A 57671-nucleotide genomic window follows, 5' to 3' on the forward strand; every position below is an offset into this window, starting at 1 on the left:
AAAATAGCTCAGGCGTATATTCCCCAGGTGGTCCGTATAGCTGTAAATATAGCTATTTTTTTCAAAATCATAATAGCCTTCGGAGGTCGGAACAAATTTTAAAACCGGGGATGACAGACTTCCATTATTATTTTCTACATACTGAAAACCGTCAAGATAATCGGTAACGGTACTGGATTCCAGATTGCCCCTTCCCGTTCCATAGGTATAGATCTTTTTAAGCTTTGTCCCGTCTGCCCGGTAAAGGTACCGGGTGTTGACGTTGTAATCTACTCCCATTCCTATAAACCTCGGTACGTAGCTCCGGTTAAACTTCACGTAGTCCGGAAGATCCAGGATATTATAGCCGATCTGAAGGATTCCTTTATCGGTTTGGCTGGTCATGTTTCCGTTATCATCATAGCTGATCGGATTCCCGGAAACATCAGGGTAGCCGGTATAGTTTCCGGAGGTATCCGTGACGGTGGCAAGCCGGTTCCCCGTGTAGCTATAGGTCAGGTTGTCAATTAAGGCTGCGGTGGAAGCAAAGCTGTTCCCGGTCCTCTGTAATGAGGTCATATTTCCCCCACGGTCATAGGCAACCGTTTCATTATAAAAATCGTTCTGCGGCACGGAGGCGTTGGGTTCGGAATATATGCCTGTAATCAGCCTGTTCAGGCTGTCATACCGGTAGGCATATTTTCGCAGGATATTGTCCTGAGTCGTTTTCCAGGTCACTTCAGAGATATTATTGCTGTATTTTCCTGCGGCCGTGCTAGCAGGATCAAAGTAAGAAAGCGAATAGGCGAAAAGATCCGTTCCCATGTTTGAGGGATCATTAATTCCGGTAAGCGCTCCTCTTACATTGTAGCTGTAATCTACGCTTTGCAGGTTATTCCCTACTTTGTTGCTGCTGACCTGCGAAAGTTCATTATAGGTATTGTCGGACAACAGCTCCTGGGGCTGGCTGTTCACCTGGTGCCACTGTTTTTTAAGGCGTCCCTGGCCATCATATTCAAACGTCTGGGTGATGATCTTTTCGTTATCACCGGCCAGTCTTTTATGATACAGTTTTGCCTGCTGAACTACTCCGGCAAAATCTAAGGAAGACTCCGTTCTGGTGTATCCTCCGAGGTAATTTACCGCATGGGTTCCGATGGCTCTTTTCCTGGTATCATACCAGATGTAACTTTTCGTCCAGCCGTCGTCTTCCAGGTTTTTCACCAATGATACCGTAGGAAGGGCCTGGGTATTCACGGCATCTGACGGATTATCGCCAATGGTATTCTCACCCATAATCTGACCAGGCCTTATAACACTGCCCTGCGGATAAGTATCGTAATAGTTTACGCTGAGGATTTTAGTAAAGGAAGCAGGATAAGCCGACTGGGTATAATAGGCCGTTACCCCGTTGGCATCAAATCCTGTTGTGCTGCGGCTCTCGTTTAATGCCGTACTGTTGTTGGCATCGTTCTGTTCCGCATTTCTTCCTGCACTTCCATAATTCCGGGAACTTGTATAAATTCCGGTATAAGCCACTCTTCCAAGCCGGTCGTATCTGGTAAAAAGCCACTGCTTAGCAGCTCCCATATTGGCATCCTGGGAAAGGATAAGCCGGTCTGCCCTGTCGTAGACCATGTATTCCCAACCTTTTCCGGGAATCTTTTTCTCCACTAACCTGTTCCATCCATCATAGCGGTACTGGTAACAGAAGTTGTCCAGCGTAGTCTGGTCTACCTGCCCGGAATAGGCCGCCAAAGGAGGGATCACGTAGGCCAATTGGCCATACTCGTTGTAGATATAATAGGTATCTACATTCTGTCCATTATCTTTTTTCCGAAGCAAAACCGTCTGCCCTTTTTTATTTTTAAATTCTATACTTACCTTATTATCTTCATTGGTCACCATATTTTTAGCCAAGGTACTGGCTGCATAGTTTCCGGAACTGCTGAGAAGCGATTGGGTACTGCCGTCTGCCCAAGTCGTGGAAACTGTGTATCTGGTCACTTCACCATCTGCATTGGCATCATAGGTAAAATTCACCGGCTTATCAGCCCATTGGGTTCCAACCTGTATCTGCTGCTGTATGCGGTCGAGCGGTGAGTTTTCCAGAATCTTTTCAGAATAGATCTTTTCCGCTCCGTATACTGCGGGAGCATTGGCCAGAGGGGAAGTATAGATGGCGCCGTTCTGGGTGGCCTGCTGCGGCACAGGAAGGTAACTCCTGGTCTGCCTGCCGAAGGAATCATACTCAATATAGCTTACCATATCCCTTCCGAGAGGCGTTGCCTTTATATCAATGGTCTGGACCGGTTTTCCCCAGCTGTCAAAATACTGCACATTTTCAGAGACGTTGGAGCAGCCCCCATTGAGACAGGTTTTGCTGTATATGTAGTTTTCGGAAGAAGTAAGGTTGGTCTGCGCAAAAGATACAGCTGCAAACAGTATACTCACTACACTTAAAATCTTTTTCATGGTTATGTTAGTGTTTATAGTTGTATTGATATTCTTTCAGGGTTTTGAATGATACCGCTCCTGCCGAATCCCTTTCCATTCTTTTTACCGTTTTCAGCCTGCCCGAAGTATCATATTCGTAGACTTCCCTGATCCCCGACGGAGGAGTGGTACTGGTGATTCCCGCAATCGGATCATACGTATATGTAGTGATCTGATAATTTGAAAGCGCAGGATTTTTCCTGAAATTATCCAGTGCGTTAAGCAGTGCAGGCTCATTGCTGCCATTGAGGTTATCGGCATCGGAAAAGCTGATGATATCATTGGCAAGGGAAGAGACCTGACTATAGGAAGCACCTTCTATTTTAGCAATCAGCAATGTTTTGTTATATCCGTAAATCATGGCAGTGGTTAATCCTGCAGCGGTAGAAAACTGAAGAAGGTTTCCTTTATCGTCGTATAAATCCATGGTCATATTGGCACGTGTGCTTCCGTCCGCAAGATTCACGGAAACCAGGGAAGAAGGAAGCAGTGAGGCGTTAGCAAAGACAGTGGATGTTTTAGCAACCGTTTTTCCATTCATCTTTTCTTCCGTCTGTACCGGAATTCCTTTCATATAGGCATTTTCCAGGCTGGCATAGCCGGATATCCCGATCGGATAGGTCAGGAACTTTTCTTTCAGATCCCCGTCGATAACTGATTTTATATATACAGGCTTATAATTAAGGCTGCTGATCTGGGTTTCTGTCTGGTTTTCCAGCACTTTTCCTCCGGGGTAGTACACCTTCTCGGTCTGGGTAGTCTTCGCAATATAACTCGGTTTACTGGAATGTTTAGTGGGGGAAATGTTCAGCTGATACTCATCATCTGCATAATTGGTAAACTCGTAATTCATTTCTTTTGATGACAGAAGGTGGTTTTGCTGGTCATACGCCTCTTCCCTGAAAGGGAGTCCGTTTTTGGTGATACTGTAGTAAGGCCAGAAAAAAGTAGGTTCAAGCTGTGTTCCCCCGTTTTGCACTTTTGGATAATCATTCGGTATTTTGAAAGTTTTCCGGATATAACCTTTTCCGTTTTCATAAACTTTGACATGATTATAAAGAATATAAGGAGACTGTGGGTCAGACCCAGTATCACGTTCGTTAAAAAACTGGTATCCACTGCTGCTGTTATTCAGGGTAAAAGAATCGTATCCGTAATGAATTGTTTTTTCCGGTGAAGGGTCTGATATGTTTTTATAGTATTCAATATTCTTTATTCTTTTCCCTTCTGCCGCCCGGGCATTTCTAAAAGGACCCAATAAAAACTTGGTTCCTGTAACGCCGAAGGATCCTGTTCCTTTTGCTCCGTCCACAGCTGAAACTTCAAGAGTGTAGCTTCCTGGATTATTGGAAAATACCAGAATGTTTTGAGAAACAGTACTGCTGTAAGATCTGTTCCAAATTTCCTGTGTACCCTTTTTTAGGGTAAAAGTAAGGCTCGCGTTTGTAGTAGGGTGAGGCTGCTGGTCATAAAAAGGATCATTCGGATCAGGCATTTGCGGCATGGGATAATCAAAAGTATCAAGATTAATAAATAATTCAAACCGTTTTGTTTTGCTTTGGTCCCCCGGTATGGTAAAAGTATAACTTTGCGAGGTTTCCGTGTTTAGAGAATTAGTAAGGAGATTTTCTTTTTCCTGTATTACCGGATCATAATCATAAGCTTCCAGGTAAGCCCTGTAGTCCGGATCGCTGTAATCAAAATACTGCTCGTTATCCTCAAAATTATACTTTACTGTCCCTCCTGTAGGAACGGTAATTTTTTCTAAGATACCATCGATGGCATTACCATAACTATCAACCGTATTTTTATAAGCGATTAATGTTTCTTCTATTTTTACGTTGTTCTTATCATTTTTCTTTACCGAAGCCAGTACCCGCTTGTTTTTCAACGGATCAGCATAAGGATGCGAGACAATGCTGTTATTAATCAGATAGCTGTAGTAGGTTTCTCCCGCAGGATTTTTTAATGAGACTTTGTTTAAAGTAAAAGGATCATTCACCGTATCCTTTAAATTTCCGTCGTACGTAAAATCTAATGTGACTTCTCCCTTCGGTGTTTTTATGGATTTCACTTTACAATACTGATAAACGATTGTTCCATTGGAAAGTACTTGATTTTTCTTTTCATACTGAAGTATCGCCATCTCTACGCCGATAGGATTTACGATTTTCGTCAGGTAGTACGCCGATTTAAATGTCGGAGCAAAAAGATCATTGTTGTCACAGCTATATTGGGAATAATCATATTCCTGAAAATAATATTTGTATCCGTTATCTGTCGTTATGGTAAAACTATCTGCTATGAATGTTACCGTATTACTGTTTCTTACGAATTCTATTTTAGCGTTGTTCGGGCTAAGATTCACAAGGGAAAATGTATTTGCTGCCACATCCCGTTTTATCCTGAATTTTCCGGAAATACCCGGTGCCGAATAATAATAAATATCATTGAACTCGTTGTTGTAATGTCCAGGAAGTGAAGGATTATTATAGCACTCATCCAGCCCGTCAATTGCTTTTTTATAAATGACACTGGTTCCGATAAGCGACCATCCATACCCTATATCACTGATCCGCTCCGTATTTTCATAATTTTGGATATTATACCCCAGACTGATTGGATAATTCAAGCTGTTGTCACTCATCGGAACACTTAGAAGAGGGATATTGATATTCGGAATACCGGTTGCTTCATTAATCGGGACGTCTGAATATCGGGACAGGGAAGCAATGGATGGTGAAGGAATTGCATTATTTGCTGCTGCTCCGACACTGTTTTGGGCATATCCTTCCTGCAGACCTAACATAAAAAGAGCCTGTAATAAAAAAATATTCTTTCTCATTATTTTATTTTTTAATCAGTTTCGCACCCGCCGTTTTCCCGTTATCCGTCTTCACCGACACCAGGTAAGCCCCCTGGACCAGCGGCTGCGTGTTAATTTTGGTTACTTTGTTTTTTGTCTTAATGCTCTGAAGCTGTCTTCCGCCCATGTCATACACCGTAATCTCCGCTTCAAACGCTTCGTCATAGACGTTCCCTGAGGCTCTCGAAGGGAAGCCAAGCTCCACATACGCATAATCACTCACCGGGTTCGGGTAGATCTTAATATCCTGCTTCTCGATCAGCTGGTCAATCTGCCTGTCTCCAAGCTTTACGATCTTCCAGTTCTCTTTGCCGAGCTCTTCGGCACTGGTTCCGGCCAGGATGATCGATCCGTCACGGTTTAATTTAATATCAGAAAGCCTTTCTTCTTTTTTGCTGGATTCCCCTTTCACGTGCTTTCGCCACTGCTCGTTGCCGTTTGGGTCTAAATACAGCATCCAGAACTTCTCATCATCCGTTTCGATCCTCCCCTCTGCCTGCGTGTAGCCACCCAGAAGGATTCCTTTCGTACTTTTATCATCTGAAGCATGCAGAACACTCATGCCCATTAAAACATCCCGGTTTTTGAAATTGTAGGATTTCTGCCAGATTTCTTCGCCCTTCATGTTTATGGAGATGAGCCAAAGATCACTACCTTCTTCGATGCCGACGGTTTTATTCCCTGATCTTTCAGACCTGGATTCCCCGCCGATCAGGTAACCCGTGGAAGTCATGGCCAGGGTCCTTAAATGGTCGTCGCCCGTTCCTCCATAATTCTTTTCCCATTCGACTTTGCCGTCTTTTGAAAGCTTGATAATCCAATAGTCTCCTTCGCCGTAGTTGCTGCTGGCTTTTGGCTGCTGGCTTCTGGCGGCTGAAGATGAATTTGCAGGCTGCTGTGTCATTCCGGCATTTTGATTGCTGCTTCCCGTCACAGCTCCGCTTCTGGAGTAGATGCCCAATAAAGCTCCGCCATCAGCAGTCGGAATCATTTTCTCCACTTCATCCAGGCCTTTTCCGCCTAAAACAAGCTGCGAGATTTCCTTTCCGTTTTTGTCCAGCCTTACCACCAGCACATCTTTGGAGCCGTAACCTTTATCCGCTAACTGAGCCGAGCCGAAGTTAACATTCCCTGCAACAAAGAATCCGAGATCCGTCGTCTGGATCACCGCCCGGGCTTCTTCATCCGCCGCACTCCCGATGGTTTTCTGCCAGATTTCATCCCCGTTTTCAGAGATGCGCACTAACCAAAAATCACTGCCGCCTTTGGATTCATCCTTCTTATCAAGGCCTTTTCCGCTGTAAGAAGTTCCGGCCATTAAGAATCCGCCCTCCTGCGTATTGACAGTAGCGCTGAGCATATCATGGTTTTTCCCGGAGAAGTATTTTTCCCAAACCTGTTCTCCTATTTGGTTCAATTTTACCAGATGAAAGTCGTAACCGTTATTTTGCTGTACGGCCCCTGAGTTTCCAGAAGCGGCAGCTCCTGAGGTTCCTACTTTGGCCCCTGAGGCTCTCGAAGGGGTCGAAGGAGTGGCCCCTGAGCCTGTCGAAGGAGTGGCCCCTGAGGCTCCCGAAGAGACACTTCCGGCTTCCATCATCCCGCTTCCCGCTTTTATGGAACTCCCGGTAATTAAATATTGATTGTCAATGCTTGCCGTAACCTGGCTTAAGAAATCCTGCGTCGAGGATCGGATGTCTTTCTGCCAGACCACTTCCTGGGCAGACATGCCCAGTGCTGTGCACAGGAAAAGTGCGCTCATATTGAGTTTTTTCATGCTGATTGAGTTTTAATATTGTTATTATTTTGATATGAAATTAAGAAGCACCTCTTTAAAGAAAATACGGTTAACCGTATCTTTGCCGAATTGTGAAGATCGATTTCCGTAAAGGACGGAAGGTTGCTGTTGCCGTTCATGGTTTCGTTTTTTTGTTATTAATTTTCTATTGTTTGCAAAACTAATCCTCATATACGACAAAATGCGTCGTATTTTATTTTTATCGGAAAATTAATCATATCTCCCTTCTATTCAAGCGGAAAAATTTAATTAACCGGTCTCTAGGTATGCAAATATAAGCAATTACAACAAATACTTGTTTAAAAACTATAAAATAAACAACAATTAATTGCTTTAAATTAATGCTGTGACTCTTTTTGATAAGTTGAAACTGGCTTCCTGTAATTTTAGCGAATCCCGTTTGATAAGCAGTAAAAAATCATCCGGAAAATACAGATTTGTGAATCCGTACAGGGATTTCAAAAACAGACAGGCTTTTGTATGACTAGCAATCTGCCTTTTACCCACCGCTTTTCAGCAGGAATTTCTCCGATAATTTGTTACTTTGCAGGCAGACCGACCGTATGTTATGAAAAAATCGCAGGAAACCCGCCTCCATATTCTTCAGAGCGCCTTTGAACTGATCTACAGCAAAGGCTACCAAACCACCAGTGTAGATGAGATCATTGCCCGGACGAAAGTAACGAAAGGGGCATTTTATTACCATTTCAAAACAAAGGATGAAATGGGAATGGCCATTCTTAACGAGCTTCTGAAACCCACATTTGCCGCTCATTTTATCAGACCTCTGGAAAATCCGGACGATGCACTGGAAAGCATTTACCGTCTGCTCTACGCAATGCTGATGGAAGATTCTTTCATGACAGTGGCCAACGGCTGCCCCGCCTCCAACTTCACCCAGGAGATGGCGCCCTGGAATGCGGAATTTACCCGGACCCTCAATGGGCTGTCGAAAGATTGGGAACAGGCCATGATCGATGCCATCGAAAATAGCAGGAGCAAAGGCCTGATCAGGAAAGAAGCGGATGCCCGGACGGTTGCCGTCTTCGTCCTGTCCGGCTATTGGGGCGTGAGAAACCTGGGTAAACTGGAAAATTCCAAAGAGGTATACCTGATCTTTCTGAACGGACTGAAATCCTATTTTGACAGCCTGAAGTAATTTTTTTTAAAAAACATACCAATTGGTATGTTTTTTATTTTACCTTTGCTGCATTGTTAAAATTTAATGATGTATCAGACACTGACTTTTCTGCATTCGCTTTTCCGCTGGCTGGTTCTCCTCAGCCTTCTCTGTTCGGTTTTCAGAGCCTGGAAAGGGTATTCCGCCCGTAAGGAATTTTCCGGTACGGATAATTCCCTGCGGCACTGGACCGCAACCATTGCACATATCCAGCTGGTGCTTGGGATTACCTTGTACACCCAAAGTCCGCTGGTCAAATATTTCTGGAAAAATTTTGATCAGGCCAAGGCCTCTTTGGACCTCCTCTTTTTCGGGCTGATCCATATCGGGCTTATGCTGACGGCCATTGTCCTGATCACCACCGGATCTTCGATGACCAAAAGGAAGAAGGATAACCGCGAAAGGTTCAGGACGATGCTGGTGTATTACGGCATTGCCCTGATCATCATCTTCCTGGCCATCCCGTGGCCTTTTTCCCCTTTTGCCAACAGACCTTATTTAAGATAATATGATTCAATTATTCAAAACCAAAACCGGAAGGCTGAGAATTGTCGCCATCCTTGAAGGCATTTCCCTGTTAGTCCTGGTTTTTATTGCAGTTCCATTGAAATACGGGTTTCACAATCCTTCCCTGGTGAAAATAATGGGCCCTGTGCATGGCTCTTTATTCCTGCTGTTTTTGTTCAGCACCCTGAGTACGGGCGTGGAACAGGGATGGAAATTTAAAGAAGTAACCTGGAAAGTACTGCTGGCCTGCATGATCCCGTTCGGGACCTTTTATATCGACCATAAAATCTTACGGCAACTATGAAAAATCTACTGATATTCTTCGGGATTCTTCTTGCCGTGTACATCACCTACCGGATTTACCGGTACCAGACCCTTGATGACGGACTGGACGGTCTGATCAGCAACGGAGCGGTGATCCTTGACGTCAGGACCGAAACCGAATACAAAACCGGCCATATTCCCGGTTCAGAAAATATTTCGCTGGGTACCCTCAGGGAAAGGTATAAAGAGCTTGACCCATCCAAAACCTACATCACCGTCTGTTCACACGGGCTGAGAAGCGTAAAGGCGGAACACCTTCTGAAGGAAAGAGGATTTACAAAGGTATATAACGGCGGTGCCTGGATCGACCTGCAAAACAGCCTTAGCCAGGATGAACCGCGCTAAAGATAAAATTCGGGATCCGCCCATATCCTAACATGAAGCTGACTGTATTTAACTTAAATTCAGATATTTAAATACTTACAAAATAAGACATCAAGACCTTTGATCGTATTTTTGATAAGAAAAACTTCAGGCATACAGCATTCCTCTTCCGGCCTGGTCATTTGATTTCCACATCAGGTTCACATTATATTTAAATTAAATCACGCAGATTTTGCAGATGATGCAGATTTTATGGTGAAAGGCCGGAGATATTACCATAAGAGATTTGTTCTAAAAAACAACAAACAGCATATTGCCGACATTCATAAGTTCCATTAAACGGGCTCGCTCCAGCGGAGCAATATCTATATAGCTAAGTTCTAACCGTTATGACAGAACTCTGGAGGAGTTCTATCTTTTTCAGCCGATATTGAGATAGCACACCCACGGCGTGCCGGTGATTGTAAAGATCTTTTATGTTGCACAGATGATATTCCTATGGAATATGGATTTTAAGGGTCAATGGTAATAACCACTATCAACAGAGCCCGTCAAATTGTATATTTAAAGTGAATCAGACCGTATCCGGCTTATATTCAAATATTTTAGTTAATTTAAAAATAAAATTAAGACTAATTCAGTCAGGATTTTGAATAGAACCAGCCTGACGGCGCGTAATGCAACCCGGCTTGAATTAAAATGATTCCTCATTTTAAAAGACTGCAATTTCAGTTAGCAGCGTTGTGTCATCCTGAAGCTCCTGAAGGATTTTACTCCCGCCGGCATCCCTTATGAAATAGCCTCACAAACCTCTAAACAGAATGAAAAAATTCTATGATTATCACGACTCCTGATCTTATTTTACAAGAGAAACTTCCGATCTCCGGCATCCTTCTTCCGGCTTATTCATCTGATTTCCATATTGAATTCATGCTGTCCTCATTGATGAAAATTAAAATACTAAAGTATTGGAAAGGGATTGATCTATCGGAATAAAAGCGGTTGATCTGATCTCAATCCGTCTCGCGGAACCGGACCGGCGTGAGCTGTACCTTTTTCTTAAAAAAATTGTTGAAGTGCGTCGCTTCCCGGAAGCCAAGCGAATAGGCAATTTCCGATACGTTCCAACCGGTATGCTTCAGCAAAATTTTCGCTTCCTGCAGCACTCGTTCGGCAATAATCCCGGAAGTTGTTTTTCCTGTAACTTCCTTTACCGCCCTGTTCAGATGATTGACATGCACAGAAAGCTGGCCGGCAAATTCCGATGGGGACCGGAAGCTGATCCTTTGTCTGACGTCTTCCACCGGAAACTGGCGTTCCAGAAGTTCCAGAAAAAGATGGGTAATCCGTTGCGAAGCATTGGTCTTCTGCTTTTCAGCTTTTGAAGCCGGCTGCATTTTCAAGGTATAATGGAGCAACTCGAAGACCAGGTTCCGGAGCAGGTCATACCGGTGTGCATAACCGGAAACCATTTCAGCCTGCATTTTCCTGAACACAGAAGTTACCTCTTCCAGCTGTTGATCGGTCAGCTCAAAAACCGGAATAACCTCCGGCTGGAAAACTTCATAGTCATTTAAGTTTCCGAAATGATGAAAAAATGCAGGAGTGAATACACAGAAAATCCCGGATTTATAATCGTCGATCCACTCGAATTTATAAGGGATCTGGGGATTGGTAAAAAATAAGGCCTGCTTCCGGATCTCAATGACCTTATCGGCATAATGAATGCGGTTTCTTCCGATAATCAGGGTGATCTTAAAATAATCTTTCCGGCTGTACACCACCGGCCGGTGGCTTTTACCGATGTATTCATCTACCGTAAACACATTGAAATGCCCGACCCCGTTCCGGATATTCTCCGGGACCCGGTTAAATTTCGACTGATAAAATTCTTCCAGCGACTGCATCTTTTCCATCGGCTAAATTTACAAAAATCAAATAAAAAAAGATGCTACCCAATTTACAGGCAACACCTTCTTTTTTACATTTTAATTAAAATCAGTAGAAAAGGAAACATCTCTATTACTTTCCAATTCTGCTGAAAGCACCCTGATTTTTTCCGAAGCCCTGGAATAAGCATCGCTTCCGAGATACAGGCGTACCGGAGGATTCGGATCTTCTGCCAGATCGATAAAAACCTGGGCCAGCTTCTCAGGATCGCCGAGCTGCGTTCCGTTCATTGCTGCATATTTTCCGTGCGAGGCCCGGATGGCCTGGTAATCGTTGATTTTCTTTTCTGCAAAAACCAGGGAACTGTCTTCAAGGAACTCGGTACGGAAAGCCCCCGGAGCCACCACCGTTACTTTTATTCCCAGCTCCTTTACATCTTCCGCCATCACTTCCGAAAGCCCGGTCACTGCATATTTGGTGGACGCATACATCGCCCAGCCGGTGGCAGGAGCAAATCCTGCAATAGAGGAAATGTTGATGATGCTTCCCGACTTCTGAGTTCTGAAATACGGCATCACGGCCTGCATGGTCCGGATTACGGCAAATACATTGATGTCGAAACTGTCTTGAATTTCCTGCGGGCTCAGTTCTTCCACCGCGCCACCGATTCCATACCCGGCGTTATTGACCAAAACATCAATTTTCCCGAAACGGGCAACCGTTTTGCTTACCGCGTTATTAATTGATTTTTCACTCGTTAAATCAACTTCCAAGGGCAGGAACACTTTTTCATCAAACGTTCCGGCTGCTTCCGTTAAGCTTTGAAGATTTCTGCTGGTTGCGGCTACCCGATATCCGTCAGTGATGAGTTTTTTCACCAGTGAAAGCCCCATTCCTTTGGATGCTCCTGTAATCAGCCATACTTTTTTTGTATCCATATTTTAAATATTTTAATGATACGAAATTAGCACGGTCTGCCGCAGGTCCTCTAACGAAATCGAAACAATAGCTTACAAAAAACAAACATTTTTCGATCCGCCAGCTTTAAACTTCCGGCATCCGGGTTCCTCTCTCGAGCCTGTTAACGGATTTATCTTTCGGGTTCATGTTAAGCTGTTTTAACGGAAAATCTTCTGTGCAAACTCATGAAGACACCTTCTCCAGGTAAGCCATTCGTGATAGGTTCCCGGTGATTCGTAAGAGATATACGGGTAATGGTTTTCGTTAAGATAATTGGTCAGGGTCTTGTTGAAATCCTGGAACCGCCCGCTTTCTTTGGACCCGATGCCGGTGAATACAAACGGTTTCCGTTCTGTTTTCAGCAGATTACCCACCGGAAGCTCTTTGAACGGCTGCGCTGACGTACCTTCGTAGATCACAGGGCTGAACACGCCGATGGCTGAAAACAATTCCGGGTGACGACTGCCGATGAGCAGAGCCTGGTAACTGCCTCTCGAAAGTCCGGCAACCGCCCTTTTGCCGGTAGTTTTATATTTCTTTTCAATGTAGGGAATCAGTTCCCGGACCAGGATCCGGTCTATATTCTGGGAAGAAAGCACGGTTCTCGGGTAATCGTCCGGCCTTTTTTCCTCTTCCGGGCTCAGGGCCACGCCGTAGTCCATGACCACGATCATTTCCGCTGCTTTTTTTTCCGCAAAAAGATTATCAAGAATAGCACCCAGATGTCCCTGTTTCCCCCAGCCGGTAATGTCTTCACCGGTTCCGTGATACAGGTAAAGCACCGGGAATTTTCCGGTTCCATAGTTTGGCGGAAGATAGACTTTAAAATTCCGCCGGCCCCGGATAACAGCTGAATACAGGCTGTCATTGACGATCCGTCCGTGTTTTACATTTTTTGTCAGAAAGAAATCTTCGCCGGAATTTATTTCAATCCCGCTGGTCGGCTGCCCATAGCCAAAGTAAAGCTCCGTATTGGGATCATTGGTCCGCTTCCCGTCTACGTTAAACCAATAGTAGTGAAACCCGGTTTCCAGCGGTGAAGTGGAAATAGTCCAGAAGCCTTCTTTGTCTTTAGTGGTGATGAATTCCATATTCTGCATCCCGTCTCCGCCCTCAAGGGTAACGGATTTTGCCTCCGGGAAATAGACTTTGAATTTTGACTTTCCGTCGACATCTGTTTTCGGAAATTCCTTTCCTATTTTTGCCGTGACCGACGTTTTAAAGTTTTGGGAGAAGATCAGGGATGAGCACAACATGAAAGCGGCTGACAGTCTGGTGAAATTTAGCATTGATAATGGGTTTGAAAGCTTAAATCATCTACAATTTAGGAATTCTTTTGCAGGTAAAAGGCAAATAAAACAGCCGAATCCGGTAATCCCTTCATTATAAACGGTTTCCCTACCATTCTTCAGGTATCAATGTTTTTTGCGGCCCGGTTTATTTTTTAAACGCTGTTTTATTTCGTACCTTGTTTAAAAATAGACAGGATACCAACGTCACTTAAATAAAGGATCAACTGATGATTTCGGTATTTTTATTTAATTCAAATCATGGCTAAACCTTTATCTTTCTTTCTGTGTTGCTCGGCCGTTTCGGCAACGATATTCGTGAATGCACAAAACAGGCCTGCAGGAGCAAAAATCAAAAGCAGTGACAGCCTGCAGATCCACTCCGTGGAAGAAGTGGTGGTTTCCGCTTCCAGAACCTCCGAAAGCATTCTTAAAACACCGGTCACCGTAGAGTCGCTGAATGCGGCCTATCTGCGGAATACCGCCGCCCCTTCGTTTTTCGACGGGCTGGAAAACGTGAAAGGCATACAGATGCTGACACCGAGCTTAGGCTTTAAAATCATCAATACCCGCGGCTTTGCCAATACCACCAATGTGAGATTCAGCCAGCTGGTAGACGGTTTCGACAATCAGGCGCCCCATATCGGTGCCCCGATCGGCAATGCTTTGGGCCCGAACGATCTCGACATCGAACGCGTGGAAATCATTCCCGGTACCTCTTCGGCCCTTTATGGTTTGAATGCCGTCAACGGACTGGCTAATTTCATCACGAAAGATCCGTTTAAGAAGCCCGGGATCTCATTCCAGCAGAAAACCGGGGTCAATCATCTAGGAGAATCCGGAAGTAAAGCGACCCTGTTTACGGAATACAGCTTCCGGGTGGCTGAAAAGCTGTCCGACCGGCTCGCTTTTAAACTGAACGGCAGTTTTACCAAAGGAACCGACTGGAAAGCGGACAACCGGGAGGACCTGAACCCGGACGCCAACCTGGCCCTGGGCATTGCCGGCGGCATCAGCAATCCTGCCTATGATCCCGTGAACGGATACGGCAACGAATCGTCCAACCGCCGCACCCTGACCCTTAACGGCAAACGCTATGTGGTGGCACGGACCGGATACAGTGAACAGGACGTTACCGATTACGACATCCTGAATCTTAAAGCGGACCTCGGATTATCTTATCGGTTCAATCCGGAAACATCGATTACTTACACCTACCGTTTTGCCGATCTCGATAATGTATACCAGCGGGCCAACCGTTTTGCCCTGAAAGATTACCTTCTGCAGCAGCATGCGGTAGAGGTTAAAAGTACTTTTTTCCTGTTCAGAGCTTTTGTAACCAGTGAAAACACCGGCAAATCCTATAACCTGAGATCGGCGGCCGAAAACCTCGACCGCAGATTCAAAACGGATGATCAGTGGTATGCCGATTACACTACAGCTTTTAATAATGCCTTCGCTGCTTCAGGATCCGATGTAATCAATGCCCTGAATCAGGCACGTGCCATGGCCGATATGGGAAGACTGCAGCCCGGAACGGCTGCGTTTGACCATGCGCTGAAAGAGCTTGCCGATATCAACAACTGGGATCGTGGGGCAGCCTTGCGGGTCAGGGACAAACTGGTTCATGCAGAGGTTCAATCTGACCTTTCCAAATTACTGGGAAGCCGATTTAAAGAAAAGACAGGTCTGGACCTGCTTGCCGGAATGGATTACCAGTCCTACATCATCCGGCCGGACGGTAATTATTTCGTTAACCCGGCCGCCGGTAAAACGGGTGATCCGTTCAGCTACGGCAAAACGGGCGGCTTCCTTCAGGCGGGTAAGGATTTATTTAACGGATTTTTAAAAGTTTCCGCTACGATCAGGATCGATAAGAACGATTATTTTGAGGTAAAGTACAATCCCCGTTTAACGGCTGTTCTCACACCATTTAACAATCAGAGCCTGCGGATGTCTTTCCAGAGCGGTTCGCGGTTTCCCAGTATTTTTGAGGCTTTTTCCAACGTCAACAGCGGCGGCGTCAAAAGAATCGGCGGCCTGAAGATCATGTCCGACGGCATCTTTGAAAATGCATACCTGCGAAGTTCCATCGACCGTTTCCAGGCGGCCGTCACGGCGGACTTCAATAACGGGATGACGGTAGCGGAAGCCGTAGAGAAAGAAAAAGGGCTGCTGGTAAAAAATTATTATACTTATCTGAAACCGGAACACCTTACCTCCTTTGAAGCGGGCTACAAAGCATTTTTCTTAAAAAAAAGCCTGCAGCTGGATGCCGATTTCTATTTTAACCGGTACAATGATTTTATCGCCCAGGTTGAAATGAATGTTCCCAATACAACCGTACAGGAGCAGATTCCGACCTTTTTAAACAACAGGAGCCAGCAGAGCCGGTACCGGATGTATACGAATTCCCGCAGCGTGGTTTACAATTACGGAGGAAGCATCGGAACCAACTATTTTCTGGGCCGGCATTACCAGATATCGGGCAATATATCGTATGCCAAGTTAAGCCGCACCGATAACAATGACGGTTTCGAGGACGGCTTCAATACCCCGGAATGGATCGCGAACCTTTCCTTTGGCGGAACAGATATTTTTGACCATCTGGGATTTAATTTGACTTACAGAAGACAGAGCGGTTTTTACTGGCGTTCATTTTTAGTCAACGGAGAAGTTGCCGCCTACGGAACTGTCGATGCCCAGGTGAATTATGACTTTTTCAAAGAAAAGCTGAAGGTGAAGATCGGTGCCACCAATCTGCTGAACAGGCCGTATTATTCTTTTTTGGGAGGGCCAGGCATCGGAGGCCTTTATTATACGACGCTTACGTATAGCCTTTAAATTAACCTGAACCGATGGATTTAAGTTATTTTTAGCAATGTAAATCCGACAGAATGTATTTGCTTAAGAAAATAACTTAGTACATTGCCAAGAGTGAATGATGGATGGATAAGTTCAACGCTAAGCAGGCGTGCTTATTAAACGCATTTGTCATTGAGATAAGCCTGCGGGACTACTGATGTTCTGTTCATTTCTGTAAAGAGGTTTGTTCTTTCATGGCTCGCTGCTGTCGTCTGCCTTTATTAAGCCCCGGGCAAAATCCGGGACTGTGATTGTAAGGCCCCACCGGGGCAAATGCTTTTGTTATTCTTTTAATATAGATCAAATCTTTCTCCGGGTTCACTTTATTTTAATATAAACCAGATGATATATTTTAATTATGAATTAAGAAAATAATTGAATACTTACTATTGCCGGTTGTAATAACAACAAAAAAACTTCCCGCATCCATCTTTATCTCCCATCTCCCCTCTTCCAGCCTTCTAGTCCGAATCCAGTGTAAGTTCTCATCAATTTAATTTCTCCCTCCGGATTTGCTCGGATAAAATAATTTCCCGTCTTTATTCAGGATCACCGGCGCGGAAGTCACTGTTGAATTCACCGGGTATTTCCAGATTTCGGTGCCATCCTTTTCGGAGAACGCATAAATAAAATTCGATCCGCCGCCGCCGATATACACTTTAGCGTCTGCCGCCACGGGTTCCGCGCTGTTGGAATAGATGGTTTTCTGCCATTTTACCGTTCCGGACTGTTTATCGCTGGCAACGATATTTCCTGAACTGGAACTGAAATAAACGGAGTTTTCATTAACAAAAGGGCTGCTTGAATAATTCCCCGGATGAGAGGATTGCCAGACCAAATTTCCCGCTGACGCTTCCATTTTATACAGGCTGTACTTATCGGAAACATATAAATAGCCATCCAGGATCGTAGGAGACGAAAATTCCAGGGAGCTTCCCAACAGCTTTTTCCAGATCAGCGCACCGGTATCCTTTCGGATATTGTAGACATAACCGTTCCGGTTCCCGATATACAGATTATCCTGCACAATAGCAGGCGATGAAGAATTAAAAATATCACCGACGTAATATTTCCATTGCAAGGTTCCCGTGCTTTGTGCCAGGGCATAGAGATAGCCGTCATCACTGCCGAAATATACGTTTTCCCCTGAAACAATGGGACTCGAACTAACGTTAAATCCGGTAGCGTATTTCCATTTCAGTTCCCCGGTGGCTGCGTTCAGCGCATAAAAACTGTCATCATCACTGCCCACAAAAACCGTAGTGCCGGAAACGAAAACGCTGGATTCGATGGGTCCATTGGTTTTAAATTTCCATAACTGGTTTCCGTATTCCGCATTCAGTGCGTATATATACGAATCCGTACACCCCACATACAGCACGTTGTCCTGATAAAAAGCAGTACTGTACTGAAACGTTCCGCTGTCTACGAGAAAAGACCACTTCAGCTGACCGCTCTGGGAATCGAGCGCATAATATTTATTCATGCCACCGATGAATATCCTGTTTTTCGGACCGTTGAATACCGGAGTTTCATCCATGCTATCATCAGAAGAAGAACAGCCTGCTAATGCAGTGACCAGCATCAGGCCGGATAAGAATTTAAATTTCATCGTTATTAAATTTGGCTGCAAACATACAAAATTATTGCGGCTGTCCGTAATGATCATTCAGCATTTTTCCCGGATGTATATTTGATAATTTTTCAAGAACCGGCCATCTGACCATTCTTCCTTAGCCAAGGTGAATTCGACCGTATTGAAATGTTTAAATGAATTCAAAATAAAATTCTCTTCGATAGAATAATAAAAGATTCACTTTGAATATCAGCACTCCTATTCTTATTTTAACAAAAGAAACTTCCGGCATCCCTCTTCCCTCTTCCCTCTTCCCTCTTCCCTCTTCCCTCTTCCCTCTTCCCTCTTCCCTCTTCCAGCCTTCTACACCTCCCGATTCCGGATAAACCGCACACCATTCAGTTGAAAGACTGCCTGAATTCCAGAGGCGTGCGGCCGGTTTTGCTTTTGAACAGCCGGGTAAAGGACTGCGGATATTCGAACCCCATGCGGTAGGCGATTTCCGAGACCGAAAGACCGGTGGTCGACAATATTTCCTTTGCCGTTTCGATAAGCCGGTGATGAATATGCTGCTGGGTATTAAGCCCGGTTAATGAACGCAGCATATCACTCAGGTAGCTGGCGGAGACATTTAAGCGGTCGGCCACGTCCTGTACGGAAGGTAACCCGTTCTTCAATGGGCCGTCATCACTGAAATAAGAATCCAGCACCTTCTCGAATTTTTCAATCAGGTGGTCGTTGGCTGCCCTGGAAGTCATAAACTGACGCTTGTAATAGCGGCTGCTGTAATTCAGGAGAAGCTCAATCTGCGAGATCACCACATCCTGGCTGAAATCATCGGTTCTGCCTTTCAGCTCTTCATCAATAATATCGAATACCGAAAATAAGATGGCTTTTTCCTTTTCTGATACGTGCAAAGCTTCATCCGCCGCGTAGGAGAAAAACCCGTACTGCCTGATTTTCTTTGCCAGAGGATAGGAAAGAAAAAAATCGGGATGGAGTAAAATAAGACATCCATTTACCTTATTTGCATGGGGCTTTTCAAAAAGCTGGCCGGGTGCCGTAAAAACCAGTCCGCCCTCCCCGAAATCATAATGATGCTGGCCGTACTTTGCCTTTCCTAAGGTATCTTTATAAGCGATCTTATAAAAGTCCAGTGCCAGGTAATCCGGTAAAACCTCATCCGGCATTTTCATTTCTTCCAGACGGATGAAACTTACCAGCGGATGTCCGGGCTTCGGTAATCCGAACATTTGATGGAATTCGGAAAGTGAACGGAATTGATGCAGGTTGTGCGGTTTGCTTTTCATCTTTTAAATTTTAAAACCGGCACCCGGAAAGTCGGTTGTAATTCCGGGTGTTGGTCTGTCAAAAATAACGAATTAATTACCAGGGTGTCTCCCCGTTTTCAGGATTATATTCTTCACTGATGAATTTTCCGGTAGGCCCCTCCTCCCCGATCATCGCATACCGGGCAATCCGTTCGCCTCCCTGCGCTGCCGTTCCGGTACCGCGGTGGTTATTGAAATCCGTCGCCACGAAGCCCGGGCAGACGGCATTCACCCTGAAGGCGGTATCCCTGAGTTCATAGGCCAGGTTGATGGTATACATATTCATGGCTGCTTTTGAAGCGGTATAAACGGCCGCTTTGTGGCTGTAATACTTCCAGTCCGGATCAGAATGCAGCGTCAGGGAACAGCCGCTCGAGGAAACATTAACGATCCTGGGCGCCGCTGATTTCCGGAGCAAATCTATAAATGCCTGGGTTACCCTGATGACGCCGTACAGATTGGTATCCATGACCTTATTGAAAGCTTCCACCGGAGCTTCCAGGGCGGCCTGCGGCATTCCGCCGTTGATGCCTGCGTTGTTGATGAGCACATCCAGGACCTCCGTCTGTTTTGCGATTTCCGCCCTGGCCTTTTCCACGGAATCCGGATCCGTTACGTCCAGCTGTACGGCTTTTATATTTACAAAACCTTCCTTCTGAAGCTGCTGTACCGCGGATTCCCCGTTTTCGGTATTCCGGCTTCCGATGAAGACAAAATACCCGTTTTTCAGAAGCTGTCCGGCGGTTTCAAAGCCGACGCCTTTGTTGGCGCCTGTAATCAATGCTGTTTTCATAATCAATTATTTTGTGTTGTGTTCAATACCTGTGCGAATTCTTTGGCAAAGTCCTTTAATTTTACCTTACCGAATTCCGGCCGGTGTGTATAAAAATCTTCATATAAGCTGCCGTCTCCCTGGGCCTGCTGCATGGCCACCAGCCCTTTGGCGATCCATTCGTTGATGCCGGCAGAAAGCATCTGATCCAGCAACTGTTCCCCCGGAATCACTTCCCACTTCAGATCCCTGCCTATGGATTGCCCCAATGCCGCAGCGATTTCATCAGGCGAAACCTCATCGCTGGCGATATAACGAACTGTTCTTCCGCTGAAGGGCTTTTCCATTTCGTCTGCAATGGTCTGTGCTATATCGTAAGGCGATACCCACGGTTCTTTCCTTCCGCCGCCGTAGCTCTGGATGATTTTCCCCTGTGCCTGTATCATCGGCAGCCAGCGGTAAATATTGCTGAAGAATCCGACCGGACGCATGAATTTAATGGAAACCTCTTCCGGAAGCGTCTGCAAAATCTGTTCGACATGATGGTGAACCAGGAGGCTGCCGGTCCCTGCTGCTGAATGTGCCCCGATGCTGCTTAAATGGATAACTTTCTTAATCCCCGACTCCTGAAGCGCCTTTACGTACTGACGGGCAATTTTCTTAAACTCAGCCAAGAAATCGATCTCCTGATCGAAAAGGCTGCCGATGCCTTCCCAGGCTTCCATCAGATACACGGCATCAGCCCCTCTGAAGGTTTCCGTTAAAAACTCCGCGTCCTGAATGTTTCCGATGGCTGCAAGGGCACCCAATTTCTCAATTTCAGCAATCCTTTTTTCTTTGCTGCTGATTACGGTAACCTGATGTCCGGCAGTGACCATTAATTCAGTGAGCGGTTTTCCGATGTTCCCTAAGGAACCTGTTAGTACAATTTTCATTTGTTCCGATTTTATAAGTACAAAGTTGCATCAACCGGCAGTAAACGGATAAACCGAATCGGGGAAGTACTTAACCGAAACGGAAAGTCTGACCGAAGTGCAGCTGCCGGTGTATTTATTTTATGTGAACCTGGAGTAGAATTCGGATTAAAAGGCTGGAAGAGGGATGCGGGAAGCGGGAAGTTTCTTCTGTCAAAAATATCATCAATAGTCCTGATCATTAAACTACCTCTTTTTGTCATTCTATCAGAGCGTTTTTATCTGAAATTCTAGTTTGACCAGCCTACATTTTATTTTTTAAATCAACTAAAAAATTCATTATGATTTAAATATTATCAAATTCACCTTATTTAAAATTGATTTGCATAACTATTCACCTCTGACCAAATGTAAAAGTCTCCGGCTTCCGTCTTCCATTCTTCCATCTTCCATTCTTTTTTCAACTGGGTACGGAATTTGAAGGTGATACCATCACTTACAGAGAGTTTCAGTATTGAGTTTTTGCAGACTGTTTAATCGGAAAAAATTAAATTATGAAAATACTGAACAACTTTTGGGACATTCTTAAAGCAACGTATAAAGACTGGAGCGCGCGCGATCTCGGGACCGAAGCGGCCAGCCTGGCTTACAGTGCCATATTTTCAATCCCCGGACTGCTGATTATCGTGATCTGGATCGCCGGGATTTTCTTCGGCTCGGAAGCGGTACAGGGTGAAATCACCAAATTCGTCGGCAGCATGATGGGCAGGGATGTCGGCAAAAGCGTTGAAGAAATGGTCATCGGAGGTATGATCGACAAAAAAAACGTGGTGATGAAAATCGTCGGGATCCTGACCTTGATCTTCGGGGCGACTTCCCTGTTTTTCCAGTTCCAGAAAACGCTGAACAAGCTTTGGGACGTAGTGGCCACTCCCAAAAAAGCCTGGGAAAAGTACCTTCTGGACCGGGCCAATTCTCTGGGACTGATTATCGTGATCGCTTTCCTCCTGCTGGCGACGCTTCTTTTAAGCTCCTTCATCGGCCTGGCCAGCGAATGGGTGGTCCGTCATTTCGGTCTTGAAACGCTGGTTCTCGTCAATATTCTGAATATTGTCATTGGCTTTCTGGTAGCCCTCTTGCTTTTTGCCGCAATGTTCAAGATCCTGCCGGATGTGCAGCTGCAATGGAAATCGGTTTGGGTCGGTGCGGCAGTAACGGCAGTGCTTTTCACTTTAGGAAAATACATCCTGACGTTTTATTTTGATAAATTTAACCCGAGTTCGTCCTTCGGGACGGCGGGAACCGTAATCCTGCTGCTGCTCTGGATCAACTATACCTGCCAGCTCATCTTCTTCGGGGCCGAATTTACCAAAGTCTATACGAAAGTCAACGGATATAGGCTTAAGCCTTCAAAGCACGCCAAATGGAACCCGCAGACCATTCCGCAGGAAGATAACGAGGAAGTGGTCGCCGGAGCGGAGCCTTCGGATAAAAAGTAGCCAGGATCAACTTAGACTATCAATAGAAATCTCTGGCAAAAAGGCTGGAAGAGGGAGGCTGGAGGCCGGAAGTTCTTTTCGTGAAAAATAAATGCCGTCAGTTGTGATAGCATTTATTTTGCAGGCTTACGCAGATTGTGCAGATTGTGCAGATTTTTCCTGTTATTGCATCTCCAATTGGGTGAAGGAATTATTGAGTTCCTGAAAATAAGCGGCTGACAGGTCATCGCTTAATCCCGAAGAAGAATCAGGTTGAAAGGCTGGAAGAGGGAAGCCGGATGCCGGAAGTTCTTTTCGTGAAAAATAAATGCCGCCGGTTGTGAGGGCATTTATTTTGCAGACTCACGCAGATTCTGCAAATTCCGCAGATTCTTTTTATTCCTGCAATAACGAATCGCTTTTGATGCAAAATATTTACGCATTCTCCCTCATTCTTTTTAAAATTACGTTCCTGAGCCGTTCTTCATGCTGATCGCCCCAGTTTCCCAAAGCAGAAATTACAGGGATCAGGGTCTTGCCGAAATCGGTGAGGAAATACTCGACTTTCGGCGGTACCTGGGCATAAATTTTCCGGGTTACCAGCTCATGTTCCTCCAGTTCTTTCAGCTGGAGATTGAGAACACGCCTTGAAGCATCCGGAATCTTACGCTGCAGTTCACTGGGGCGCAGATGTCCCTGATGGATAAACCACAGCAAACGGATTTTCCATTTGCCGTAGAGGACCTCGCCGATGAGGTCGAGGCCGCAGTTTAGGTTCAGAGGTATTTTTCTTTCGTGCATAATCCAAATTTAGCCCAATGTAACCGATCGTACAATAGGGGAAAAAATTATCCCTATGCGATTCGGTTTTCCGTTATTGCCCGGGAAAGGAATACTCCGGAAATTTGTATCAAACAATCCGACAATGGAAAATCTATTCAATTACCACAACGAACTTAAGGGCAAAATCGCCCTGGTTACAGGAGGAACGAAAGGCGCCGGCAAAGCCATCGCAGAACGGCTGGTACAGGCAGGCGCCACGGTGATCATTACCGCGAGGAATGCCCCTGAAAAACAAAACGGCAACCTCCATTTTATTGCAGCGGATCTAAGCAAAGCGGAAGGAACCCGAAAACTGATCGGCGAAGTGCTGTCGGTGTATGGAAGGCTGGATATTCTTGTAAACAACCTTGGCGGCTCATCCACCCCCGCCGGCGGATTTGCCATGCTCAACGATGAAGACTGGGAATCGACCCTGCAGGCTAACCTCCTGGCTCCGGTACGTCTGGACCGTGGATTCCTGCCCCGGATGATCGAACGGAAAAGCGGGGTCATCATTCACATCGCTTCCATCCAGGGTAAACTTCCCCTTTATGATTCCACTCTGCCCTATGCCGCTGCCAAAGCAGCACTGCGAAACTACAGCAAAAGTTTATCGAATGAAGTCGCACCAAAAGGCATCCGCGTACTGACGGTTTCACCGGGATGGATCAATACCTCTGCATCGGAAGCCTGGATGGGTGAAATTGCAAGAAACGCCAGCACGACGATAGCGGAAGCGCAGCAAGGGGTTATGGATGCCCTGGGCGGAATCCCTTTCGGAAGACCTGCCGAACCCGGAGAAGTCGCTGAACTGGTGGGTTTCCTCGTTTCACCGAGAGCCGGTTATTTAACGGGGACCGAATTTGTGATCGACGGCGGTACCGTGCCCACTGTTTAATGATTTTAAAATAAAGTGAACCCGGAGCAGAAATCAGGTTGGATGGATGGAAGATGGAAGATGGATGCCGGATGTTTCCGGTGTCGAAAACAGAGTCAGAGAGATGCTGATTAAATGAGACCGTTTATTATTATATCAAGGTGAATTCTATTTAAATTGTGATCCATTCATCTCACATGCTGCCTATAACCGCCTTTATTCTACCATTAAGGTATCTTGTCCTACAAACCGATCTGTTATTTTATCAGCAGCAATCACTGCATTCACTGAAATCCCCGGATTAAAGTGAAGAATAAACAAGTTTATTTTAATTAAGAAATTTAAGTGAAATGACGGAAAGCTTTCTGAATCAACCTCTAACCGGCCTTTATTTTATTTTTCACCTCAACAAACCCATGAATACAAACCTACTACAACTGAATTCAATTTAAAATCTCAAACAATGAATTTACCCGACATTATCTCAGCATTGGTCAAAGCCCAGAATGAATTTGACAGTACCGCCTATGCCAGGTGTTTTACTGAAAACGCACAGGTCTTCGACGAAGGCAGAACCCACCACGGCAAAACCGAAATTGAAAGCTGGATCGACCAGGCCAACAAAGAATACCGCGCCACCATGGAACCCGTAGGTTATGACGAAAAGGAAAACATCCTCTCCGCCAAAACTTCAGGAAACTTCCCGGGCAGCCCCATCGTATTGAAATACCGTTTCCAGTTGGCTGACGGGCTTATTGAGTCGCTGAAAATAAGCGGCTGAAAGGTCATCGCCTAAACCAGAAGAAGACTCAGGTTAAAAGGCCGGAAGAGGGAAGCCGGATGCCGGAGGTTCTTTTCGTGAAAAATAAATGCCGCCGGTTGTGACGGCATTTATTTTACAGGGTCATGCAGATTCCGCAGATTTTTCCTATGGGTACATGATACGGACCGGATGATCACCAGATCATTTAACTCAATAAGCTTTCCCTCTCCTCATCAAAAACCTCCTTTGCATTTTTCACGATCAGCCGGTCCAGAAGGGCGTTGTATCCGTTTTCTATTTTATAATTCATTTCGTCAGCGTACAGCGGGAAAACAGAATAAATATTGATCCGGTTTTCTCCGGCCTGCAGGGTGGTAAAATCTTCATCGAAGTTCACGGACGGCAGGATCACGACTCCCGTGTACTCCGTATGTTCCTCATACGGTTCCATATCGGCTGTGGCCTGCAGGGTATGGCCGATGGTCAGCCAGGTATCGTAATGGTGCGGGAACCGGGCATTTTCTTTCAGCATATCGATGAGCCAGTCGTTGGTGTTGTCGCCGGTGACCTCACCGAAAGCCATGGATTTCGGAAGCAGGAGCATGAGTTCCGCAAACTGATACTCCTGCGGGTTTTCTACGGCAGCAGGAACGGTCATTTCAAGCGTGCTCATGCCGGCCGTGAGTAAGATATTGAAATTGTATTTCTCAGATTGTACAAAATAGACATCCAGGTGAAAATCAGGCGAAAACATTTCATGGTAAACGGTGATTTCATCAGAGGTAAACCGTTCATCCAGATGCACGGAAACGGCTTCCGCATGTTCGTCAAATCTTTTTCGTTCCCTGAATTTGTCGTAAAAATCGTTCATGGCTTAAGTGATTCATTTTAATGTTCCCCAAAAACAGCAATACTTGTTCCAATTGCAGGCCGGTTTACAGTCAGGCAAACCATCACCTGTCATTGCCCCTTCCCTTCCTGAGCTCTTCTCTCCACGATCAGCCGGGCGGCATCCAGCATTTTGCAGAGGTGCAGGTACGGCCCCACGATATTGCCCTCCGGTACGTTGTTGAAGGTGCCCAGCGAGAAATACACCACATCTGCCAGGAAATCCCGGAACTGCGCCGGGCGGTAATCCTGAAAGGCTTTGCGGAAAACCAAAACCGGATCGCAATATTCTTCCTCCGAAAGCGAACCCAGCTCCAGCGCACTCCCCTGCTCAGGAAGTGTACAGACCGACCATTTCCCGGATTTCTTCCTCAGGTCATATCCGGCGAGAATGAACGACCGCAGCGACTGGTAGAAATGAAAGATGACGGAAGGATCTGCGCTGATCCGGACTTTCCCCTGAACCGCATGCGCCATAATACGGTTGAGCCGTTCTTTGGCCGTGCCCAGGTCATGGAACTGGAAAAACGCTTCCAGCAGCGATACGGGTGAAAGTTTGCTCCGGCCGGACCAAAACCGGGATTCGAGGTCTGTTTTTTTCTTTTTCATTTGTTCTGTTTTTTTAGGCTTGCGTGTTATCCGGCCATGCAGGAATGACATTTCTATAACTTGTTTAGCAAATATAGAAAAAAAAATACAAATCGTTTGCTATAGCGAACAGTAATTTTATTCATAATCTTTTCATTTGGACATGCAATTTTAACCAAATGAAGAGCAAAGAAGACTTGAATGAGAAAAATACGCTAGTAAATCAACATTTATGCAATTTTATAGAGAGCAAATTTCTACGTGAATATCACGATCAAAATGGTAATATTATTTCTCAAAATAAATATGCTAAACTTTGCGGTATTACCTCTTCTACAATCTCAAAATTAAAATTATCAAAAGGATATGATGTTCCGATGTCAACCCTTTATAATATTCTAAGACACGAACGCTATTCTTTAGAAAGATTCTTTAAAGAATTTGAAAATGCTAAAGGAATCAATATTCCAGATTAATTTCTCGCATACTTGTATATTAAGACTGACTTCCAAAAACTATGATATATTACATAAAATACTATTTTAAAAATATTCAAATTAATGTTTACCTTTGAGTGCTAAGTAAGAAATGAAAATAAAATCAAAACTCAACAAGTCAGATTATATACAAATCTCAAAGCTTTTTTCAACTGCAAGCTTTAATTCTTTTGCATCGCAAGATGAAGAAAAAATAAATACTATTGTTAATACATTTAAAGAGTATTGTATAGATTATCATGAGTTTACACTTGCACAGGCATATGTTACTTTTTATAAGTTATTAGCAAAAAAATATAAGAATGAATATGTATACAAGAATATTGTTTTAAAAGATATTATTCTTAAAAATCATCATATTAAAGATTGTATAACAATCCCGGAATTCAATGTAAACAAATCTAAAGCTGATCTCGCTGTTTTTAATGGAACATCAACAGTGTATGAAATTAAATCTGAAATCGATTCTACAGATAGATTAAAATCACAAATGAGTGATTATGAAAGTTTTTTTGAATTTTTAAATGTTGTAATTTCACAAAGACATCTAAGTAAAGTTAAAAGAATAGTCCCATTCGCTGTAGGGATATATGTTTTGGATGATAAATGTAAAATTATTTTAGAAAGAGAAGCTACGAGCAATCTAAGTAATATAACTCATAAGAGTCTGTTTTATGCCTTAAGAAAACCTGAATATTTATATATTATTGAAAGAAAATTTGGTTACATTCCAAAAATTCCAAATACTCAAATCTTCGCATACTGCTATGGTCTATTTTGCAGCATAGAGATAGAAGAGGCTCATAACTTAGTTATTGAGGCACTAAGATTAAGACAATTTAAAGATGAGCAAATCAATCTAATATCATTACTTCCTGAAAGTTTAAAGCCTATCTCCTTTACAAAACGATATAATAAATCGAATTGCGATAATATTATAAATAGTTTAAAAATTTTACATAATTAGTGGAAAATATTATTTATATTAGTACTATAATATAAAACTACAACCATGTATTTTCCATTCATCAACGCAAAGCAATATGATTTAGATGCTCTTTGTGAGATAGAAGTTAAACATTATGACAGTTTCATCCCTGTGATAATACCTGCTAATATAACAAGCTGTAAAAGGAATATAACAAAATTAATCTCAAAAGACATATATTTTATTCTTGTTCTAAATTATGGTAAAAAGGGATTTCCAGATATTAATCAAATTACAGAACATTTTATAGATGATTCATTAAAAAACTATAAAAATTTTTCGATAGCATACGTTATTCAAAAAGAAACTGAGAAATTTGAGATTGCAAATTATATTCAATCATTCCCAACTTTAAAGAAATCCTTAATTCATGGGTTTGAATTTGGCGATAGAAAGCTTTTAAAGAATCTAAGTAATGTTGAATATAATATTTTTTTGACTGATTTTGTTAATTCTAGCTACATTGAGCAAGTATCAAATAGTAATAGTGTTTTAGTTAATGATGGATTTCTTAAACAGAGTAGAAATGTTGATTATCCGCCTAAGAATATTTTTAAAACTCATCTTTTTGATTACCATTCAAAAAATGCTGTAGGATTCGGAGATTTTACTATCATTGGAAATAATGATACAACTGGTTTTGCAGCTTTTTCGGTAGCCCTACATTTAACCGTTCTCAATAATTCATCACTTTTCATTTATCATTTTGTTTCAGATGATAAAGATGGTCAAAGTGAAATTGCAAGGAAGTATAATGATGCCCTGACAGAACTTGATGATTTTGTTAATAAAAATAAAGTTTTTATAACGACGGGGATTATAGGTTTTCAGGAAAGTTACAAAAGTGGTCATTACCCAGGACTTGGAATTCCTAAAAAATGGTCAATAAAAAATCATGTTGAGCAAATTTGCAACTACTTATCAGTTTTGTAGAAAATTCCCTACCTGTGCGAGCATTATACTCGTGTGTTGTTTCCCTGTGATATTATATTCTCTTTTTAAGTGTACACTGAGTATGTACACTTAAACTTTTTCTTAAACAATATCTGATAAATCTTTGATGAAATTTCAGTGAAAATACTGAGTAAAATTTTTCTAATGGTTTTTATTTTTGTTATTTACGGAAAGCCGTAACTTATTGATAAATATAATTTTGTATTTTTAAGATTTAAATATTACTTAAATATGTTAACCCTAAATAATTCACTAATATAATGTGGGTACCTAAAAACTCAACTTGGCATAATGACTCAACAAAGTTAGAAAGATTTTTTATTGAAAAAATTATTCAGAGATGTGATTATGACGAAACGATTTCTAAGAAGCATCGTACAATTAATGGATTTACACAATTACAAGAATTAATAAGGCTTGCAGAATTAAGTAAAAAGAGAATTAGAACTTTAAGGACTCTCATAGTACTTTTGAAAGAGGCAAAGTCCAAATATATAAAGCAAAATATAGTGAATGATATTATTATAATTAAATATTTTGCTGATCTAAAAGACTATATCTTGAATTTTAATGAAGATGATTCATTTAAAAATGATAGTCTCGATAAAATTGATAACTTTATTCATAATTTAAAAAAGTTTTCCATACAATTAGAAAAATATTATTTTAAATATATTGTCCAGGAATTAAAAGAAGTTGATTTCAAAGAAAAAGTAAAAATAGAAAGGATAACTGATTTAATTTCTAAATTGGTTGATATTATCATACCTTATTTATTACATAAAGGTTATAGTATTAGCACATTAAATGAAGTCTTACGAAGTTGGATACAATCAAGAGAATATATTAGTTTAGAGAAATTTTTAGATTTTTTTAGTCATTCAGAACACTTCTATGAATTAATTGTATTTATTGGGAATAACACGGTTGATAATGAAGATATAAAGAATATAATTTATTCTAAAGGATTTGGAAATATTAGAAAAGCTATCGATTTTACTTATGATTTTGAAAAGCCTAAGTCATCTGGACATAGAGATGAGGTTATTTGTTATGAAACAAGAACAATTGATCCAGTCTCTCTTATTAGAAATCAGTATGATGATTTATTGAAAAGTACAGTGATAAGTAAAGATAGGAAATCCTTAAATATATTTACAAATTTTTTCAAAAATAGTTATTGGAGAAAGACAGGCTCTTCTCATAAATTCTTTAAGAACATTATTATTAGTGGTGACCCAATAAGTGTTACTTCCAGAAGAGGTACTGTTTTTTTATCTCTAATTGATAATAAATCTATTTTATTTAATGAAAATTCTTCGTTGGATTTCATCAAAAATGATCAATTAAAGAAAGCTCTTTATTATTATAATCTAGCGTTAGGTTCAAAATCAATCGAGAACTCACTTTCGCTTCTTTGGACATCAATTGAAAGTATTTTACCTTATCGAAGTTATAAAGCTGATATTGAAAATGTAAGGGACATTTTTGGAAAAATATTTAGCTATGGCTCATTTACTCGTGATATTCAATATCTTATTAAAAGAATATTTACTGTTAATACGGTTAATCAAGGTTGTTTTAATACTATAGGTGTTAATTCACTTCCAAAATATAATAGAGGTACAGATATGTACACATGGATTGAGTGGTTAAAAAATGATTCGCAAAATAAATTTAAACAGTTCAATGATATTTCGAGCTTACTTGCAAACGAATATTTATATACCATGAAACCAATTTTAGAAGGAAAATTAGAATCTATATTAGAAAGGATAAATTCTTCAAAAGAATCTATAGAATTTCAATTGCAAAGAATTTATCTTCACAGAAATCAGATAGTACATTCTGGAGATTACATAAATGAATATACTAATCTTTGGATACATCTAGAATGGTATATTGGAAAATTTCTATATTATATCATTTTCAAAACAGAAATTAATTCAGAATATAGTGACATTGAAGAATTATTTAGGAATTTAGAATCTGATTTTGAGTACTGTTATTCTTACTTAGAAAAAAATCCTAATAAATTATGTAGGGATAGTGATCGGATATTTAAATTACTATTAGAAATTGATTGGCAATAACATGGTCAATATAATAGGCTAAATCAGTCTTTATAAAATTGCATTGTAGAGATAAAGAGCACTGGTAAAGAAATGATTGGCTAATCTTAAATTTAGAAAATTTGAATCTGCCAATCATTTAATTTATACTTTATCAAATATCTTGGAAAGATTGACCATGTAATTGCAGTAATTGATTTCTTCTTTTAGCTTCTCTAAATCTATCCCGAAGTATTGAAGTATGAGATTTCAAAAATGAAAGACTATTTATATTTGCATAAATATTCAAGATAAAATTATGATGAATATAAACTCCAAAATACTTAAACAAGTTTTAAATTACCAGTTGGATTAAAAAGAAAAGTAATGGCAGCAGAAAACACCACAATAAAAATTGATACTAGCAAAATTTTTGAAGATTTTGAAAAACATTTAAGAATTGATAAAAATAATCGAATTCTTTTCAGTTCCAAATTTGGTACAGGTAAATCTACATTTTTAACTGAATATTTTTCACAGATTGATCAAAAATTTGTAACATTGACACTCTATCCCGTCGAATATAGCACTGCAGCATCAGAAGACATTTTTGAGCTAATTAAATTTGATATTATCTATCAATTAATGGTCAAATTTAATAATGAATTAAATTTAGTTAATGAAGATTACTCCCCGATTTTAAAATTTCAATTTGATTATCTTTCTCAAGTAAAATACGGTCCTTTATTTTTCAAAATGCTATCAATTATTGATCCGACTGGGAAAGTTAAAGAGCTTACTGAGTTTTGGGATGATGTCACTAATGGTTATGAAAAATTCAAAGATGAGCATGAATCGGAAGAAGCGAATTTATTTAAATTTATTTTTAAGGAAGGCGAAAAAAAAGGCAGTCCACGTGAAAGAGATTATTTCTCGATACTGATAGCAGAGTTGCTAGAAAAAATCCGGTTTAACTCTACACAGTTTAATGACCAATCAAATGAGGATAAAATTCATAAAGAGGTTGCGTTAGTTATAGATGATATTGACAGACTTGATCCTGAACAAATTTTTAGATTGTTCAATATATTTAGCGTTAATTTTGGAAAAGATGCCATATCAAATAAATTTGGTTTTGATAAAATTATCTTCGTCTGTGATATCGAAAATATCCGAGGAATATACAAACATCGTTTTGGAAAAGATGTAGATTTTGAAGGATACATTGACAAGTTTTACAGTATAAGTCCATACAAGTTTGATACGAATCAATTTCTTACAAATTACCTTCGCGAATTCATTAGTAATTTTGAAATTGATAGTGATTATGTTGGTACCGATTACAAATCTACTACTGACTATTATATAATCCTTGAAAACATTCTTGGAGTCTTAATAAAAAGCAAAGAAATTAATTTACGTACATTATTAAATATTAAAGCAGGTACTTTAGCAAATAAAGAATTTTATCTATTCTTTAAGCGCTCATATTATACGTCACAATTTCCATTGATTTTTATGTTTAATTTTCTTGAGCTTATTTTTGACACTACAAAAGAAGTAAATGATTTGTTAATACGTCTAAAAATAAAATATGAAAAAGGTGAACAAATATTATATAATAATTATCATACAAAAGGAATTGTAGGAGGAGATCTTAACGAAATAATAAATTTTGCTCTACCATTTATTTTGCTAGATAAAGATTTAAAAGAAATATATGATTCATATTCTGATCAAGGAAATTTAATTGTTTTTTTACCGCAATATGAGTGCGAAATTAACTTCAGATATTCCCCAAAATACGGAGGGAGAAATGAAAAAGATTATATGATTCATTATATGCATCAAAAAGGCAACGAAGAAAACAGGGTTTATATTAATCCTTTTCAAATTATATATGATTCTTTTTTAAAATGTCAGTCAATTGGTGCTTTGTAAGTATTGAAAATCAATGTGAATCCAAAGTGTTTAGTCGCCAGGTATACAATAGGTAATTCTGTCGTATACGATCAGATCAATGTTCTTACCTTAGAATCAAATGATGAGACGGTTCTTGATTGTAAATATTGGAATAAAAAATCAATAAGATACCATCATGAAGCTTTGGGCTATTATAAGTAATTCTTTATTAGTAAGACGCTATTTTTGTATCACTATATGGTTTAGCTATGAGAATAATCTTTATTAATTTCATTTCATTACGCTCAAATATGATAAATTAACAGTTACCACCAAATTAAAATGAACACACTACCAAAAAAGGAGATTGAAAAAGCAATGCAAAACAATGTTTGGCATTTTGGGAACGAAATCCTTTACAAAATGTGTGAAGAAAATTTCGGACACAAGAAAGACGAATGCATTTTAGCAAAAGTCTTATTTATTGGTAGAATATATTCTGCGTCAATTGAAAGACGTAGAACAAAAGATAATGAAATTAATGATAATTTCTACATTAATAGAGTTGTGCCAACATTTCGTCAATCAGAAATTGATACATATTTAACTCAACTTAAAAATTTTAAAACTTTAGAAATCAAAAATTTAAAATATGTATTAGAAACTCATTACTATTTGACTAAAACAATTAAAGAAATTACTCAACTTGATAAACGTTCATTAGTATCAAAATACTTGCATTTTCACCTGCCGGAATTATTCTTTATTTATGATACAAGAGCTGTAGCAGCGCTAAAGAATTTTGTATCAAAAGTTCCAAATAATTTTAAACCGTTCATAAAATTAGAAAATATTGATGCTGAGTATGCAAAATTCTTTTGTAAATGCTTTATACTTAAGGCTGAAATTGAAAAACAATTCAATATAAAATTATCAAATCGGCAATTGGATAATTTACTTATAGAAAATGCAAATGCTAGTACTTTAGCAAGAAGGATGTAGGCATTGTTTAATCTATTTATTGTAACTTCTACAATTAATTACTAGTAATGTAGCAATTGTAAAAAGTTAGATGATATAAATTACTTCGATTATTTCGTTTTTAATTCATTAATAAGTTCCAAAGCCCATGAATTTGGGAATTTATCAATTAATGTATAATAAGGAAACTTTTCTAAAAGAAACTTTCTTGCCTGTGTATAATGCTTGGTTGTCGCTTTTTCATCAAGATCGAAACCCAACTCAATAATTTCACTTTTTTTATAAGTTTTCCCTTTTACAGCTGCGAAAACATAAAAATCTATTTTATCTTCGGGAATCATAAAATCATTGTCATTGTGTCTTTTATCTTTTTCCAGAATAAAAAAATCGTTATAGATCCTAAGGTATTCAGATAGATTAATTTTTTTTCGGTTTGCAAAAGGATTGGTTTGATACATAATTTCAAACCATTTGGATAGCGTATCATTGTTTATGTCCCACTCCTTTGCAATGGCAGTCTGGCTAAATTGAACCTTCTTATCAAAAAATTTCAGTAACTCATCTTTAGAATGAACTAAAGTTCTTTTTTTAATTGAAATAATGGTGAATATATGAGTATAAAATAAAATCGTAAATCCAAATGATAAAGATAGAATCTCCTTATTACTTGAAACGAATCGCATTATATCCTCACTCTTTTCGACTATGCAAGATAAATTATTAGATTCAAATTCATCAAAACTTATGGAACGATCTCCATGAAAATCTTGATTGCAGTAGTTTTTGAGCTTCTCTACAAAATCTTCAAAAGTATCCGGCAAATCATCTTTAAACTCACTGAAGCGTTCTTCAATAATTTTTTGATAAACCATTGCAGAATATTTTCTATAAACAGGTAATTCTAAAGAATATTTATTTTGGTTTAATATATTAAGAAATATCTTAATCATAGTAATAAAGTTTAATAAGGGTATCATAAAGATACCCTTTCATTAATTATTTTTTTTTCTTAGCGATTATACGCTGAGCTCTTGCTGCAAAACTTCCTTTTGGAGTTACTCCTTCGTTTGATGTAGTTGTTGCTCTCTGAATTCTTTTTACAGCTGACTGGGTAATTTTTCTTTTTGGCATTTTTATTAATTTTAAAATTCTTTTACAAAGGTAGATTGTCAAGAAATTCGCTTAGAAAATTTTCCCCGATACAGAGACTTTTACTTGTAAGCACTTCAGTATTTTACTACTTTTATTGCTGCAATGCAAAAAACCAATATCCAAAAATCCCAAGCCCTTTATATCGACGGCAAAGACAGGACTGATGAAATAGATACCTATGCTTTCGAAGGGAACAAATGTTTGGTGACCTATAAAAACAATGGGAAGACGTATGCTTATCATCAGAATAAGATAAAAATCGTAAAGTCGGCCTTACAGAGTGCGGAGTCAACATCGGTTTTCAGTTACCTGAAGCAGATTGCGGAGGCGGTCGGGCTTACAACAGAGGAAGGCACTAATATCCTGGCTGATCATTACGATAAAATCGCTTTTATCCCGGAACATTCCGTTCTTTCGCACTACCTTAACCGGAAACAACCGGAGAAAGATCTGCACGGCTCTCCTATCGGGCTTTTTCCTTTCGGCTTCAACCTAAGCCAGAAAAAAGGTGTAGAGGAAGCATTCTCCCATCCGCTGAGCATCATTGAAGGCCCGCCGGGAACCGGAAAGACCCAGACCATCCTCAATATTATTGCCAATGCGGTAATGAACCATCAAAGCGTGGCTGTGGTTTCGAGCAATAATGCGGCTATCAAAAATGTTTTTGATAAGCTGGAGCGCAACGGCCTCTCTTTTATAGCCGCTCTTTTGGGAAACTCCGAAAAGAAAAAGGAATTCCTTGAGTCCCAGGCTGAGATTCCGGATCTGTCCGGCTGGCAGTTAACGGCAGAAGAAGCACACTCCCTTCAGGAGTCCAATACCCTGCTCTTTGCGCAGCTTTCGGAAAAGCTTGAGCAGCAAAACGAGTTGGCTCTGCTGAAGCGGCACATCGAAAATGTAGAAACCGAATACCGGCATTTCACCTCCGCCATGGCCGTAACGTCAGACCTGCGTTTTAAAAAGAACATCTCTTCCGGTCAGCTGCTTTCCCTCTGGATCACGATTGAAGAATATGAGGCATCCGGTAAGAAATTCAACTGGTGGCGGAAACTGACCTTTCCTTTTCTCTATGGCGTACGGGACAAAACCTTTTATGACCGGTCTTACCGGGAGCTGATCAGATCGGTTCAGGCTAAATATTATACCGTAAAAATTTCGGAGCTTACGCTGAGGAAGGCGCAGCTGGAATCGGCATTGGAGGATTTTTCCTTCGGGGAGAAAATGAAGACCTTTACGGAAGTCTCGATGCAGCTGTTCAGACATACGTTGCATCAGAGATACCGGAAAAAAAAGCGTCCGCAATATACGGAAGCGGACCTGCATCTGAACGCAGAAGAGTTCATCAGGGACTACCCGGTGATCCTCAGCACCGCCTACTCCCTCCGGAGAAGCCTTGACAAAAATACCGTCTATGATTTCGTGATCATCGACGAATGTTCGCAGGTTGATCTGGCCACGGGTGTGCTGGCCTTATCCTGTGCCAGAAAAGTGGTGATCGTGGGAGACCTGAAGCAGCTGCCCAACGTGGTAAATCAGGATACCGCCCGGAAAACGGATCTTATTTTCCAGTCCTACCAGCTTCATGAAGCTTACCGGTATTCCAGTCACAGCCTGCTTTCGTCGGTAACCGGATTATTTCCCGGGATTCCTAAAACCCTTTTACGGGAACATTACCGGTGCCATCCCCAAATCATCGATTTCTGCAACCGGAAATTCTACCAGAACCAACTGATCATTCTGTCCGAAGCCCAAACCGGCCGGGAGCCCCTGCTCGTTTACAGGACCGTTGCCGGAAACCATGCGCGGGACCGGATGAACCAGCGGCAAATCGACGTGATCACAGAGGAGATTATCCCGCAGCAGAAACTGGAAACCGCAGACCTGGGTATCGTAACGCCCTACCGGAACCAGACTTCGGCGTTACAGCAGGCCTTTCAGGGAACTTCCGTGAAAGCGGATACGGTAGATCAGTTCCAGGGAAGGGAAAACGAGGTGATCATCCTTTCCACCGTTGACAATGAAATATCAGGCTTCACCGACCATCCCAACCGCCTGAATGTCGCTGTCTCCCGTGCCAGAGACCAGCTGATTGTGGTGGTGAACGGGAATGAAAACGAAAAAGACAACAACATCTCCGACCTGATCCGCTACATCGAATACCAGAATTTCACGGTTGTAAACAGTGAACTGCAGTCTGTTTTCGATTACCTGTACAAAGGATATGAAGCGAAAAAGCGGGAACTCCTATCCGGACAGAAGCAGAAATCGATATTCGACAGCGAAAACCTGATGCACCTGCTGATCCGTGAAGTCCTGTCACAGGACGAATTTTCGAAATATGATGCCGTCCTTCACTTCCCGCTCAGAAACCTGCTCCCGGATTTTTCAAAGCTCAGTGCCGAAGAAGCAAAATATGCCGGGCATTACGCCACCCACCTGGATTTTGTCATTTATAATAAACTGGGCAAAAATCCGGTCCTGGCCATTGAAGTAGACGGCTACGGATATCACCGGGAAGGCAGCCGCCAGAACGAACGCGATGCCATGAAGAATAAGATCCTGGAAACCTACGGCCTTCCGCTGCTGCGGTTTCCGACGACGGGAAGCGGGGAAAGGGAGAAATTGGTGAAGCGGCTGAGGCAGTTGTAAACAGTTTTTCATCCTTGTATGTTTATTTCATCTTATTGGTAAGCTACGAAAGGTCATTGTAGGTATTCTGCGCCAGGATCTCTTCCGGGTTATTGTCTACCTGGTGGTAATGCTGCAGGAGTCTGTTCCCGGAATCATACACAAATCTTTCCTGAAGCACTAACCCCGATCTCGCCCTGCCTTTTTAAATGGTAGTGTAATCTTCATTTTCCATTCCATTAGGAGACTTTGTGTAGCGGGGGTATAAATGACTTCATTTTTTATTTTATTACTTCTACATTAATTTCTTGAGTATGTTCGAGTTTATCATAAATCTTAGTTTTTAAGAGACTTTCTAATATATTTTGTGGCAAGTCATTTAACCTCAATGAGTTTATTGGTTTTGCAACTAGATGATAGGAAGTATCTAAAAAATCATTCAGCTTTGTTTTGTCAAAAGAATATAATCCTTTTTTTGCCATATTTATAAAATCTAATAAATAAATCTCATTTACAGATGTTTGTAATATTTCGCTTAATTTTGGATTTATTATAACCTCAGAAATATCTGGAAGACTTCTGAAGTAAGAAGATAATATTTGATTACCATTACCTAATTCAGCTATCGTATCCGGTAACTTTCCTCCTGCGGATGCTATAAAACCAATTTCTAATTTATCTGTAAAAAACCAGTCTATATCTAATGCTAATTGTTCAATTTTTGTATACATAATTATTTTCCAAAAGTTGCTTTACAGTTATCACACATTGGAACTGTTTGTCCTGTTCTAGGTCTTATAGCCTCAGTAAAATTAACCTGCGAGGGAGTTGCCTGTGGATTATCTAATAGCAATTTATTTCCAGCTTGAAACTCTGCACAGCAACCTAAAACATTACCTGCCTCGGTTCTTGTTCCTATACCCCCTAAATTACTTACAACTGGCTCTAATTGTGGAGCTACAACCGAAGGAGGTGGGCCACTTGAAGCAACTGCAGTTTGGCCATTTAGCTCTGCTCCAACAACCATAGCAGGGGCTTTCCCTGAAGCTTTTAAATCTGCTGCTGTATTCTTAACAGTGGTTGTTAATTCATTCATAGTTGTTTCAGTAACAATTGCCGCTTTTCCTGCTTTGATTCCTCCAGCTGCTGTACGTGTAACAACTGCGGCAGCTACCATTACAGTTGCAGATCCTATAGATTCCGCATCTCCTTTTGCCACACCTTTTGCTGTTTGAACAATCGCTTTAGCTCCGCTTGTTTCATAAAGAGATTTTCCATATTGATTTACAGCAGCAGATACACCTCCTTTTTGATAGGCATTATAAACTTTTCCTGCTTCTCGTACTCCTCCGGTAATACCTGTATAAGTACTTGTAGCAGCTCCTTTCACCATACTTCCCGCTGTTGACCAAGCTCCTTTGGCATATCCACTTGCAAAGTTTTTAACTTGACTCCAAGTTGGCCAAGGCCACATCCCATCAGGATCAACAAACATGATTGGATTATCAAATGCATAATTGTAAGGAGAAAATCTTCTTCCCAATTCAGCGGCAGGATCCACCACATCCCATCTACCAATATCTGCCATATACATCCTCGCCCCATAGTCATACATTCCCGTTTCCTGCAATTCCTTGCCGTTGTACTTGTAGTTCTTATACGAACTCACTCCGAAGAACGAATTTCCACTCTTCAGATGGTTCATTCCAAACGGATAATAATCATTTGCATCTACGAGTTCCAGATTACCTGAGCTGTCTCTTCCAAAACTGATCCTCACATTTCCCAGGTGGTCTTTATACTGGTAAATGTACTGATTTTTTACATAATCGTAAAACCCTTCTGCCGTAGCGAAAAACTGAAGGTTCGGGTTTTTTGTGATGACCGGGTTACGTTCCGATGAGGAGCTGCCGTCAAATGAGTAGGCCTGTCTTTCCAAAGCCCTTCCCGTTTCTGAGCTGGCCATTATCAGGGATTCGAAACCACCCGGAGGCGGTGGGGTCAAGGTCATGAGGTACTGGAACCCGTCCAGGTAATCCGTAATCTTTGTGGTCGTGGTGGAGCCGTTAAAACCATAAATAGTGGTATTATTTTCTTTCTGAAGCTTTATACCATCTGCGCTGTATCTGGTCGTAATGATTGCCGATTCAGTTCCCCCTCTGCTGTAGTTTATCTTATCCGGAAGATTCAGATAATTGTAATCAATCTTATTGATCCCCTTATCCGGCATTTCGGTCATATTCCCGTTCACATCATACCTGATCTCCATGCCCCCGCCTTCATAGCCGGTGGGATTGAAAGAATGGTCATTGATCGTAATGAGCTTATTGCCCTTATTCTGGGCTGAATAGATGTACTGAAGATCGTCGATCTTTGTCGGTGTGGTGCTGCCATATTCTAAAACCGAAGTCCTGAAGAGGCTGGTGATGTTTCCGTTCAGGTCATATTCCAAAGATTCCGTGTTTTCTCCCACATTCGGGTTATTCGGAGTCTGGTAGAAACCTGCCGTCAGCCTGTTCAGCCTGTCATATGCATAGCCGTACCTTTTTGGGGTAACGGAAGGATTATTCCCGATATTCTCCACGCTTCGCCAGTCCACTTCAGCAATGTTGCCGTTGTATTTTGCCGTGACCTCCCTGCCCGGGAACTGCGTTTGGTTGGGGTTGCTGATGCCTTCTTTTTCAGTATACTTGATTTTGTAAGAAAACAGCTTCCCGCCCAGATCAGGAACCGACATCTGATCCCGGTTGATCCCCGTCAGCCAGCCCCGGATATTGTAGGTGTAATCGATGCTTTGCAGCGGCGGTAATCCTAAAGCAGAACCTACCTTTTTATTGGAAAGCTGGGAAAGCTCATTGTAGGTATTATCCGCCAGTAATTCCTCCGGGTTATTGTCTACCTGGTGGTAATGCTGCAGAAGCCTGTTCCCGGAATCATACACAAATCTTTCCTGAAGCGTTACCCCGATCTCGCCCTGCCTTCTTAAATGGTAGGTATTGGTTCTCTGGGCTACCCCCGCAAAATCAAGCTCCGTTTCCGTGTTGGTGTAACCGCCTAAGTGGTTGGTGGTTTTTAGCAGCAATCTATATTTCCATTAAATTTAATAAAATAAGACCCATCGCAATTGCGGTGAGTCTTATTTTATTAACCGGCACGAGCGAGACGCTCGCGCCAGCAGGGGCCATACAGGAGATGAGCGAAGAAGACAAAGCTCTGGTAACAAGGTTTCTTGATCTTACCATAAGGGATTTTAATGCAAGAAAAGCTTATAAGTAAGTTTTGCTTTACTATAAAACATAAAACCCACCGCTTTGCGGTGGGTTCTTTATTGTTGCTCACGGATTATAAATCCGCGTCATCGGGTTTATAAATCCGCGAGATCGGGTCGGGTGTTATTCTTGTATTTTTTGAATAATTTCAACTAGTTCGTTGTATGTACTTTCTTTCTCTTTTTCAATTATTTCTCCTGTGTCATATTTTTCAATAATAATATTGTATTTATGGGTTTTATCATAATTAAAAGTCGATATGTAGATCAAAGCAGTTCCTATTTGAATACCTATTGCTGTAGTATCTGCTTCCCAAAAATCAACGATTTTATAGTCTTGCAGTAATTCTTGTTTTAGTCTTACAAGTAGTTCGTTTATTTCAGTATTTTTATTCTCCATTATTTTAAAAATCTACTATCTGTTAATAATTTTCGGACAGTTGTATTACCACTTTGTAAAGCTTCTTTTACCGTACTATCTAAATATTCTGCAGGGAAAACAGCTTTTATACTACCTTTTCTATGAGTTGATATAAATTCCTGTACTGTGTTATCTACATTTTCTAGTATACTTATAGTAGTAGGACTATTTATATTTAATTTAAGTAATTTTGCTAATTTCAAGAATTTTCCTCCAAGATTACCCATTTTCGCCATATTCCCAATCTTTCCTTTTCTTAGATTAACTAATAAAATGGCTGTTGCAATAACTATTTCTTCTTTATCCTCACTTTCTCCAATAGACTTTAAATTTTCCAGTGATTCAGCTAAATCACTTGGGACATCTTTAATTTGTTTCCATAAACGAGTAAAATCACAGCCAATATCGTTATGCCCACACTTTCCATATCTGGTATTAATCATTGCAGACTCTTCAAAAGTTGCCGGTCTCATAGGGGTCATTATAGTTGCTAACTTATTTACATCAATATTAGAAAATGCAGATTGAGATTTTTTATGTCCTTTTATTATAACTTCTTGTATTTGATGAGGATTATTATCTCCACCTTTGGCGTTCGGATCTAATTTAGGTTCTCCAGGTTCTCCAATCATTCCTGTTGGGTCTGTAAAATAGATTGGATTATTAAAAGCATAAGAATAAGGGCTATATGTGAATTGTAATTCACTTAATGGATCGTGCACGCCCCATCTCCCGATATCCGCCATATAAAACCTGGCCCCATAGTCATACATTCCTATCTCTTGCAACTCTTTTCCATTATACTTGTACTTGATATAAAGAATTTCCTGCTAGTCCATATGTTTCATCCTAAACGGATCGTAATTTTTTTCTGCTACAACTTCGAAGATTATGAAATTCATCTTAACAAGATAAGCAATGGGATTAATTACTGTATACAATTATTAACTATCTGATCAGATGTATACAATATTGGTTGCTGATTAATACTTCCTTTCCATATTATTTGATTATCAAAAGAAATAAAAGTATTATCATAGTCACTACTTATAATAGCATCATTTAAAGTATATCTTTTTAATTTTAAATTATAGGGGATACCTGTTTTTAAAGCATTACATTTAATATAATCTTTTCCTTTTTTTTCAGAAATTAAAAAACTTTTCTGTTCTCCTTTTATTTCTAAAATATAAAAATTTGATGTTTTTATAATCTTATTGAATATTATATTATCCAGAGGAATATTAGACTTATTTTGTGCAAAACAAGACGATAATACATTAAAAATTAAATTTATAAATATTAATTTATTTAGATATTTTATTTTCATAAAGATGATATTTTTTACCGTTTATATCAAGATATATTTTTTCTGTTATTGATCCATCACGATTTTTCTTAATGTCTCTACCTGGCATTCCATTTCTAATTCTATCAGGATCTAATGCACTGGCTTTATTATGAGCATTTAAATAGCTTTGTTTATTTTCTTTACTTGATCCAGGTGTTTCAGATGCAGAAATATAGCTCTCTAAAATTTCATGTAGAGCTGCAGAACCTTGCGGCGATTTTTCTGCTTTATCAACTTTTTCTGCCTGATGCGGATTTAAAATTTGATAACCTTCTGTAATTGTTTCGCCATTTTCACCTTCAACAACTTTATTGCCTCCGTAAGCACCACTTACAATATAATTTCCATCGGCAGTTTGATTTGCGCTTGTTGCTTCTAAATTTACTATAACACTCTTATCGTTAGTTGCTTCTAAAAGTTTTTGTTCAGCTTTTGTTGCAGTTGCTCCTTCTTTGACAGAGCCTGTAACTTTGCCATTTTTATCTATTTTTAAATCAAGATTAGTTGTTTTAGATTGTAGCTGTTTAAAAGCTTTATCTTTTAAATCCCCTGTAATTATAACGTCAGTGACACCTCTTCCATCCGGATCGATAAAACGAATAGGATTATTAACCGCATAATTGTACGGTGACCATCTTCTGTATATTTCCGCCAAAGGATCCACCACGCCCCATCTACCAACATCTGCCATGTAAAACCTGGCTCCATAATCATACATCCCGGATTCCTGAATCTCCTTACCGTTGTACTTATAATTTTTGTATCCTCCGAGCATACTTTTCACCCCTCCGATATGATTCATCCCAAATGCATAATAATTGTTGGTATTGGTGAGCTCCAGATTCCCCTGGCTGTCTTTTGCATAGTTTACCCTCACGTTTCCAAGGTGGTCCACATACTGGTAAATATAACGGTTTTCCGTGAAACTGTAAACCCCTTCCGAAGTATTTACAAAATCCAGGATCCATGCCGGGTTCAGCGTACCCGGAAATACAGGTTCCCTGAAGGCCTGCTCCTCATAGGCCACGCTCGTGCGGCACCATAGACACGGCTGTACCGTTTCTGAAAAACTGTACTGGAAACCGTCCAGGTAATCGGTATGTTTATATGAAGTAGCCTGTCCTCTTCCGCCGCCGGTACTGTAGGTTTTACGCACCTTGATCCCATCCGCGCGGTACAGGTAGCTCAGATTAAAATTCGTATCGGTCCCGAAAGGATCTTTCTGGGTGATTCCGAACTGATCCGGAAGGCTTAAATAATTGTAGCCGATCCACTGGATTCCCTTGTCCTTCATATTGACCATACTGCCGTTTATATCATAATCGATCAGATTATTCCCTCCTTCATAACCGGTATTGTTCAGTGCATTTTCTATAATCCGGGTCAAACGGTTCCCGGTATACTGATAGTCCAGGTCATCCACTTTGGTGGCAGTCGGGGATGATACCTGGGGCGCATATCTTTTGAGGTTCATGATGTTCCCGTTTACATCATAGCTCAGGTATTCATCAAAACTGGTATCTACTCCCGTAGTAGGTTCTTTGTAGAAAGCATTTTTTAAACGGTTAAGAGGATCATACTCATAATTATATCTTTTCAAAAGATTCTCTTCAGCATTATTCCAGTCTATCTCAGCGATGTTCCCATTGAACCTGCCCGGAACAGCACCTGCGTTTTCAGGATTGTTATACTTTATCTCATATCCAAAGAGCTTCCCATTAAGATTCGAAGGATCATTGATTTTGGTCATCCATCCCCGGATGTTGTACAGGTAATCGATGCTCTGAAGCGGACTGGAAGCTACCGTGCCGCCTACTTTTTTGTTAGTAAGCTGGGAAAGGTCGTTGTAGGTATTCTGCGCCAGGATCTCTTCCGGGTTATTGTCTACCTGGTGCTTATGGACCAGAAGACGGTTCTGGCTGTCGTAGGCAAAGGTTTCGGTAATCACTTTTTCCGTATCCGCACTGAGCCTTTTATGGTAGGTTTTGGAAAGCTTAGTTACCCCCGCAAAATCCAGCTCGGTTTCGGTGTTGGTGTAACCGCCTAAGTGGTTGGTGGTTTTGACAGCGATCTGTCTTCCCGTCGAATCGTAATAAGGGTAGGCTTTCGTCCAGTTGTTGTCCTCAATGTTTTTTACGTAGGAAGCTGTTGCCATTCCTTTTGTGGAGGCATCATCGCTGCCTCCAAGGGTCTGGGACATCGTGGGCTGGCCCAGTACCGTGGCCGGGACCGCAGGCGCCTCGGAGGGATAGGTATCGTAATAGCTGACCGTTAGAAGCGTAATGCCCGAGGAAGGGAACGCCAGGTTCCGGTAATACAGGTTGGTCCCGCTTAAAACGATCGGATTGGTGATGCGCGTTTCGGTATTCGGGGAAGAGGCGGTCAGGGTATTCAGCTGGCCCTGCACCTGGGTCCTGGAATCCGTATTGGGGTAAAACCCGGTATAGGCCACCCTTCCCAGTTCGTCGTACTTGGTGAACAGCCAGCCGCGGCCTGAAAAAGTATTGTCTGAAGTCCGCAGCTTCCCGTCCTGGGAGAGCACCAGCCGGTCCTGTTTGTCATAGACCATGAATTCCCAGTCCTTGCCCGGGATCTTTTTCTCCACTTCTCTGTTTCTTCCATCATATTTATACTGATAGCAGAGCTCGTTTAAGATCTCATCGGTGATCACGTTGTTATTCAGCTCAATTTGTTTAACCGCTTTCGGAGAGAGCACAAAGGCCAGCTGGTTGTATTCGTTGTAGACGTAGTAGGTATCCACGTTCTGTGAGCCGTCGTTCCTCCGGATCAGGACCGTCTGGCCCTGGCCGTTTTTAAACTCCGTAACCGGGTTCCCGTCTTCATCGGTGACCGTGTTTTTATACAGCGCCGATGCCGGGTAGAATCCTGAATTGGCGGAGGCTACCCATAAAGAGGAAACCGCGGTGGAAACGTTGTTTACCGTACTGGCCGTGGTCGTGGTCCCGAATTTCTTCACCTCGTTTCCCAGATTGGCGTCATAAGAAAACTTCTGCGTTTTCCCGGAGCTCATTTTCCAGGCTTCCCCCGGGGCGGCCTGCTGGAGCAGCCGGTCCAGCGGGGAGTTTTCCAGCTGCTTTTCCGAGTAGGCATTGGAAACCCCGTAATAGCTGTTGGCTGCCGATTCATCGGTAATCCCGGGATGGATCGAGGAGTTTTGGGTCGGGGCCGGAACCGGAAGGATGTCTTTGACCGGTCTTCCGAACCCGTCATAGGTCACGGCCGTCACCAGGTCCTTGCCCGTGGGGGTAGACTTCACGCTCACGATCTGCTTAGGCCTTCCCAGTCCGTCGAAATAGGTGATGGTCTCCGATTTTTTGCTGCAGTCCTCGTTCAGGCAGGTTTTGCTCTGCACGTAATTTTCATTCGATGACTGCGCAAAGGAGAGTCCTGAAGCCAAAAGGTAGAAGGCAGACAACAGCGTGGCCAGGCTGTATTTTTGTAAAATGTAGGTTCTCATGTTTGTGTTATGGTTTATAGTTGTAGTTGTTTTCAGAAACCTTTTTATCGGTATAGTTCCCGCTGCTGTTTTTGCCTCTCACCTTTCCTTCTTTCAGCCTGCCTGCCGCATCATAGGTGTATACCTGCCGCACTCCCGATGGAGGCGTGATGCTCGTTACCCCGATCAGGGGGTCATAGGTATAGGTGGAGATCAGTTTCCCGGAAAGGGCCTGCTCTTTCCTAAAGCTGTTCAGGGCATCCAGCAAAAGGCCTTCCTTAGTCGGGTCCGCCGCGTCATTGTCCGAGGCCGTGACGATCCCTGAAACGGAAACGGCTGAGATCAGCTGGTCGTAAGCCATCCCTTCCACCCTGGCAATCGGCTGGGTTTTGTTGTATCCCCAGACAATAGCGACCGGGATGCCGTCTTTGCCCGTGTACTGAAGAAGATTGCCCTTATCGTCGTATTTGTCGTAGCTCACTTCGGTGGAGGGAGCATTGTTTAAAACATCATATGAAACCGATGACAATGGCAGGACCAGGGTTCCGGCCTGTGCCGTGGGAAGGGCCGTCGGATAAAGGGTTTCCGATCTGCCCAGGGTTTTGGTGACCCCGTCTTTGGTCTGCGTCGTAGTGGTTTCCAGAGGAATGCCGGTCATGTTTTTAGCGATCAAAAGCTGGTTGCCGGTTTGGTTAGCATACTTATAGGAAATATTCTGATCTACGTTTTCTCCTATAAAAGACTCCTTTTTAGAAGTTAACCTTATAGGATAAGCCGAATCATTATAGAAATACTCTGTTGCTCTGGATCTTTTCTTACTTCCAAAATAATCCGTTGCGATCTCTTTCTGTAATAAAAATGCATCATTATGTTTTATGAAAACAGGAAATGGGCCTGGGCTAAAAGTAGAATTCATACCTATATAATTAGGAAATATACCGCGTGCTTCCACATCCGGAGACATTAATATAGCACCCCCATAAATATTTCTTAAAGTTTTTCCTCCAGGCAGATAATCGATAGGAGAGATCAGATTTGCAAATAGCATTTTAACATTTCTTTCGCTATAATAAGTAGTGCTTATGTTAGGAGCCCCTAATAAATAGAATTCTCTTTTTGTAGTTCGTATCGTATCGTTTGTATTGTTAAGGGCCGTATATTTTAATAATTCGCCATTTCTCCAGTCCCTGGCTTCCATAAACTCATATCTGGCTGATGTTGCTTCAGTAGTAGCCAAGAAATTATCCCCTGTCTGTAGAGGAGGCTCTACATAATATTCAAAGATTTCCTTTCCTTTAATATTATTGCTATTATCAGTTTTAATTACTTCTACATTTGTATAACCGATTGTGCGCCCTTGAGTGCGCATACCGGCGATAACAGGCCTCATTGATAATTCAGTCAGATCCTCAATAACTTTTCTATTACCGGATTCACCACTACCGAATGAGGAAGGACATTTATATGATCTAACATAACCATTTCTGATATTTCTTGTATACATAGGAATATCAAATAGTACCCCGCTTGAGAGTTGGCTGTTCCCATTTTTTATATAAGAGTATTTGGAAGAATATTTATATTGTCCGGTATTATCATATCTTTTAATTTCTTTAATACGGATCCCACCGGCTGGAATAACCGGTTCTATGTAATCAGGATCCTGTTCTTCCCAGTTTAAAGCAATTTGTGAATAGGCATAGATATAATTAGATAAATTACTAGTCGAGTTTAAGCCTCCCCAATAAATATGCTTAATCTCAAGATAAACTTTTTGTAAAGAAGCAGCGGGGGAATTAAGATGACTGTATTTTAATGTAAATTCATTAGGTCCTGACAATGAACCGCTGTTAACCAAATATTTTTTTACTCCATTTTCATAATAGAAAATACTATATTCTGCATTAAGATAATTATCATTCAGTGAGTTCGAGAACGTGGATGCGCGGAAAGTTGAAGAAAGGGTCATTTTCAAAGTAAGTGCTTTATCACCGGCTAGATCTATTTCCTTTACAAAAGTTTTGTAATAGCTGTCACTTTCAGTCGGTGCAATTGAATGTGTGAGAGTTTCACCCATTGCAGTAGCGCTTACGAAAAAAAAGTCATTCTTCTGAAGAGTTTTTTTCTTTGCTAAAAAATAATGCTCATTCTTAGGCTCGTAAAGTAGGGTACTGGCGGTATTCGGTTCATAAATGAACTCATTTTTACCTCCTTCAGGATATGTTACCGATTTTAAAGAATTTGTATTTATAAGAAGATGATTTACTCCTTTATTTGCTATTCCATACATGCTTCCAGCACCAGGAGCATTCTCCGTAAAACCCCAGACAGCTTTATTTAAAAAAGTATCGAAATACAATACCGGAACATTCGGAAAGGCATTATTATTATTCGCTCCGTTATAGTATCCCCAATGATCTGTAGAAAAAGAAAGCCTTTGTTTCATCTGGTAATCTTCATAATATTCAAATGATGTGGTAATACACTTATTATCTCTTCCACATTCCTGATAAGAAATTAATTTTAATCTTTTAGTGGGATCTTCGGACGGATCATTTGCTCCTGAAGCTTCTATAGTATTCTCAAAATATCCATAATTAAATCTTTTCTCCGAAATAATACTTCCAGCTTTATCTTTAATAATAATTTTGTCCAGTTTTTTAAGATTATTAAAATCAAGTCTATTAGAATAAATAAAAGTAATCAAAGCGTCATTGGTTTCTATTTTATCTAATAATGCTTCTTGGATAGAGTATGTTACATCAAACTCTGGACTTACTGGAGGTGGTGCCGGAGCAGGCAGTGGATTATTGCAACCAGTAGTGTATGAAGTTACAAAATACTGTATTTCTTTTGTTTGTGGAGCCAGCTCTGTTCGGAACATATGATTGAGGATATATGAAAAGTTAATTTCATTATTATCCAGACCTTTTATTTTCTTTATTTTCCATGCATTGACCCCATATATATTACTAGAAGACATAGATCCGTTTCCCCCTAGAATTTCTTTGCCATCTCCTCCGAATGTATACTTTAATCCCGAGGTAGTCGTTACGTTAACTGTATCAATTCTACTTAAATAATTATCAAATACTTTTGTATAGTAATCGATTTTAATATCAGACATTGGATATGTAACAATTTTTTTATTTTTAGGATTGTAAAAAAAGCTTCCTGAAAATTCATTTAGCGATAAACTAAACTCATCTGACATCAAATCGGATGTAGCAATATTATGTAAAGTATATTTTGCCGAAATTAACCGTAATTCCTTTTCATCAATTCCGCTGTTTAAAAAACTTTCAATATTATCATCATGTTTCATGACCCCGTTTTCATCCGTATAACCATTAATCTTTCTTGTAATCGGAGCAACTGTGCTGATAGACCATCCCAATCCTACGGAACTTGCTATGTCAGAAACCAAAACTCCTCCTGCATGATATGTAAGTGTAATAGGAACTTCCACACTTCCCGACTTAGCGACGTAAATAGGGATGGAAATATTTGGAATTCCTGTATAATTAGAAACAGGCGTTTCCTGATATTTTAAAAGACTGCTTGTTTCAGGAGCATAAGGAAATACATTCTGGGTTCCCTGATAAATTTGTGAGCTTCCTAAATAATATATTAAGATAAATATTATTGTAAAAAATTTCTTCATGGTTTTTATTTCTTTATAAGTTTAGCACTCGCCGTTTTCCCGGCCTCCGTCTTCACCGATACCAGGTAAGCCCCCTGAACCAGCGGCTGCGTGTTGATCTTGGTTACTTTGTTTTTTGTTTTGATGCTCTGAAGCTGTCTTCCGCCCATATCGTACACCGCAATCTCTGCGGAAAAGCCGGTCCCTGAGCCTGTCGAAGGGAACCCAAGCTCCACATACGCATAATCACTTACCGGGTTCGGATAGATCTTAATATCCTGCTTCTCGATCAGCTGGTCGATCTGCCTGTCTCCAAGCTTTACGATCTTCCAGTTCTCCTTGCCGAGCTCCTCGGCGCTGGTTCCGGCCAGGATGATCGAGCCATCTCTGTTCAGCTTAATGTCCGAAAGCCGTTCTTCCCTTTTACTCGATTCCCCTTTCACGTGCTTTCGCCACTGCTCATTGCCGTTCTGGTCCAGGTACAGCATCCAGAACTTCTCATCATCCGTTTCGATCCTCCCCTCTGCTTGCGTATAGCCACCCAGAAGGATCCCTTTGGTCGATTTATCATCGGAAGCATGCAACACGCTCATCCCCATTAAAACATCCCGGTTCTTGAAATTGTAGGATTTCTGCCAGATCTCTTCGCCTCTTTCGTTTACGGAGATTAACCAGAGGTCCGTTCCCTCTTCAATACCCACCGTTTTATTCCCGGATCTTTCCGATCTGGATTCCCCTCCGATCAGGTAGCCGGTGGATGTCATCGCCAGAGTCCTTAAATGGTCGTCGCCCGTTCCGCCATAATTCTTTTCCCATTCCACTTTGCCGTCTTTTGAAAGCTTGACGATCAAATAATCTCCTTCACCGTAGTTGCTGCTGGCTTTTGGCTGATAGCTTCTGGCGGCTGAAGATGAATTTGCAGGCTGCTGTGTCATTCCGGTATTTTGATTTCCGCTTCCCGTCACGGCTCCGCTTCTGGAGTAGATGCCCAGTAAAGCTCCGCCATCAGCAGTCGGAATCATCTTCTCCACTTCATCCAGGCCTTTTCCACCTAAAACAAGCTGCGAGATTTCCTTTCCGTTTTTGTCCAGCCTTACAACGAGAACATCTTTCGAGCCGTAACCTTTATCTGAATTCTGAATATTTCCGGCAACATAAAACCCGAAGTCCGTAGTCTGGATCACCGCCCGGGCTTCTTCATCCGCCACGCTGCCAATGGTTTTCTGCCAGATTTCATCGCCATATTCGTTCAGGCGGATCAACCAAAAATCGCTGCCACCTTTGGATTCGTCCTTCTTATCAAGCCCTTTTCCGCTGTAAGAAGTTCCGGCCATTAAGAATCCGCCCTCCTGCGTATTGACAGTAGCGCTAAGCATATCATGGTTTTTCCCGGAGAAGTATTTTTCCCAAACCTGTTCTCCCTGCTGGTTTAATTTTACCAAATGATAGTCGTAACCGTTATTTTGCTGTACGGCCCCTGAGGCTCTCGAAGGGTGGATGGAACTCCCGGTAATTAAATATTGTCCATCGATGGTGGTGGTGACCTGACTTAAGAAATCCTGCGTGGAGGATTTAATATCTCTCTGCCAGACCAATTCCTGGGCAGACACGCCCAGCGCTGTGCACAGGAAAAGTGCGCTCATGTTGAGTTTTTTCATGTCCTTAGTATGATGTTATTATTAATTTTTAATTGCTGCAAAAGTAGTGTTTTTATTTCACCGCCCAAAGATGATTACTTGGATTTAATATGATCCTGATCATTCTCCGGCAAAGCTATAGCCCCATGGCGACAAAACATGACGCATTATAATTTTTTTTAAAAATATTTATCATTTGCTCCTATACGATTGTAAAAACCTCCCTTACCGGTCTCTAGCTTTACAAATATACAATAATTAATTGTTTTGTGCGTAAATTAAACAACAGTATATTGTTAAATTAGATTTAATTTTTTCTATGTATTCTTAAGGTACCTTCCAGCCATCGATTCATCAAATACCATAAAGTGACACAAATGTCTTACTTTGCCATACACCTTATACGTAAGGTGAATCCGAAGAAGGACCTGAGTGGACAGGCTGGAAGAGGGAAGCTGAATGCTGGCAGTTTCTCCTGTCAAAAACAGGTCTGCAGGTCTTAATAGTCGAACTAAATATTTTGTAATTCTGTCAGAGGAAGTTCTTATTAATCCTGGATAAAATAGCCTTATTTTTTTTAATCCAGTAAATCTCTGAATATTATATTGATATAACCGAATTCACGTTATACGTACATAAGGCCTTTCCATGGCCTTTTCCGCTACTGATAGTCTGATTTAAATTTTATTTTTAATACCGGATCTCCCATTGATCCTCAGGCTAGTTGAATACAAGAAGATAAGGTTACTGCTGGCATGGAAGCTATTTCCTGTTGACCGGTATCTAAATAATAGATTGAGAAATCAGGATTTAAAAAAAAAATCCCCAGCCGGAGCCGAGGATAAAAACTAATAACCATGAAAACTCAATTAAACATGAGAATCGGGTGCAAAGATAAGCAATAAGTCTACAATTTCAATAGACCAGTAGATAATAATTTCAGATTTTTTGAAAATAATTTATGTATGGCATATTAATTGCTTATTACTTATTACCAATCACATTACTTATTATGAAAATAAAATCCTCAGCTTTTCAGTTGAGGATTTTGTTTTATAGGTCTTGTAAAACTGCGTATTAGGTGCTATTCCTCCGTTTCTCAGCAATTAAAAGGGAGTATAGAAAAAGTTAATGGAGGGGTCGAACTATCTTAACTGAAGTACTTCCTTTTCCATCTTCCAGCCTCCATCTTCCAGCCTTTTCACTTCACATCAAATAATCGTCTTCCTGCTGCTTAGCAGATTGTCCGGATCCCGGCTATAGGTTTCTTTTATTTTTTTCAGCAGTTCATAACTTTCCTGGAAATATACGGAGGTCGGGATGCTGTCGTCTTTGAAACTGATGAAGGCGCCGTATGTGGCCGGGATGTCGTAATTCCGGCAGGCCTCCAGCCAGTCGAGCGCACGGTTGACATAAGGCTGTACTTTGGGGTTTTCAACGCCGTCGTTGTCCCACCACGCCTGATACTGGATGGTGTAAAAACATTTTTTATAGGCAAAAGAACTCCCCTGCGGAAACCGGTTGGCCTCAAAATCGTAATCCCGGTAGTAGGCGCCGGTGATCGCTCCCAGAGTGAAATAGGTATTCATTCCCTGATACTCCCCTTCCGTAACCAAAAGGTCTGACTCCAGACTTTCGATCAGTTGAATTCTCCTATGCAGGGCAAGCTCCCCGTCATCGGTAACCGTAGCCAGCCTTGACGTAATTTTATGCGGGGCCGGCTTATCGATTTCAGGGGGAATCGCCTGGTAATGGGGCGGCAGGAAATCCGTATCATACAATGCTTCCAGAAGCGGATGCTCATTCTGCGCGGTATCCCATTTCACAATCCGGTCCCACGCCGAAAATGTGCTCCACTCCCGGCGGTTGGGATCAGGCACGGCAGTAAGCTTACCGGAACTGTTGGAAACATTATTGGAAAGGACGGCCTCGACGCTGTCTTCGAAATTCACGTTGTACTGTCCGAACTCATTCTCCGGAAACCATTGCCTTTCAATGATATTTTTCAGGCTGGCTTCAAATTCCTGCTGGGTGTGGAAGTCCTTTTTACTTCCCATATAATAGCCGTAGAAATAGCAGTCATGCAACGACTTCTCTACAGGCGTTGTATCTTCTGCATCTTTATATTTAGCCACTACTTTAAGATTGGTACCGAGCAAATCAGGGTTTTCATTATACCCGATCAGCTCTTCCCAACGTTGAAGGATATCGACGGCGGGCGGGATATCCTGGCCGAATTTCTGCTCCCAGGCCACGGTAAATTTAGTTGTAAAATCAGGCAGGGTAAACGTTTTATAAATGAGTCCGGTAATAATCCCGTAGCTCATCCCGCCCCCGCCGCGCAACGCCCACAAAATCTGTCGGTCCTCGTCGTTGAGATCCGGAACCGCCCGGCCTTTATATTCAGGAATAAGTTTGTTGTCAATGATCGTCCGGTACGAGCCGTCGCCCAGCACAATAGTTACCCCGGCAAGGCTTTCGCATCCCATTCCTTTTTGGCGCGTCCACGGTCCCCATCCTCCCCCGAAGGTGAATCCCGCAATGCGCACCGAGTAGCAGGTACCGTGGGGCAATCCTACCTTCCTGGCATTCATCTGTTTGATCAGGTCGATGAACATGATCCCGGGCTGGATGGTTGCATAATTGAGGTCTGCTTCAATATCCACCGTGGTCATTTTTGAAAGGTCTATGACCAGGGCATCGGTTGCCGAACACTCCCCCTCATGGTCATGACCGCCGGATCGGACTCTCAAAGGTCCGGTATAATTATACTGTCTGATGCATTTCATCACGTCCGACACCTGTTCGGTATTGGTACAGAACACCATAGCCGCCGGCCGGAACTGATAGTAGGTATTGAATATCTGTCTTTTGTCGTTGTATTCTTCGTTTGTCGAAGGGGAATCAAACAATATGTCAGGCCTGTTGTCCTGCGGAAGGTATTCTTTTAAGATCCCGATGATGTCAGGAAGGGTTGTTGTCATGGAATAATGGTTTTGGTTATTGGTTTAGATGAATCAAATATAAGCGGATTCATACCAACTTTATTAAGTATTTTCACGGGTTTTTATTTTGAAGCGGTCTTCCGGTTCCTTTTTCAAATCCTTCAATTCACCGCCAGGTCGAGCTTTATGTACATGAAAAAATCCGGAAAATGGGGATACGTTAAAATAAAGTGATCAGGCTGTGAGATATTTACATATATTCAGATAAACGGAAATCGCTGAATATACCGAACAAACCAATACAAACCTCTCATGAAAAACCTGACAAAACCATCAAAAAAAGCTTACCAAAAAAAATATGAAAACAATTGTTGCAGGTAATGGTCCGGATTGATCACATCCGCTGTGTATACCTAAGCAGTGTGAGACTTTGGATGCCAACTGTGATGCCCATAGCTGCCCTCCTGTATTTCCTGACCCGGTATAGGAGATGATAATAGAAATCAGCCACCGAACCATCGAATTTCTCAAAATATAGCATTCCCTGAAAAATCTTCGATTTTTTAATCTGATGTGATCTAAAATATGCGCAATATTTTAATCTAAAATCTTATATGCCTAATGTGTCAAAAAACTTTTGTGACTTTTGTGGTTAAATTTAGTGTTTGCTTATTTAACGCAAAGTCCGCAAAGGTTTTCTTTGACTACTAATTGTTTTTAAGTTCGCAAAGGCGTTTCACTCAGCTAAGATCTCAAAGGATAATTTCTCCCACAGATTGAACAGATTTTCACAGATCATCCTACGTGGCTTCAAGAGCCTCCTTTAGGTCAATCGATTTTCAGGATTGTGATGTCAGACGTTTTAAACTCAAAAATACCGGAGAAGAATTCACTTAAAAAATCTGATGAATCCATCAGGAATTAAAACGCTATGCTGAATCCTTAACCGGCATTACCTTTTCTCTCAATCAGATCCCATAAATTACCGTATAAATCAGTAAACACGGCCACGGTTCCGTAGGATTCAGCAACCGGCTCACGGACAAATAAAATCCCCTTCTCCAGCATGGACTGATATGACTGATCAAAGTGATCCGTTTCAAGGAACAGGAACACCCTCCCCCCACTTTGATTGCCAACAGCTGCCAATTGTTGCTCATTCGCTGCCTTAGCTAACAGAAGACAGCATCCGGATGAACCGGGAGGCCTGACCAGTACCCACCGTTTGGTTTCAGAAAGACGGGTATCTTCCACAAGATCAAATCCTAATTTTTGGATGTAAAAAGCAAGGGCTTCATCGTAGTCCCTGACCAGAAGCGAAAGATGAATGATGGATTGTTTCATTTTTTAGATCAGTAATAATGGATCAGTAACAAAAGTCGGGGAGAAAAAATTAGTAAGCAAAACCAAAAAGAAAGCCTGCAATCTTAAATTGCAGGCTTTTAAAGCTTTGGCGGAGAAAGAGGGATTCGAACCCCCGGACCTGTTACAGTCAACAGTTTTCAAGACTGCCGCAATCGACCACTCTGCCATTTCTCCCTGAACTCCGGTTGTACCGTCGTTTTCAGTGGTGCAAATATAAAACGTTTTTCTATTTTGGCAAAACAATTTCAAAATAAATTTTAACAAATCGTAATAATCGGCTAAAAATCAGGAATATTATTTTTAATCTATACTCCGGATCAAAAGGCTGGGAGAGGGAAGCCGGATGCCTGAAGTCTCTTTTGTCAATCGATCGATAACAGTCTCAACTATCGAATGATCCCATTTACACTCTGTGAAGTGCCAACTCTATTTTAAATCCCTGATCATCTTCCTGTTTTCTCATTTGATAAATTACTGAAACCACTTAAATACTTGGATTCATGTCATTTTTAAGACATCATCATCTTTTAAAATTAAAAAGAAAACGTGTTCCTTATGGTAAGAAACACGTTTATATTTTTAAAGCTTTATCCTGTTAACGTACGGTTACCGCAGTTCGGCCAGATACTTTTCTGCATCCATGGCTGCCATACAGCCGCTTCCCGCTGCCGTGATCGCCTGTCTGTAGATGTGATCCTGAACGTCGCCTGCTGCGAAAACCCCCGGCAGGTTTGTTTTGGCAGTGCCTTTTTCGGTAGCAATGTATCCGTTTTCATCCAGATCCACCTGCCCGACGAAAATTTCCGTGTTCGGCTTATGGCCGATGGCGATGAAAATCCCGTGCACATCGATCTTCGACACTTCCTGCGTCTGGTTGTTGATGACCACTGCTCTTTCCACGAGGTTATTTTCCCCTTCAATCCCGATCAGCTCATGGTGGAACTTCACTTCGATATTCGGAGTATTGTTTACGCGGTGGATCATCGCTTTGGAAGCCCGGAACTCATCTTTTCTTACCAGCATGGTTACTTTGTTCACCAATTTGGCCAGGTAAGTCGCCTCTTCTGCTGCCGTATCTCCGGCTCCGACCACCACGACGTCTTTTCCTCTGTAGAAAAATCCGTCACAGGTTGCGCAGGCAGAAACCCCTCCGCCGTTGTATTTTTTCTCGTCATCAAGACCCAGGTATTTCGCGGTAGCTCCGGTAGAAATAATCACGGTTCTGGCGAAGATTTCCTTGGTTCCGGCATATAATTTATGGATCCCTCCTACTTCTTTGGAAAATTCGACTTTGGTGATCATCTCGTAATGCACCTTGGTTTCGAAACGTTCCGCCTGTTTCTGCAGATCCATCATCATTTCAGGACCTGTAATTCCCGTCGGATATCCGGGGAAGTTGTCTACTTCCGTTGTGGTGGTTAATTGTCCGCCCGGCTCCAGACCGGTATACAGTTCAGGCTTCAAATCTGCTCTCGCCGCATAAATAGCGGCTGTAAAGCCGGAAGGTCCGGATCCAACGATCACACAATCTAAAATGTTTTGCTCCATAATCTGCTCTTGAAAAAGATTTTAAAATTTACGTCCGCTAAGTTCGTCATTTTTGACAGGTATTGAAAGTTATTTTAATGATACTTGTCAATATCTGATATGTTGAATGTCGATGAAAAGATGTATGGTCAATTGTGAATGATAAATTATGAATTTTCATACTGTTTAAATTGACAAACGAAATGAATTGACCATTCACTACTCACGTTCTAAAAACCATTCCGTCAGAAATTCTTTCTTAATTTTTGAACCCGTCCGGAGGAGGGGAATTGCGGTTAAGGTTTTGGCAGTTTGTCAACAACAGCGAATTTTCAATCTTCCAATTGACCAGCGCAGCGGATTGACCATTTACGATTCACCTGCTTACACTTTCATCCTGATTTTGTCGACGTTGAT

Annotated in this window: 42 protein-coding genes and 1 tRNA gene (1 of these 43 running past the window's edge); 15 read left to right on the forward strand and 28 right to left on the reverse strand. The window is 41.5% G+C overall.

The genetic code is table 11. From position 1 onward, the window contains the following. The 3 genes from CHA01nite_RS13255 to CHA01nite_RS13265 all read right to left on the reverse strand — a co-directional run. Nucleotides 1–2454: DUF6443 domain-containing protein (locus tag CHA01nite_RS13255; protein WP_146942136.1), on the reverse strand; the 2454-nt coding region annotated here is incomplete at its 3' end. Nucleotides 2455–2461: 7 nt separating this feature from the next. Beyond that, nucleotides 2462–5320, reverse strand: coding sequence for a hypothetical protein (locus tag CHA01nite_RS13260; RefSeq protein WP_146942138.1), 2859 nt, complete (start codon nt 5318–5320; stop codon nt 2462–2464). 4 nt (nt 5321–5324) lie between these two features. Beyond that, nucleotides 5325–7118 carry a T9SS type A sorting domain-containing protein gene (locus CHA01nite_RS13265; RefSeq protein WP_146942140.1) on the reverse strand — a complete coding sequence of 598 codons (1794 nt, stop codon included), beginning with the start codon at nt 7116–7118 and terminating at the stop codon, nt 5325–5327. Between the two features lie 589 nt (nt 7119–7707). Between CHA01nite_RS13265 and CHA01nite_RS13270 the strand changes: the two genes are divergently transcribed. From CHA01nite_RS13270 to CHA01nite_RS13285, 4 genes are all read left to right on the forward strand, one after another. Beyond that, nucleotides 7708–8298 carry a TetR/AcrR family transcriptional regulator gene (locus CHA01nite_RS13270; RefSeq protein WP_146942142.1) on the forward strand — a complete coding sequence of 197 codons (591 nt, stop codon included), beginning with the start codon at nt 7708–7710 and terminating at the stop codon, nt 8296–8298. 66 nt (nt 8299–8364) lie between these two features. Further along, nucleotides 8365–8826 (forward strand): hypothetical protein, encoded by a 462-nt coding sequence (locus tag CHA01nite_RS13275; RefSeq protein WP_228458414.1) that lies wholly within the window; start codon nt 8365–8367, stop codon nt 8824–8826. A gap of 1 nt (nt 8827) precedes the next feature. Then, entirely contained in the window at nt 8828–9130 is a 303-nt protein-coding gene (locus CHA01nite_RS13280; protein ID WP_146942144.1) for a DUF3817 domain-containing protein, read from the forward strand. After that, nucleotides 9127–9495, forward strand: a complete 369-nt coding sequence (locus CHA01nite_RS13285; protein WP_146942146.1) for a rhodanese-like domain-containing protein — start codon at nt 9127–9129, stop codon at nt 9493–9495. The genes CHA01nite_RS13280 and CHA01nite_RS13285 overlap by 4 nt, the downstream gene beginning before the upstream one ends. A 992-nt stretch (nt 9496–10487) precedes the next feature. Here the strand turns inward: CHA01nite_RS13285 and CHA01nite_RS13290 are convergent. From CHA01nite_RS13290 to CHA01nite_RS13300, 3 genes are all read right to left on the reverse strand, one after another. Further along, nucleotides 10488–11390 (reverse strand): helix-turn-helix domain-containing protein, encoded by a 903-nt coding sequence (locus tag CHA01nite_RS13290; RefSeq protein WP_146942148.1) that lies wholly within the window; start codon nt 11388–11390, stop codon nt 10488–10490. Between the two features lie 72 nt (nt 11391–11462). Further along, nucleotides 11463–12302: an SDR family oxidoreductase gene (locus CHA01nite_RS13295; protein ID WP_146942149.1), complete on the reverse strand. Its 840-nt coding sequence runs from the start codon at nt 12300–12302 to the stop codon at nt 11463–11465. A 180-nt stretch (nt 12303–12482) separates the two neighbouring features. Beyond that, the gene (locus tag CHA01nite_RS13300) at nt 12483–13613 is read right to left on the reverse strand and encodes an alpha/beta hydrolase-fold protein (protein ID WP_146942151.1); all 1131 of its coding nucleotides are present in this window, start codon (nt 13611–13613) and stop codon (nt 12483–12485) included. A 261-nt stretch (nt 13614–13874) separates the two neighbouring features. On the opposite strand from CHA01nite_RS13300, the gene CHA01nite_RS13305 reads away from it, so the two are divergent. Then, on the forward strand, nt 13875–16457 hold the full coding sequence (locus tag CHA01nite_RS13305; protein WP_146942153.1) for a TonB-dependent receptor: 2583 nt from the start codon (nt 13875–13877) through the stop codon (nt 16455–16457). Between the two features lie 514 nt (nt 16458–16971). On the opposite strand, the gene CHA01nite_RS13310 is transcribed toward CHA01nite_RS13305, so the two are convergent. From CHA01nite_RS13310 to CHA01nite_RS13325, 4 genes are all read right to left on the reverse strand, one after another. Beyond that, nucleotides 16972–18090, reverse strand: coding sequence for an outer membrane protein assembly factor BamB family protein (locus CHA01nite_RS13310; protein ID WP_170234732.1), 1119 nt, complete (start codon nt 18088–18090; stop codon nt 16972–16974). Nucleotides 18091–18452: 362 nt separating this feature from the next. Beyond that, nucleotides 18453–19364, reverse strand: a complete 912-nt coding sequence (locus CHA01nite_RS13315) for a helix-turn-helix domain-containing protein (RefSeq protein ID WP_146942157.1) — start codon at nt 19362–19364, stop codon at nt 18453–18455. A gap of 76 nt (nt 19365–19440) precedes the next feature. Next, nucleotides 19441–20178, reverse strand: coding sequence for an SDR family oxidoreductase (locus tag CHA01nite_RS13320; RefSeq protein ID WP_146942159.1), 738 nt, complete (start codon nt 20176–20178; stop codon nt 19441–19443). 2 nt (nt 20179–20180) lie between these two features. Next, nucleotides 20181–21092 (reverse strand): NmrA family NAD(P)-binding protein, encoded by a 912-nt coding sequence (locus tag CHA01nite_RS13325; protein WP_146942161.1) that lies wholly within the window; start codon nt 21090–21092, stop codon nt 20181–20183. 533 nt (nt 21093–21625) lie between these two features. Between CHA01nite_RS13325 and CHA01nite_RS13330 the strand changes: the two genes are divergently transcribed. After that, nucleotides 21626–22570, forward strand: a complete 945-nt coding sequence (locus tag CHA01nite_RS13330; RefSeq protein WP_174771829.1) for a YihY/virulence factor BrkB family protein — start codon at nt 21626–21628, stop codon at nt 22568–22570. Nucleotides 22571–22984: 414 nt separating this feature from the next. Here CHA01nite_RS13330 and CHA01nite_RS13335 read toward each other — a convergent pair whose 3' ends face one another. Next, on the reverse strand, nt 22985–23350 hold the full coding sequence (locus CHA01nite_RS13335; protein WP_146942163.1) for a winged helix-turn-helix transcriptional regulator: 366 nt from the start codon (nt 23348–23350) through the stop codon (nt 22985–22987). Between the two features lie 124 nt (nt 23351–23474). On the opposite strand from CHA01nite_RS13335, the gene CHA01nite_RS13340 reads away from it, so the two are divergent. Further along, entirely contained in the window at nt 23475–24269 is a 795-nt protein-coding gene (locus tag CHA01nite_RS13340) for an SDR family oxidoreductase (protein WP_146942165.1), read from the forward strand. A 442-nt stretch (nt 24270–24711) separates the two neighbouring features. Then, nucleotides 24712–25029 carry a nuclear transport factor 2 family protein gene (locus tag CHA01nite_RS13345; protein WP_146942167.1) on the forward strand — a complete coding sequence of 106 codons (318 nt, stop codon included), beginning with the start codon at nt 24712–24714 and terminating at the stop codon, nt 25027–25029. A 187-nt stretch (nt 25030–25216) separates the two neighbouring features. On the opposite strand, the gene CHA01nite_RS13350 is transcribed toward CHA01nite_RS13345, so the two are convergent. Together CHA01nite_RS13350 and CHA01nite_RS13355 are read right to left on the reverse strand one after the other, a co-directional pair. Beyond that, nucleotides 25217–25882, reverse strand: a complete 666-nt coding sequence (locus CHA01nite_RS13350) for a suppressor of fused domain protein (protein ID WP_146942169.1) — start codon at nt 25880–25882, stop codon at nt 25217–25219. An 89-nt stretch (nt 25883–25971) separates the two neighbouring features. After that, nucleotides 25972–26559: a hypothetical protein gene (locus tag CHA01nite_RS13355; RefSeq protein ID WP_146942171.1), complete on the reverse strand. Its 588-nt coding sequence runs from the start codon at nt 26557–26559 to the stop codon at nt 25972–25974. 107 nt (nt 26560–26666) lie between these two features. Here CHA01nite_RS13355 and CHA01nite_RS13360 point away from each other — a divergent pair, with 107 nt between their 5' ends. From CHA01nite_RS13360 to CHA01nite_RS13385, 6 genes are all read left to right on the forward strand, one after another. Next, nucleotides 26667–26963 (forward strand): hypothetical protein, encoded by a 297-nt coding sequence (locus CHA01nite_RS13360; protein WP_146942172.1) that lies wholly within the window; start codon nt 26667–26669, stop codon nt 26961–26963. Between the two features lie 112 nt (nt 26964–27075). Beyond that, on the forward strand, nt 27076–27951 hold the full coding sequence (locus CHA01nite_RS13365) for a sce7726 family protein (RefSeq protein ID WP_146942174.1): 876 nt from the start codon (nt 27076–27078) through the stop codon (nt 27949–27951). Nucleotides 27952–27996: 45 nt separating this feature from the next. Beyond that, nucleotides 27997–28905: a sce7725 family protein gene (locus CHA01nite_RS13370; RefSeq protein WP_146942176.1), complete on the forward strand. Its 909-nt coding sequence runs from the start codon at nt 27997–27999 to the stop codon at nt 28903–28905. 281 nt (nt 28906–29186) lie between these two features. Continuing rightward, nucleotides 29187–31019 carry a hypothetical protein gene (locus tag CHA01nite_RS13375; protein ID WP_146942178.1) on the forward strand — a complete coding sequence of 611 codons (1833 nt, stop codon included), beginning with the start codon at nt 29187–29189 and terminating at the stop codon, nt 31017–31019. Between the two features lie 345 nt (nt 31020–31364). Further along, nucleotides 31365–32918 carry a P-loop NTPase fold protein gene (locus tag CHA01nite_RS13380; RefSeq protein WP_146942180.1) on the forward strand — a complete coding sequence of 518 codons (1554 nt, stop codon included), beginning with the start codon at nt 31365–31367 and terminating at the stop codon, nt 32916–32918. Between the two features lie 303 nt (nt 32919–33221). Continuing rightward, nucleotides 33222–33881: a hypothetical protein gene (locus CHA01nite_RS13385; protein WP_146942182.1), complete on the forward strand. Its 660-nt coding sequence runs from the start codon at nt 33222–33224 to the stop codon at nt 33879–33881. An 89-nt stretch (nt 33882–33970) separates the two neighbouring features. Here the strand turns inward: CHA01nite_RS13385 and CHA01nite_RS13390 are convergent, their stop codons facing one another. Further along, nucleotides 33971–34810 carry a hypothetical protein gene (locus tag CHA01nite_RS13390; protein WP_146942184.1) on the reverse strand — a complete coding sequence of 280 codons (840 nt, stop codon included), beginning with the start codon at nt 34808–34810 and terminating at the stop codon, nt 33971–33973. A gap of 46 nt (nt 34811–34856) precedes the next feature. After that, nucleotides 34857–34991, reverse strand: coding sequence for a hypothetical protein (locus tag CHA01nite_RS20950; RefSeq protein ID WP_262712142.1), 135 nt, complete (start codon nt 34989–34991; stop codon nt 34857–34859). Nucleotides 34992–35114: 123 nt separating this feature from the next. Between CHA01nite_RS20950 and CHA01nite_RS13395 the strand changes: the two genes are divergently transcribed. Next, complete coding sequence (locus tag CHA01nite_RS13395; protein ID WP_146942186.1) at nt 35115–37661, forward strand: DEAD/DEAH box helicase; 2547 nt, start codon at nt 35115–35117, stop codon at nt 37659–37661. Nucleotides 37662–37921: 260 nt separating this feature from the next. Here the strand turns inward: CHA01nite_RS13395 and CHA01nite_RS13400 are convergent, their stop codons facing one another. The 13 genes from CHA01nite_RS13400 to holA all read right to left on the reverse strand — a co-directional run. After that, nucleotides 37922–38371, reverse strand: coding sequence for a hypothetical protein (locus tag CHA01nite_RS13400; RefSeq protein ID WP_146942188.1), 450 nt, complete (start codon nt 38369–38371; stop codon nt 37922–37924). Nucleotides 38372–38373: 2 nt separating this feature from the next. Beyond that, entirely contained in the window at nt 38374–40722 is a 2349-nt protein-coding gene (locus CHA01nite_RS13405; protein WP_146942190.1) for an RHS repeat domain-containing protein, read from the reverse strand. A gap of 310 nt (nt 40723–41032) precedes the next feature. Further along, nucleotides 41033–41308: a hypothetical protein gene (locus tag CHA01nite_RS13410; protein ID WP_076396802.1), complete on the reverse strand. Its 276-nt coding sequence runs from the start codon at nt 41306–41308 to the stop codon at nt 41033–41035. Further along, nucleotides 41308–42153, reverse strand: coding sequence for an RHS repeat domain-containing protein (locus CHA01nite_RS13415; RefSeq protein ID WP_307725993.1), 846 nt, complete (start codon nt 42151–42153; stop codon nt 41308–41310). The genes CHA01nite_RS13410 and CHA01nite_RS13415 overlap by 1 nt, the downstream gene beginning before the upstream one ends. A gap of 104 nt (nt 42154–42257) precedes the next feature. Then, complete coding sequence (locus CHA01nite_RS13420; protein WP_146942192.1) at nt 42258–42659, reverse strand: hypothetical protein; 402 nt, start codon at nt 42657–42659, stop codon at nt 42258–42260. Next, on the reverse strand, nt 42637–46158 hold the full coding sequence (locus CHA01nite_RS13425; RefSeq protein ID WP_146942194.1) for a DUF6443 domain-containing protein: 3522 nt from the start codon (nt 46156–46158) through the stop codon (nt 42637–42639). Before CHA01nite_RS13425 ends, CHA01nite_RS13420 begins: the two co-directional genes overlap by 23 nt. Nucleotides 46159–46165: 7 nt before the next feature. Continuing rightward, a complete protein-coding gene (locus CHA01nite_RS13430; RefSeq protein ID WP_146942196.1) occupies nt 46166–49801 on the reverse strand; it encodes a hypothetical protein in 3636 nt (1211 codons plus the stop codon). Nucleotides 49802–49806: 5 nt separating this feature from the next. Continuing rightward, nucleotides 49807–51438, reverse strand: a complete 1632-nt coding sequence (locus tag CHA01nite_RS13435; protein ID WP_146942198.1) for a T9SS type A sorting domain-containing protein — start codon at nt 51436–51438, stop codon at nt 49807–49809. Between the two features lie 1190 nt (nt 51439–52628). Continuing rightward, a complete protein-coding gene (locus CHA01nite_RS13440; protein WP_146942200.1) occupies nt 52629–54401 on the reverse strand; it encodes an FAD-binding oxidoreductase in 1773 nt (590 codons plus the stop codon). 903 nt (nt 54402–55304) lie between these two features. After that, nucleotides 55305–55706: a VOC family protein gene (locus tag CHA01nite_RS13445; protein WP_146942202.1), complete on the reverse strand. Its 402-nt coding sequence runs from the start codon at nt 55704–55706 to the stop codon at nt 55305–55307. Nucleotides 55707–55813: 107 nt separating this feature from the next. Next, nucleotides 55814–55901, reverse strand: a tRNA-Ser gene (locus CHA01nite_RS13450). 432 nt (nt 55902–56333) lie between these two features. Then, nucleotides 56334–57275: a thioredoxin-disulfide reductase gene (gene trxB, locus CHA01nite_RS13455; protein WP_146942204.1), complete on the reverse strand. Its 942-nt coding sequence runs from the start codon at nt 57273–57275 to the stop codon at nt 56334–56336. 363 nt (nt 57276–57638) lie between these two features. Further along, on the reverse strand, nt 57639–57671 hold the end of the coding sequence (holA, locus tag CHA01nite_RS13460) for a DNA polymerase III subunit delta (protein WP_146942206.1). Its footprint extends 1005 nt past the window's final position; the window shows 33 of its 1038 coding nt (coding positions 1006–1038); the start codon falls outside the window, past its right edge; the stop codon is at nt 57639–57641.

It is taken from the genome of Chryseobacterium hagamense, from assembly GCF_007991455.1.
Taxonomy (GTDB): Bacteria; Bacteroidota; Bacteroidia; order Flavobacteriales; family Weeksellaceae; genus Chryseobacterium; species Chryseobacterium hagamense.

What these genes read in the sequence shown, in the direction of transcription:
- CHA01nite_RS13395 (WP_146942186.1), top strand. Translation starts at nt 35,115, where the DNA reads ATGCAAAAAACCAATATCCAAAAATCCCAAGCCCTTTATATCGACGGC.
- CHA01nite_RS13305 (WP_146942153.1), top strand. Translation starts at nt 13,875, where the DNA reads ATGGCTAAACCTTTATCTTTCTTTCTGTGTTGCTCGGCCGTTTCGGCA.
- CHA01nite_RS13425 (WP_146942194.1), bottom strand. Translation starts at nt 46,158, where the DNA reads ATGAGAACCTACATTTTACAAAAATACAGCCTGGCCACGCTGTTGTCT.
- CHA01nite_RS13365 (WP_146942174.1), top strand. Translation starts at nt 27,076, where the DNA reads ATGAAAATAAAATCAAAACTCAACAAGTCAGATTATATACAAATCTCA.
- CHA01nite_RS13345 (WP_146942167.1), top strand. Translation starts at nt 24,712, where the DNA reads ATGAATTTACCCGACATTATCTCAGCATTGGTCAAAGCCCAGAATGAA.
- CHA01nite_RS13360 (WP_146942172.1), top strand. Translation starts at nt 26,667, where the DNA reads ATGAAGAGCAAAGAAGACTTGAATGAGAAAAATACGCTAGTAAATCAA.
- CHA01nite_RS13270 (WP_146942142.1), top strand. Translation starts at nt 7,708, where the DNA reads ATGAAAAAATCGCAGGAAACCCGCCTCCATATTCTTCAGAGCGCCTTT.
- CHA01nite_RS13295 (WP_146942149.1), bottom strand. Translation starts at nt 12,302, where the DNA reads ATGGATACAAAAAAAGTATGGCTGATTACAGGAGCATCCAAAGGAATG.
- CHA01nite_RS13430 (WP_146942196.1), bottom strand. Translation starts at nt 49,801, where the DNA reads ATGAAGAAATTTTTTACAATAATATTTATCTTAATATATTATTTAGGA.
- CHA01nite_RS20950 (WP_262712142.1), bottom strand. Translation starts at nt 34,991, where the DNA reads ATGCCAAAAAGAAAAATTACCCAGTCAGCTGTAAAAAGAATTCAGAGA.
- CHA01nite_RS13300 (WP_146942151.1), bottom strand. Translation starts at nt 13,613, where the DNA reads ATGCTAAATTTCACCAGACTGTCAGCCGCTTTCATGTTGTGCTCATCC.
- CHA01nite_RS13400 (WP_146942188.1), bottom strand. Translation starts at nt 38,371, where the DNA reads ATGTATACAAAAATTGAACAATTAGCATTAGATATAGACTGGTTTTTT.
- CHA01nite_RS13375 (WP_146942178.1), top strand. Translation starts at nt 29,187, where the DNA reads ATGTGGGTACCTAAAAACTCAACTTGGCATAATGACTCAACAAAGTTA.
- CHA01nite_RS13435 (WP_146942198.1), bottom strand. Translation starts at nt 51,438, where the DNA reads ATGAAAAAACTCAACATGAGCGCACTTTTCCTGTGCACAGCGCTGGGC.
- CHA01nite_RS13290 (WP_146942148.1), bottom strand. Translation starts at nt 11,390, where the DNA reads ATGGAAAAGATGCAGTCGCTGGAAGAATTTTATCAGTCGAAATTTAAC.
- CHA01nite_RS13330 (WP_174771829.1), top strand. Translation starts at nt 21,626, where the DNA reads ATGAAAATACTGAACAACTTTTGGGACATTCTTAAAGCAACGTATAAA.
- CHA01nite_RS13445 (WP_146942202.1), bottom strand. Translation starts at nt 55,706, where the DNA reads ATGAAACAATCCATCATTCATCTTTCGCTTCTGGTCAGGGACTACGAT.
- CHA01nite_RS13320 (WP_146942159.1), bottom strand. Translation starts at nt 20,178, where the DNA reads ATGAAAACAGCATTGATTACAGGCGCCAACAAAGGCGTCGGCTTTGAA.
- CHA01nite_RS13335 (WP_146942163.1), bottom strand. Translation starts at nt 23,350, where the DNA reads ATGCACGAAAGAAAAATACCTCTGAACCTAAACTGCGGCCTCGACCTC.
- CHA01nite_RS13340 (WP_146942165.1), top strand. Translation starts at nt 23,475, where the DNA reads ATGGAAAATCTATTCAATTACCACAACGAACTTAAGGGCAAAATCGCC.
- CHA01nite_RS13410 (WP_076396802.1), bottom strand. Translation starts at nt 41,308, where the DNA reads ATGGAGAATAAAAATACTGAAATAAACGAACTACTTGTAAGACTAAAA.
- CHA01nite_RS13420 (WP_146942192.1), bottom strand. Translation starts at nt 42,659, where the DNA reads ATGAAAATAAAATATCTAAATAAATTAATATTTATAAATTTAATTTTT.
- CHA01nite_RS13280 (WP_146942144.1), top strand. Translation starts at nt 8,828, where the DNA reads ATGATTCAATTATTCAAAACCAAAACCGGAAGGCTGAGAATTGTCGCC.
- trxB (WP_146942204.1), bottom strand. Translation starts at nt 57,275, where the DNA reads ATGGAGCAAAACATTTTAGATTGTGTGATCGTTGGATCCGGACCTTCC.
- CHA01nite_RS13260 (WP_146942138.1), bottom strand. Translation starts at nt 5,320, where the DNA reads ATGAGAAAGAATATTTTTTTATTACAGGCTCTTTTTATGTTAGGTCTG.
- CHA01nite_RS13440 (WP_146942200.1), bottom strand. Translation starts at nt 54,401, where the DNA reads ATGACAACAACCCTTCCTGACATCATCGGGATCTTAAAAGAATACCTT.
- CHA01nite_RS13385 (WP_146942182.1), top strand. Translation starts at nt 33,222, where the DNA reads ATGAACACACTACCAAAAAAGGAGATTGAAAAAGCAATGCAAAACAAT.
- CHA01nite_RS13325 (WP_146942161.1), bottom strand. Translation starts at nt 21,092, where the DNA reads ATGAAAATTGTACTAACAGGTTCCTTAGGGAACATCGGAAAACCGCTC.
- CHA01nite_RS13350 (WP_146942169.1), bottom strand. Translation starts at nt 25,882, where the DNA reads ATGAACGATTTTTACGACAAATTCAGGGAACGAAAAAGATTTGACGAA.
- CHA01nite_RS13285 (WP_146942146.1), top strand. Translation starts at nt 9,127, where the DNA reads ATGAAAAATCTACTGATATTCTTCGGGATTCTTCTTGCCGTGTACATC.
- CHA01nite_RS13390 (WP_146942184.1), bottom strand. Translation starts at nt 34,810, where the DNA reads ATGATTAAGATATTTCTTAATATATTAAACCAAAATAAATATTCTTTA.
- CHA01nite_RS13355 (WP_146942171.1), bottom strand. Translation starts at nt 26,559, where the DNA reads ATGTCATTCCTGCATGGCCGGATAACACGCAAGCCTAAAAAAACAGAA.
- CHA01nite_RS13380 (WP_146942180.1), top strand. Translation starts at nt 31,365, where the DNA reads ATGGCAGCAGAAAACACCACAATAAAAATTGATACTAGCAAAATTTTT.
- CHA01nite_RS13315 (WP_146942157.1), bottom strand. Translation starts at nt 19,364, where the DNA reads ATGAAAAGCAAACCGCACAACCTGCATCAATTCCGTTCACTTTCCGAA.
- CHA01nite_RS13265 (WP_146942140.1), bottom strand. Translation starts at nt 7,118, where the DNA reads ATGAAAAAACTCAATATGAGCGCACTTTTCCTGTGCACAGCACTGGGC.
- CHA01nite_RS13370 (WP_146942176.1), top strand. Translation starts at nt 27,997, where the DNA reads ATGTATTTTCCATTCATCAACGCAAAGCAATATGATTTAGATGCTCTT.
- CHA01nite_RS13310 (WP_170234732.1), bottom strand. Translation starts at nt 18,090, where the DNA reads ATGAAATTTAAATTCTTATCCGGCCTGATGCTGGTCACTGCATTAGCA.
- CHA01nite_RS13275 (WP_228458414.1), top strand. Translation starts at nt 8,365, where the DNA reads ATGATGTATCAGACACTGACTTTTCTGCATTCGCTTTTCCGCTGGCTG.